This window comes from Burkholderia sp. AU30280 (genome assembly GCF_020420125.1).
In the GTDB taxonomy this organism is placed as follows: Bacteria; Pseudomonadota; Gammaproteobacteria; order Burkholderiales; family Burkholderiaceae; genus Burkholderia.
In genome coordinates this window covers 1-55,653 of sequence record NZ_JAIZRY010000020.1, presented here as the reverse complement: position 1 = coordinate 55,653, position 55,653 = coordinate 1, and the positions used below count along the sequence as shown (strand labels likewise).

Sequence of the window (55,653 nt, the reverse complement as noted above, 5' to 3'; positions counted from 1 at the left end):
CAATGATGCGATGTGGCAAGATGCTAAGCTAGCGCACAGATCAGCACGCAGATATGAACATGATTCACAGCTCGAACCGGCGGACGGCCAGCGCTTCAACCCGCGCGAAGCGCGCGCCGGCAGCGTCGCCCGCCGCTGCGCCGGCGCCGGGTTCGCGGCCGCCGCTCGCGAGCCTGGAGACGGTGTGCACGGTCGCGCGCGAGGGTTCGTTCCTGGCTGCGGCCGATGTTTCCGGCGTGACGCACGGCGCGATCAGCCGGCGGGTGGCCGCTGTCGAAAACTGGCTCGGGCTGAAGTTGTTCGAACGTCATGCGCGCGGCGTGCGCCTGACGCCGGACGGCCAGCGCTTCGTCGGCCGGATCGAACAGGCATTCGCGATCATCGACAGTGCGGCCGATCAGTGGCGCTCGCCGCGTACGCCGCGACTGGTCAGGATGAGCGTGGTGCCGGCCTTCGCGCAGCTCTGGCTGTTCGAGCGCCAGCATGCGCTCGAGAGCGAGGCGCCCGCATTGCGGATCGAACTCGGCATCGATCTTCGCAACGTGGATATCGCCGGCGGCGAGGCGGACCTGTCGGTCCGGTACGGGCGCGGCAACTGGCGTCAGCTCGAGACCCGCGCGTTCATGCCGGAGCGGCTCTATCCGGTCGCGCATCCGCGGCTCGCCGCACAACTGGCCAAGGCGCGCCGCCGGCGCGGCGATGCCGCGTTGCTCGACCTGCCGTTGCTGCACGATTCCGATGTGACCGGCTGGCGCACTTGGTTCGATGCATTGGGCGTGCCGTTCAAGCCGCGCGCGCAGGATCGCCGTTTCGAGGACTACAACCTCGTGCTGGCCGCGGCCGAGGCCGGACTCGGCGTGGCGCTGGCGCGTGTACCGCTCGCCGACGCCTATCTCAAGCGCAGCGGCCTCGTGCGCGTGAGCCGGCACGAGGTCGATTCGGTGCTCAGGTATTACTTCGTGCACGCGAAGGGGGAAAATCGGCCTGAGGTGCTGGCGTTGATGGAGCGGATGCGATCGGCGGTGGGGGCAGAAGGTTAGCCGGCCTGCCGCCGCGAGACCTGCCACGGTGCGCCGGCGGGGGCGAAGAAAGCGTTGTGCGATATGGGGCACTAGGCTCGGGCCGCCGGATCGACGACAATGCGACCGCGAATAACGATGAGGTGGAGCGATGAACGAAATTCGAAAATACATGCATCCGTGCGGATGCAAGCGAGGTCAACAATGAACAAGCCAGACAAGTCGTCGAAAGCGCGTGCCGCGCTCGACCAGCTGTTTTCGGGCATGGCGCCCGCGGATGCGACGCGCGCGTCGCGTCCGGGCAATCCGTTCGAAGCGAGCGCAGACGACGCATCCGCCGGCACCGGCGGCCGCGGCGGGATCGAAGTCACGCTGTCGACCCGGATCCAGTTGCGCGGCTATCCGAATGCGAACGCATTCATGAAGCGCATGGCCGAGGCCTGGGGGCTGGAGTGGGGGATGTACGACAGCGTCAAGGCCATCGCGACGCTGCCCGCCGGATGGCGAGCACGCCGGCTTCCGGAAGTCACGCAGATCGTCGACGGGCACGACGTGCTGCGCGCGGAGAGCAGCCTGCAGGGCGGCGAGATGTCGTATCTGAAAGTGCATCCGCGCTATTACATCGACGCACGCAAGGGGCTGGGCTGGGGCAAGTCGTCGAAGGCGTCCGACGATCCGGATCTCGACGGCCCCGACTGGAACTGCTTCGTGATCGATCGCGAAAAAGCCATCGAAGTGCACGAATTGACCACCTCGTCGCTGAAAGCCGACATGGACAACGCGCGGGCGACGTTGGTGAAATGGCTGGACGAGAACTATCCGAATCATCGCGATCCCTTCGCGTACTGGACGGATTGCGAAGGGGCGTCGTAATTTTGCGTGGTGGCCCGGTTCGGTATCGCGGGCACACGCTGCGCGACCGGCGCCGTAGCCGGCGGCGCGCAGGCCGCTTCGAGGCATCGGCCGGTTGCGACGGGAGCGCCAATTGAAACGAGCCGGTTTCGTCCCGGTTCTCTGGGCAGCGTTCGGTGCGGCGTTCGGCTCGACGGTCGTCGAACTGCTGCTCTGGCCGATCGTCGGCGACGACGCCATCGCGAACCTGTTGCGCGACACACGCCTCACGGCGGCGATCGTGATGGGGCGCGGCGTGCTCGGTGCATCGGCCGGCTTCGATCCACGGGTCATGGCGGCCGCGACCCTCGTGCATATCGTGTTGTCGCTGGCCTACGCGGCCGTGCTGGCGAAGGTGATTCGCAACCTGTCGCTTGCGGCCGCGCTATTCGCGGGCGGCGCGTTCGGCCTCATCCTGTACGGCGTCAACCTGTACGCCTTCACCGCGATCTTCCCGTGGTTCATCCCGGTTCGTGGCGCGATCACGCTCGTGGCCCATCTGGTATTCGGGATCACCGGAGCAGTCGTTTACCGCCTCGCCAGGCGCCAGGCCCGACGCCAGCCGCGGCAACGATAGTCGCGGTTGCCCGTGTCGACCATTTGCACCATTTCCACCACTTCGATCGCGTCGCCCGCTTCAACGGGATGGAGCATTGCCGCTTCGGCGTACCGATCGGCGGCGGCTTTCGCCATGGCGCGTTTCCTGGCACCGCCGGCCACGGATTCGACGGCATGCATCCGTTCGGCGGCGTGAGCGGATTCGGTGGAATGCGCCGACGTCAGGCGGTGTTTCCGCGCAAATCCACGGCCAGCGCATCTGCTAATCGAGCCGCCCGCGCAAGTCGTCGAACGGAATCATCACGTGCGTGCGATAGGCGGGCCGCGCTTTCAGCCGTTCGTACCAGGCTTGTACGTGCGGCAGGTCCGGCCGTGCGATGTCGAGTTCGAAGTAGCGATACAGGTGCGTGCCGGCCGCAATGTCGGCGAGCGTAAGCGTGTCGCCCGCGAGAAACGCTTGCCCGGCCAGCGCCGCATCGAGCGCCTGGAAGTGCTGCGCGCACGCCGCGATGCTTTGCTCGACGCGCGCCGTGTCGCGCTGCTCGGGCGGCGTCCGGAAGTAGCCCCGGAACACGCCGTTCAGGAACGTCGGCTGCAGCGTGGATTGCGACCAGTCCATCCAGCGGTCGGCGCGCGATTGTTCGGCCGGGTCGTCGCGCCAGAAGCCGGGGCGTCCGTAACGTGCGGCGAGGTAGCGCAGGATGCTGTGCGATTCCCACACGACCGTGCCACCGTCGTCGATCACGGGCACGCGCCCGTGCGGGTTCATCGCGAGAAAGGCGGGCGTGTCGAGCACGCCGAACCGGCCGCCGGCCGGCACGTGCCGATGCGGGAGCGCGAGCTCGTCGACGAGCCACATCACCTTCTGGACGTTGAATGCATTGCGGCGCCCCCATACGGTCAGCATGCCGGCCTCCTTGTGTCGTGCGGAACGGGATCGCGACAGTGTAAACGCCGGCAGGCGCGCACCGCGGTACGCGCCTGCCGGCCGTCGTCGTTGCCGCCGTGCGGCGGCGCGATCAGAACTTGTGGCGAATCCCGACGATCGCGAGCTCCTGCGTATCGGTGCCGGAGTTCACGCCGTACGAGCCGACCGACGCGGCGGCCTTCACGACCGCGCCGTTCGCGTTGAGCGTGTTGCCGCTCGCCTTCTGGTAGCCGAACAGCGCATACAGGTCGGTGCGTTTCGACAGCGCGTAGTCCGCGCCGAGGTTGACCTGGTTGTAGTGCGCGGAACTCGGCCCCGTCAGCGACGTGTAGTTGTAGCCGACGCCCGCGCGCAGCGCTGGCGAGAACTGCCAGTTGAAGAACGCCGAGCCGTTGTTGAACTTCGCGTTCTGGCTGAACGCCGACAGCGTGTCCGCGCCGTACTGCGTATTCGAATACGCAAGGCCGAAGGTGGCGGGCCCGGCGACGTACTGACCGGCCACGCGCACGATCTGGATCGACTTCGCGCTCGAGAAGCCCTGGTTGATCACGGTGTTGAACAGCGTGTCCGAGCTGCTCGACCACGTGCGCACGCCGTTCGCGACGGTGGAGCCGCCGTTCGCGTAGAAGAAGCCGGCGCCGAGCGACAGCGGGCCGTTCGCGTAGCTTGCGCCGAAGCTGTACGTGCGGCCGCTGCCGGTGGCGCCCGCGACGCCGCCGAAACCGTACAGGCCTTCGAACTGGAAGCCCGAGATCAGCGGGCTCGTGTACTTCACCGAGTTGCTGACGCGCAGGCTGTTGTCGTAGTTGTCGAGGTCGCCCGGCGTCGCGAACACGCCGCCGAAGTAGTTGTCCTGCGTGAGGCCCTGCACGAGATCGACGACCGGATCGTACTGGCGGCCGAGCGTCACGGTGCCGTACGTGCTGCTCGCGAGGCCGACGACGGCCTTGCGGCCGAACTCGCGCGAGCCCTGGCCGAGCGCACCCGTGCCGATGTTGAAGCCGTTCTCGAGCTGGAACAGCGCGGCCAGGCCGCCGCCGAGATCCTCGGTGCCGCGCAGCCCCCAGCGGCTACCCGACAGGTTGCCGCTGCTGAACTTGACGAGACTCGACGCGTTGCTGCCGTTCGCGTTTTGCGCGTTGTGTACGTAGGCGATGCCCGCGTCGGCGATACCGTACAGCGTGACGCTGCTTTGCGCGTGCGCGCCGGCGGCATGGAGCGCGGCCGGCAGTGCGAGCAGCGCGAATGAACGGATCTGTTTCATTGTTGGATTCCCCCGTTGGTCGATTGGTCTGACGAGTCGGTGAACGATACGGACAGCGCATCGTCGAGGGAACCAATAAATAGTCGGATCGTTATGAGGCGGTGCGGGGATGGGTGCGCGCGCAACTAGATGGCAGCCGGTGATCAAGGGCGCTATGCGTCGTGCCGACGCGACACGCTTCCCGGCACGAGCGTCATCCGCTGCCGGCGCGAGTCGACGCCGAGCTTCGCGTGTCGCGCGATCCGGCGCGGGGATCGTTGTCGACCGTCGCCCGATACGTACAGCCGCGGCTGCGCCGCATTCAACGCGTCGTCGGCTTCCGGCTGCCACGGAAAGATCCCGTTGCGGTCCGGCCACAGCAGCTGGACGCACGGGAAGTCGTCGTTGCCGTAGAACCAGCGATTCCAGCCGAGATGGGCTTCATAGTGGGTTTTCTCGATGCCACGGCGGTACCGCTTACTGCTCCGCGCCTTCCGCGTCCGCCGTTTCGCCGAGGAACCCGCCGCTCTGGTGCGCCCACAGCGCCGCATAGATGCCGCCCGCCTGCAGCAACTGCTGATGCGTGCCTTCCTCGACGATGCGCCCTTCGTCGAGCACGATCAGCCGGTCCATCGCCGCGATCGTCGACAGCCGGTGCGCGATCGCGATCACCGTCTTGCCGCTCATCAGGCCGTCGAGGCTGCGCTGGATCGCGACTTCGACTTCGGAATCGAGCGCGCTGGTCGCCTCGTCGAGCACGAGGATCGGCGCGTCCTTGAGCATCACGCGCGCGATCGCGACGCGCTGCCGCTGGCCGCCCGACAGCTTCACGCCGCGCTCGCCGACCTCGACGTCGTAGCCGCTGCGGCCGTGGCGGTCGCGCAGCCGGTCGATGAACTCGGACGCTTCCGCGCGCACGGCCGCGTCGCGCATCTCGCGCTCGGTCGCGTCGGGGCGCCCGTACAGCAGGTTTTCGCGCATCGTCCGGTGCAGCAGCGACGTATCCTGCGTGACCATCCCGATCGCGCCGCGCAGGCTGTCCTGCGTCACGTGCGCGATGTCCTGCCCGTCGATCCGGATCATGCCGCCGCCCACGTCGTAGAAGCGCAGCAGCAGGTTCACGAGCGTCGACTTGCCGGCGCCCGAGCGGCCGATCAGGCCGATCCGCTCGCCGGGCCGGATCGTCAGGTTCAACCCGTCGAATACGGCGCGGTCGTTGTCCTCGTGCGCGAACTGCACGTTGTCGAACACGATTTCGCCGCGCCGCACCGCGAGCGGCTTCGCATCGGGCGCGTCGACCACGCTGTGCACCTTCGTCAGCGTGTTGATGCCGTCCTGGATCGTGCCGACGTTCTCGAACAGCTCGGTCATCTCCCACATGATCCAGTGCGAATAGCTCGACAGGCGCAGCGCCGTCGCGATCACCGCCGCGACGACGCCCGCGCTTGCCTCGCCGTGCATCCACAGGGATAGCGCGAGGCCGGTCGAGCCCACCAGCAGCAGCGTCGACAGCAGGTGATTGACGACCTCGAACGCGCTGACGAGCCGCATCTGCGCGTCGCCGGTCGCCTTGAACGCTTCCATCGCGCGGCGCGCGTGGTCGGCTTCGCGCCGCGTGTGCGAGAACAGCTTCACGGTCGTGATGTTCGAATACGCGTCGGTGATGCGGCCCGTCATCAGCGCGCGCGCATCGGCCTGGCGGCTGCCGACGGCGCCGAGGCGCGGCACGAAATACGCGCACGCCAGGCCGTAGCCGAGCGCCCACAGCACGAGCGGGATCATCAGCCGCCAGTCGAAGCTCGCCGCGAGCGCGAGGATGCCGATCAGGTACGCGGCGACGCCGATCACGACGTCGACCGACATGAACAGCGCATCGCGCACCGCGAGCGCGGTCTGCATGATCTTGGTGGTCACGCGGCCCGCGAACTCGTTCGCGTAGAACGACAGGCTCTGGTCGAGCATCAGCCGGTGAAACAGCCAGCGCAGCCGCATCGGGAAGTTGATCGCGAGCACCTGGTGCTTGACCATCGTATGCAGCGCGATCAGCAGCGCACTGCCGGCGAGGATCGCCGCGAACCCGGCGAGCGTGCCGAAGTGCCGGCCGCCGAAATCGGCAGGCGTCGCGGACGCGAGCCAGTCGACCACGCGGCCCATCATCGCGAACAGCGCGGCTTCGTATGCGGCCAGCGCGGCCGACGTCAGCGCGATCAGCAGGATCCAGCCGCGCGCGCCCTTCGTGCACGCCCAGACGAACGAGAAGAAGCCCCGCGGCGGCGTGGCGGGATCGTCGAGCGGGAAAGTCGGCAGGCGTCGTTCAAACCACGAAAACATTGAAACCTCTCCTTGATGCGTCCACGCCGGCCGGCGCGGCCCGTATTGCCCGTTTCATGCGCGACGCCTTCGACGGCGACGCCGTGTTTCACACATGTCCACTGCGCCCGGATCCATGCGTCGGTCGGGCCGAGCGCGCCCGGTGCCTACGCATGTCGCCCGAGCGTCGTGGACAGCCGCTTCTTCCACTTGCGCGCGATGAAGCCGAAGCGGCGCGGCTCGATGTCGGGGCGGCGGCGCGGATCGGCCGGAACGTCCGCGTGGCCGACGATCGCGTCGTTGTCGCGTCGCTCGGCGGCCAGTGTCGCATCGATTCGATCCCGTTGCAGGCCGGTTGCCTGGGGCGACTGTCGCGCGAGGTCAGTGCGTTGCCGGCGCCAGCTGACGGCGCCGCCGACGATCATCGGGAACGCGGGCCGCACCGCACTCGCGACGCACGGAATCACCCGGTCAGCCGGTAGCGTCTTCCCGCGCCCGCACGCGGCGATGTTCGATCGCGCATGAAGTTGGTACGATCGCGCGTATCGTTCACGCCGGCGCTGCAAGCCGCCGGCCATCGGTCGCGCGGCCGCCCGGCAGCGCGGCCCCGTTCGGGAGAAGCGGCTCATGCTGCAGGCGTTCGCGGTCTTGCTGACCTTCCAGTGTCTCGGGGAAGGCGTGTCCTACCTGTTCGGCCTGCCGGTGCCGGGCCCCGTGATCGGCATGCTGCTGCTGTTCGGCTTCGTGATGCTGCGCCCTCAGGTGGCCGACGCGATCGAGCCGACCGCGCTCGAGCTGCTGCGCCACCTGTCGCTGCTGTTCGTGCCGGCCGGTGTCGGCATCATGGTGTCGGCCGACCGCGTGCGCGGCGATGCGGTCGCGGTCGTCGTCGCGCTGGCGGTCAGCACCACACTCGCGATCGCCGTGACCGCGCTCGTCACGCGCGCGCTGCTGCGCCGCCAGCGGCGCGCGGGCGGTGCGGCGGAGGGCACGCCGTGACGGCCTTCCCGAAACTCGGCGCGATCTGGGTCTATCTCGCCGCGACCCCGTTGCTGGGCCTGACCATCACGCTGATCGCCTACCTGCTCGCGCAGGCCGTCTATGCGCGGGCGCGCTTCAACCCGCTCGCGAACCCGGTGCTGATCGCGGTCGCGCTGATCGTCGTGCTGCTGACGATCACCCAGACGCCGTATCCGACGTATTTCGAAGGCGCGCAGTTCGTCCACTTCCTGCTCGGCCCCGCGACCGTCGCGCTCGCGCTGCCGCTGTACCGCCAGTGGTCGAAGCTGCGCCGCGCCGCGGTGCCGCTGCTGGTCGGCCTGCTCGCGGGCTCGCTGACCGCGATCGTGTCGGCGGTCGGCATCGCGGCGCTGTTCGGCGCGTCGCACCAGACCATCGCGTCGCTTGCGCCGAAGTCGGCGACGACGCCGATCGCGATGGCCGTCGCTGCCGAAATCGGCGGGATTCCGTCGCTCACCGCGGTGCTGGTGATCTCGACCGGGATCTTCGGGGCCGTGTGCGCGCGCGGGATCCTCAACGTCCTGCGCGTCGACGAACCGGCCGTGCGCGGGTTCGCGCTCGGCGTCGCGTCGCACGGGATCGGCACTGCGCGCGCGTTCCAGGTCAGCGAGGAGGCCGGCGCGTTCGCCGGGCTCGGGATGGGGTTGAACGGCGTGCTGACGGCCTTCGTCGTGCCGATCCTGCTGCCGGTGCTGTCGCGCTGGGTCTGAGCGCCGGCCGGGCCACGGCGGGTTATCGGTTTCCCTGATGGCGCGCGCGGGGCGCCGGAACGGCGGCGCATGCGATGCGCATGTATCGTGGCCGTTATCGGGAGAATTCAGGAACGCACGGGGACAAGTGCATACTGTTCGGCTAACGTTGCATCGGCGCCGTTGCCGCACGCGGTCGAGTGCGCCGGTGTCCGACCCACAACCAACAATCGACAATCGACAAGGAGATCCGGCCATGAAGAAGGCTCGCGTGGTTTCGGTGGCAGTGGCAGTAACGGCGTCGTTCGGTCTGCTGTTGACCGCCGCGCCGGCGGCATACGCGCAGGATCCGGCGTCCGCGCCGACGCAGAAGCAGATCGACAAGGCGCAGAAGAAGGCGGCCCGCAAGGCCGCCCGGGCGAAGCATGCGTCGGACCTGAAGGCGATCGGCACGGGCAGCGGCTACCGGCTGACCAACGACCAGAGCAACTATCCGCAGAACGCCGTCTCGAAGGCGCCCGCGACGAAGGCGGCGCCGGCCGCCCCGGCGTCGGGCCAGTAACGGCCGGACCCGGTACCCGGCACGAACGGCGCCGGATCGACCGGCGCCGTTCGTGCGGGTGCGGGGCCGCGAGGCCGCCGTGTTACGACGCGAGCTTGCTCGCGAGTTCCGCGACGTGCTTGCCCTGGTAGCGCGCGATGTCGAGCTCGTTCGCGCTCGGCTGGCGGCTGCCGTCCGCGCCGGCGAGCGTGGTCGCGCCGTACGGCGTGCCGCCGGTGATTTCGTTCATGTTGACGAGGCCGCTGCATGCATACGGCACGCCCACGATCACCATCCCGTGGTGCAGCAGCGTCGTGTGGAACGACGTGATCGTCGTTTCCTGGCCGCCGTGCTGCGTGCCGGTCGACGCGAACACGCTGCCGATCTTGCCGACGAGCGCGCCCTTCATCCACAGGCCGCCGGTCTGGTCGAGGAAGGTGCGCATCTGGCCGGCCATGTTGCCGAAGCGGGTCGGCGTGCCGAAGATGATCGCATCGTAGTCGGCGAGTTCGTCCACCGTCGCGACCGGTGCAGCCTGGTCGACCTTCACGCCGATCGCGCGGGCCTGGTCGACGGGAATCGTTTCCGGCACGCGCTTGAGCGCGACCTCGACGCCCGCCACCGATCGTGCGCCTTCCGCGATGTGCTGCGCCATCGTTTCGACGTGTCCGTAGGACGAGTAGTAAAGAACGAGTACCTTGGCCATGTTGCGAATCTCCGATTAAAAGGGCCCCGCGTTCAGCGGGGCCCGGTTTCCCGAACGGGCTTCATGCCCACTCGGCCGTGACTTCGACCGGACGCAGGTCGAACACCAGCACTTCGGCATCCTTCCCGTCGGCGAACGTCAGCGCCTGTTCGTCGCGGATGCGCACGCCGTCGCCTTCGCCGAGCGTCACGCCGTTGACCGTCACGCTGCCGCGTGCCACGTGCACGTAAGCAAAGCGGTTCGGTGCCAGTTCCAGCGTCGCGCGTTCATCACCGTCGAACAGGCCCGCGTAGATCCGCGTGTCCTGCCGGATCTTCAGCGAACCGGCGTCGCCGGTCGGCGATACGACGAGCGCGAGCTTGCCGCGCTTGTCGTCGGCCGTTACGTTCGTCTGCTGATAGCGCGGCTCGGCACCCTTTTCGGACGGCCCGACCCAGATCTGCAGGAAGTGGACCGGCAGTTCCGGCGAGTGGTTGAACTCGCTGTGGCGCACGCCGGTGCCGGCGCTCATCAGCTGCACGTCGCCCGGCACGATCACCGAGCCGGTGCCCATCGAGTCCTTGTGTTCCAGCGCGCCGTCGAGCACGTACGACAGGATCTCCATGTCGCGGTGCGGGTGCGTGCCGAAGCCGCGGCCCGGGGCGACGCGGTCGTCGTTGATCACCAGCAGGTCGGAGAAGCCGACCTGCTTCGGATCGTAGTAATTCGCGAACGAAAACGAATGACGGGAGCTGAGCCAGCCATGCTCCGCACGGCCACGTTGGTTTGCTGCACGGATTTCGATCATGATTTTTGTTCCTCAAGACGCCGGACCTCGGAAGTGGGCCCGGCCGTTCGTTGAGATGCATCTTAGGTCAATCGATTTGACAAATAAATCGCTGTATAGATAATGACTGTCGCTATGGAGTGGACAATATGGAACTCAACGATCTGAGGATCTTCGTCGCGACGGTCGATGCGGGCAGCTTCACGGCGGCGGCCGACCAGCTGATGCTGTCCAAGCAGTTCGTCAGCCGGCGCACGATGGCGCTGGAGGCGTCGCTCGGCGTGCGGTTGTTGCACCGGAACACGCGCAACCTCGCGGTGACCGAATCGGGGCAGGAGTTTTATGTGCGCGCGCAGCGGATCCTCGCGGAGATCGCCGACGCCGAGCAGGCGATGTCGGTGCGCAGCACCGAACTGCACGGGTCGCTGAAAATCAGCGCGCCGCTATCGTTCGGGATCACGCACGTGTCGCCGCTGATCGCCGAATTCCTGTCCGCGCATCCGGCCGTGCGGCTGAATCTCGACCTGACCGACCGGCGCGTCGACCTGATCGGCGAGGGCTTCGATCTCGTGCTGCGGATCGGCTCGCTCGAGGATTCGACGTTGATCGCGCGCCCGCTCGGCGCGTGGCGGATGGTCGCGTGCGCGAGCCCCGCCTACCTGAAGCGGCACGGCACGCCGCAGACGCCGGCCGATCTCGCCGGCCATACATGCGTGCTGTACGGGCGCGAGCGGCGCATCGGCTGGGAATTTCGTATCGACGGCGTGGCGCGCACGTTCGACGTGCAGGGGCCGCTCGTCGCGAACAACGGCGAAGTGGTGCGCGACGCGGCGATCGCGGGGCTCGGCATCGCGATGCTGCCGGATTTCATCGTCGGCGGGGCGCTCGACAGCGGCGCGCTCGTGCCGGTGCTCGACGCGTATGCACCGTCGCCGATCACGCTCAATGCGGTGTTTCCGCAGCATCGGGAAGGGTTCGTCACGCTGCGCACGTTCATCGGGTTTCTCGCGGAACGGCTCGGCGAGGCTGCGTCGGCGGCGAAGGGCGGGGCCGGGCGGGCGCGGTAACGGACGGGGTTGCGGGGAATGAGGGTGCTATTCTCCGCATAATTTGCGGAGAATATTGGGTCATGCGGGGAATCGGTGGGATAATCTCCGCATCATGAGCGGAGATTACACCTACATCTGGGAGTCGGCCGACTGGCCTGCATGGCGCTTCGACCTCCCCGCACTGGCGACGCCGCTTGCCGACGTCAGCCGTGCGCAAGGCATGCTGGCCGGGCGGCTGACGGATGTCGGCCTGGCGTTGCGCGACGAGGCCAGCCTGGCCGCGCTGACGGAGGACGTCGTCAAGACCAGCGCGATCGAGGGCGAAAGCCTGAACGTGGCATCGGTCCGGTCGTCGATTGCTCGCCGGCTCGGGGTCGATATCGGCGCACTGGCGCCGGTCGATCGTCACGTCGAGGGCGTGGTCGACATGGTGCTGGACGCGACGGCCCATGCGGCGGCGCCGGTTACGGACGCCCGTCTGTTCGGATGGCATGCAGCACTGTTCCCGACCGGCTACTCGGGGATGTCGCGGATCACGGTCGGCGGCTGGCGCACGGATGCCACCGGGCCGATGCAGGTCGTGTCCGGTCCGATCGGCCGGCAGCGCGTGCATTTCGAGGCGCCGCCCGCCGCGCGCGTCGCCGGCGAAGTCGCGCGTTTTCTCGCATGGCTCAATGCCGCGCCGGCCGAGCCCTTGCTGATCCGCGCCGGCCTGGCGCACCTGTGGTTCGTCACGCTCCATCCGTTCGACGACGGCAACGGCCGGATTGCGCGCGCGCTCGGGGATCTGGTCCTCGCGCGCGCCGACCGCAGCCCGCAGCGCTTCTACAGCCTGTCGGCGCAAATCCAGCGCGAGCGCAACGCGTACTACGACGTGCTGGAGCGGACGCAGCGCGGTTCGCTCGACGTCACGGAATGGCTCGCCTGGTTCCTGACCGCGCTCGGCAGGGCCATCGATCACGCGCACGCGACACTCGACGCGGTGCTGGTCAAGGCGCGCTTCTGGCAGCGCTGCGCGGGCTTCGCGATAAACGAACGCCAGGTCAAGGTCATGAATCGCCTGCTCGACGGCTTCGAGGGGAAGCTGACGACCACCAAGTGGGCAGCGCTTGCGAAGTGCTCGCAAGACACCGCGCTGCGGGACATCACCGAACTCGTCGAGCACGGCGTGCTGCGTCGCTCGTCGTCCGGCGGCCGGAGTACGAGTTACGAGCTGATGGCGATCGACGGCTGATGCCGGCCGAGGTTGCGCGTTCGTACCGCGGGCGATCGGACACGACGCGATGCCGGCGTTCGCGCGTGTCACCGTTGCCACGCCGGACGTGCTCGACAAGGCGTGGCTGAAGGCGTTGCCGCGCATGGTCCTGCGTGCGAAGGGCGTCGTGCGCGTGGCCGATGCGCACGGCACGGTCGCTGCGCGCGTTTGTCAGGTCGCCGCGCGGCGCAATCAGTTCTCGTCGATGGAAGACGAAGGGCTGGCCGCGCACGAAGGATGCGACGTGATGGTGTTCATCGGGTTCATCGATGCCGCCGTGGAAGCCGCATTGCATGACGGCATCATGCGACGCAGCGTGCCAGCCTCGACGGTTGCGCCGGCATCGAACGTCGATTGATCGGCGCCGCGCATTCGGGTTAGGCTTCGGCGAGCAACGGCATGCGCCACGTGCCGGGCCGGGCGTTTTTATCTCGAATGCCGCGTGCAGGTAGCTTCTGCAGGCGCGCGATCCAGCAACGATCCAAGCCGATGACCATCCTGAACCGATCGAATGCGCGCGGGCAAGCCGCGCCTCCCGCACGTGATGCATCCCACACGCATCTGCGATCCATCGCGTCCGCCGCGTGGCTGGCACTGTTGCCGCTCGCCGCGCATGCGGCCGGCTTCGACTGCGCGAAGGCCGCTTCGCCAACCGAGAAGGCCATTTGCGCGGATGCCGCGCTGTCGAAGCTCGACGGCGACCTCACGGCGGCGTGGAAGCAGGCGCTCGCAAAAGGCGGCGATACGGCCGCGCTGAAGGCCGCGCAGTTGAAGTGGCTCAAGCAGCGCGACCGGTGCGACGCCGACGCATCGTGCCTGGGCGATCGCTACCGCGAACGCCTCGCGAGCCTGAACGGCAAGCCGCTGGCCGCCGACCGCTGGCAGCAGACGTGGTACATGACGAGCGACAACCCGTCGTTCGGCGGCGTGCTGACGTTCACCGGCACGCCGCCGCGCCTGCATTTCGAGCTGGGCGGCAACAACGGTGCGAATACGGGCGAGCTCGACGGCGACATCGTGCTGCACGGTGACAGCGGCACCTACCGCAAGGACAGGTGCCGGCTCGATTTCGAACGGAAGGGCGCGCGCATCGGCGTCACGCAACACGGCGCGGATGTCGATTGCGGCGCCGGCCTGGGCGTGTTCTACGGCGGCGAGTATGTGACCGCGGCGCAGTTCCAGGCGAAGCCGGCGGCCGACCTGCTGAGCCTCAAGGTCGTTGACGACGCAACACAGAACGCGGCCGCGCACACACTGCTCGGCGCCGATTACCAGACGCTCGTCGACATCGTCAATTGCGGCACCGACGAGAAGGATCTCGACGGGCTGAACGCGCACGTGGCGTCGTACTGGGTGCGCGGCATCGCGACGACGAACGCGGCGATCGTGATGCGCCGCGGTAACGATCTGTGGATCGGGGTGCTCGTGTTCGACGCGCAGAACAACGTCCGGATGCGCTATTACACGAACGTGCCGGCGTGGAAGAAGCGCGTGCCGAAGACCATCCTGGCGTGGCATGACAATCTCGACAAGACGCTGCCGGTCGACGTGATGCAGTGACGGGCGGGCCGGGCGGCCGAAGCCGCCCGGCGCATCTTCATTTCCTTCGCGCTGCGCGCACGTGCGCCGGCGCCGCAGCCGATTCCCGCGCGCGCAACTCCGGCTGCACCGCGTGGCCGGGCCCCGTTGCGCCGTTCTCGAGCGCGTCGAGCAAGGCTTGAGCGGCCTGGCGCCCGATCGCGTCGGTGTCGACCCACATCGTCGTCAGCGGCGGCTGGATCTCGCGCGCGAGCGCGATATCGTCGAACCCGGTGATCGACAATTGCGCGGGCACGTCGATGCCGAGCGCCTGAGCCTCGAGCAACGCGCCCAGCGCGAGCGCATCGTTGCCGCAGATCACGGCCGTCGGCCGCGTTGCCGCGTCGCTGCCGGCGATCGCGCGCAGGCTCGCCCGCCCGAACGCGATCGTGGCCGCGCCTTCGTGCTGATGGACCGGGCGTACCGCGAGCCCGCGCGCGGCCAGCGTGTCGTGAATGCCGCGCAGGCGGGCCTGCACGCGGTCGTTGTCCGCCGACGGCTGCATGATGATCGCGAAATCGCGGTGGCCGAGGTCGAGCAGGTGGGTGGTGAGCCGCGCGAACGCCGCGCGGTTGTCGAAGCCGATACAGCAGTGCGGGCTGTCGTCGCGATACGCATAAGTGACGACGTACGGCACGCGGTGCATCGCAAGCAGTTCGAACAGTTCCGGCGGATACGCCTCGCCGACCAGCGACACGGCTTCCACGCCGCGCGACAGCATCGCGCGCACCTGGGCCAGCGCCTGCGCGGGATCGTAGTTCGAGCAGCCGAGGAACAGCGTGATGCCGTGCTCGGCCATGACCGTCTGCATGCCCGCGACCTGCGATGCGAACACCTGGTCGTCGAGCGTCGGAATGATCGCGCCGGTGATGTGGGTGCGGGTGGACGCGAGCGCACGCCCCGCCGCATTCGGAATCCAGTTCAGCGTGCGCGCCGCGTCGAGCACGCGCTGCTGCACATCGGCCGACACCTTGCCGGGATCGTTGTACACGCGCGAGACGGTGGCGGTCGACACGCCGGCCAGTTTCGCGACGTCGCCGAGCACCGAGCGGCCGCTGCCGCGGCGCGCGCGGGTCGCGCCGCCGCGGGACGGTGGCGCGCTCATCGGCCGGCTCCCGGCGTGGCGGTGGCGGCGCCACGTGTTGTCAAATGCGTCATTGTTTACCCTCGATTCACGGTGGCGCCGCTTGCATTCTCGCTCGACCCTGTGAGAATGTAAGCGCTATCTTGACGTGCTTTCCTATTATGTCAGACCTGGATTCTATCCACATCGTGAAATTTTCATCGACGACGACTGTTCCGGCCATTTTGTCCGTCGGAAATGTAAGCGGTTACATTCGGAAATGAGCTACACCTATCCCCCTCGCATCGCCGTTGTCGGCAGCGTGAACATCGACCTCGTCACGCGCGCGCCGCGCCTGCCGGTGCCGGGCGAGACGCTGCTCGGCACGGATTTCCAGACCGTTCACGGCGGCAAGGGGGCGAACCAGGCGGTCGCGGCCGCGCGCCTGGGCGCGTCGGTCGCGATGATCGGCTGCGTCGGCGACGACGCGTTCGGTGCGCGCCTGCACGACGCGCTGGCGGCAGAGGGCATCGACGTGACGCATCTCGACCGGATCGGCGGTACGGCGACCGGGGTGGCCACGATCACGGTCGACGAGGGCGGCGCGAACAGCATCGTTGTCGTGCCCGGTGCGAATGCGCGTCTCGATGCCGGCCGGATCGACGCGGCGCGCGAAGCGATCGCCGGGGCCGCGATGCTGGTGTGCCAGCTCGAAGTGCCGGTGACGACGGTCGCGCGCGCCATTGCCTGTGCCTCCGCGCACCACACGCCGGTGCTGCTCAATCCCGCGCCTGCCCAGCCGCTGTTCGACGCGCTGCTGGCACGGGTCGACTACCTCGTCGTCAACGAAACCGAAGCCGAGTCGCTGACCGGCGTCGCCGTCGGCGACGACGCGTCCGCCGTGCGTGCCGCCGACGCGCTGTGCGCGAAGGGCGTGGGCAACGTGCTGGTCACGCTTGGCGCGCGCGGCGTGTGCTGGCGCGGCGGTGCGGGCAACGGTCGCCTGCGGGCGATGTCGGTGGTCGCCGTCGATACGACCGCGGCCGGCGACACCTTCGTCGGCGGGTTCGCGGCCGCCCGCGCGGGTGGCGCATCGATGATCGACGCGATCGGCTTCGGCCAGCGCGCCGCCGCGATCAGCGTGACGCGCTACGGCGCACAGACCTCGATCCCGACGCGTGACGAAGTGGCGCGCCTGGAAACCTGAATTCCGCATGAGACGGACAGGCCGGAACCGGCCGATACCAGTGACATGGAGACAACCGCAATGAACGAAACCCCGACCGTTCCGCCCGCACCGCCACGTATCCGGCGCGGACAACGCATCGCGCTCGCGCTGTTGATGGTGAGCGGGATCGTCAACTACCTCGATCGCGGCACGCTGGCCGTCGCAAGCTCGGCGATCCGCGGCGATCTCGGCCTGTCGCTCGCACAGATGGGGCTGCTGCTGTCGGCCTTCTCGTGGAGCTATGCGCTGTGCCAGTTCCCGGTCGGCGGGCTGGTCGACCGCATCGGGCCGCGCCGGCTGCTCGGGATCGGCTTGATCGTGTGGTCGTTCGCGCAGGCGGCGGGCGGCATCGTGTCGACGTTCGGCTGGTTCATCGTCGCGCGCATCGTGCTCGGCATCGGCGAGGCGCCGCAGTTCCCGTCGGCCGCGCGGGTGGTGAGCAACTGGTTTCCGCTGCGCGCGCGCGGCACGCCGACCGGGATCTTCAACGCCGCGTCGCCGCTCGGCACCGCGCTCGCGCCGTTGCTGCTGTCGATCCTCGTCGCGTCGTTCGACTGGCGCTGGGCGTTCATCGCGACGGGCGCGGCCGGTCTCGTCGTTGCCGTCGCCTGGTTCGCGCTGTACCGCGATCCGGTGCGCGCGCAACTGACTGCCACCGAGCGCAATTATCTCGACGCCGATGCGCAAAGCGCGGTCGCGGCGCCGAAGCTGACGTTCGCCGAATGGCGCGGCCTGTTCTCGCACGGCACGACCTGGGGGATGCTGATCGGCTATTTCGGTTCCGTGTACCTGAACTGGGTGTACCTGACCTGGCTGCCGGGCTACCTGACGATGGAGCGGCACATGAGCCTGATCCGCACCGGCTTTGCCGCGTCGGTGCCGTTCCTGTGCGGATTCGTCGGCTCGCTGCTGGCCGGCTGGTTGTCGGACCTGGTCACGCGCCGCAGCCGTTCGCCGGTCGTGAGCCGGCGCAATGCGGTGGTGGTCGCGATGCTCGGGATGGTCGCGTTCACGATTCCCGCCGCGCTCGTGCAGAGCAACACGGTCGCGCTCGCGTGCATTTCGGTCGTGATCTTTCTCGCCAACGCGGCGTCGGCCTGCTCGTGGGCGCTCGCGACGGCGGCCGCGCCGCCGAGCCGCATCGCGTCGCTCGGCGCGATCCAGAATTTCGGCGGTTTCGTCGGCGGCGCGCTTGCGCCGATCCTGACGGGCATCATTGCGCAGAAGTGGTCGTTCGTGCCGGCGCTGCTGGCGGCCGCGGCGATCGCGTTCGCGGGCGCGATGGCGTACCTGCTGCTGGTGCGCAAGCCGATTCCCGAGCAGGCCGCGAACGCGGCGCCCGGGCCGTTGCCGGCCTGAGCACGCGGTATGCGCCCCGCATTCACTGAAGCAAGGAGAAACAGATGCAACACCCGCAGCAATCGAACGTGACCATCGAGGGCATCGTCCCGGTGATGCTGACGCCGTTCGACGATGCCGGCGCGATCGACTACGCCGGGCTCGAGCGGCTCATCGAATGGTATCTGGCACACGGCGCCGATGCGTTGTTCGCGGTCGCGCAGTCGAGCGAGATGCAGTTCCTGAGCCTGGCCGAACGCGCGGAACTCGCGCGCTTCGTGGTCGAGCGGGTGGCCGGGCGCGTGCCCGTCGTCGCATCCGGGCACATCAGCGACGATCTCGACGCGCAGGTCGAGGAGCTGTGCGCGGCGGCCGAATCGGGCGCGCAGGGCGTCGTGCTCGTGACCAACCGGCTCGATCCGCAGCGCAAGGGCAGCGCCGCGTTGCTCGACCATCTTCACCGGCTGCTCGCGCGATTGCCGTCGGATCTGCCGCTCGGGCTGTACGAGTGTCCGGCGCCTTACCGGCGGCTGCTGTCGGATGACGAACTGCGCGCGTGCATCGACACGGGCCGCTTCGTGATGCTCAAGGACGTGAGCTGCGACCTGGAGACGGTGAAGCGGCGGGTCGCGCTCGCCGAGGGCTCGCCGCTGAAGATCCTCAACGCGAACGCCGCGATTGCCTGGGACGCGATGAAAGCGGGTTCCGCCGGCTTCAACGGTGTGTTCACCAACTTCCATCCGGATTTGTACCGGTGGTTGCGCACGCAAGGGGACACGAATCCGGCGCTGGCCGACGAGCTCTCGACGTTCCTCGTCGTTTCGGCGGTGTCGGAGGCGCTGGGGTATCCGGCGCTCGCGAAGCTCTATCACCAGCGGATCGGCACCTTCGCGTCGATCCGTTGCCGCGCGATCGACTACGACGTGCGTGAACGGTTCTGGGCGCTCGATGCGGTGCTCGACAAGATCGTGGCCGGGACCGAGCATTTCCGTCGACGGATCGCTGCTTAATCGGGCGCGCGGTGCGCCGTTCGAGGTCTGCCGGGCGCGGTGGGGTGGCGTGCCGGGCGGGCGGCCGCCATCGCACGGGTTCGTCGGGGCGCGCGTGGTGGCGGCGCACGGTGGCTACAAGCACGGCCGGCTTGTCGCGATGCGTCTCGGACGTGTTGCGACAAGCGGCGCGAGGGGTGTATCGGCCTTGCCCCGGATGGCGTGAACCCGGCGCGGCGTTCGGGCCGAACGTGCAATGCGGCGAATCCGTCGGGAATTTCAATGCGGTCGAAGGCGGCTAGGCCGCCTGTCGCAGCCAGGCCGCCTCACTGACCAGCCGGTCACAGGCTGTCCGTTGTCACGAACGACGACGTTTCGCCGACGCACGGCCCCACCTTCACTCGTCTCATCGCACGATCGAGCCGCCGGCGAGCCGCGAGCCGCAAGCCGCAAGCCGCAAGCCGCAAGCCGCAAGCCGCAAGCCGCAAGCCGCAAGCCGCAAGCCGCAAGCCGCAAGCCGCAAGCCGCAAGCCGCAAGCCCCAAGCCCCAAGCCCCAAGCCGCACGCGCTGGGCGCCAAGCGCCGGGCATCGAGCGCGACGCCACCGCGCGTCCCTCCGATCCGTTGCACCCCGCGGGTTGCGGCAACCCCCACCCGCTGCCCCGCGCATGTCCACGTCGGACGACAAAAGCACACAAATCTGATCAAACGCTTCCGCCGTTTCTTGTAACGATTCGTAATATCGCGCCGCCGAGCGCTTTTTTGCCGACGAACCGTTGAATCCGCATCCGCTTCCCGTGCACCCCGTCACGACGACGAGCCAGCCGCCGATCCTGGCGGCCCCAGTAGATGCCACGCTGCACGCCGTGATCGACGAGGCCGTCCACCGGAGCGTGTCGGAAGCGACGACGCGCAGCGGCTACATGCGATGTGCCGACTACGCGATCGTCGGCGCGCAGGTGCTGACACTGCTGACCGGCAAGCCTTACCGGCCGTTCGCGGGTGGGGAGGTGCTGGATTTCGGCGGCGGCAACCTGTATGCGCTGTGCACGACGCGCGAGCGGCGCCGCACCGCGCGGCATCTGTCGCAGCTGGCGAGATATCACTGCTGGATCGAGGCGCGTCACGATATCGGCGGCCGTGCGCGCAAGGAAATCGTCGATTTCACGCTGCGCCACGACGAGACCGTGGCGAGCAATCTGGGGATGCCGTTCGCACGTGCGCGCCAGGCCTATTTCTGGGGTTGGGACGACGAGCACACGGTACCGGCCGAGCTGCACGCGCATCCGGTCTTCGCGAAGCAGGGCCCCGTGTGGCGCTGGGCCGAGCGTGAATGCACGTCGCTGCTGCGCGCCTACGAGCGCGAGCGGCCGGGCTATTTCGGGCGTCAGGTGTCGCGTGCGATCGACTTGTTCGCCGATCGGGTAGAAGGTCTCGGCTGACGGCGCGTCCGCTTCGCGCGAACCGCGGACAGGCTGCGTGCCGCGATGGCGCGAACCGGGGAAGGGAGCCCGTCGCGCGCTCGCGCACCGCCGGGCGTGAGCGATGTGTCCTGGCGGGACATTGCGAGCAGAGGCGCGCGCGGCGGCGCGAGCCGGTCGATCCATTGACCGGCGGCCGCCGCCACGATCATCGTGCGGCCCGGCCGTTCGTCACTTGTTCGCCAGCGTTCCGCTGCTGTTCGCGCCGCCGAACAGTCGGGTCAGGTACTGCGTGTTCGAGTTCATCTTGGCCATCAACGCGTTGAGCGCCGTGAACTGCGCCTGGTACTGCTGGGTCAGCTGCGCGGCATAGTCGGCCAGATCCGACTGCTGCTGCGTGACGCGCTTCAGGTCCGCGCTCAGCGCGTTCGTGCGCACCTCGATCATTCCGCCTTTCTTCGTGAAGGGCTCGATCTGGTCGGTCAGGTGCTTGCCCATCCCGTTCGTCGAGTTGAACAGCCGCGCGACGCCCGACGGGTTGTTGGTCAGCGCACTGTCGAGCTTCGCGCTGTCGACCTTCAGCGTGCCGTCCTTCTCGAGCGAGATGCCGATCGCCATCAGGTTCGTGTGCCCGTTGCCGTTCTCGTTGGGGACGCCGCGCGCGACGATCGACGCAAGCGAGTTGCGGATCGTGTTCAGCGTCGAATCGCCGATCAGCGCGCCCTGCGAGCTTGCCCCTGCCGTGTAGCTCGACAGTGCGCCCATCGTCTTGACGACGGTGTTGTACAGGCTCACGAAATTCGTGATCGTGGCCGCCTGCGCCTTCGTATCGGTGCTGACCGTCAGCGTCTGCGTATCGGTCGCGCTGACCGCGGCCGCCGACAGGTTCAGCGTGACGCCGTTCAGCACGCCCGACACCGTGTTGCTCGCGCTGGTCGACGCGATGCCGTTGAGCGTGAACTTCGCGTCCTGCGCGACGGCGCTTTGCCGCCACGCGGCCGCGCTGTTCGCCGAGTCGATCTTCGACGCGCCGCCGGTCGTGTCGGCCGTCGACGTGACGCCGAGGTTCGACAGCCCGGTGTCGTTGGCCACGTTGCCGACCGCGACGCTGATCGCGTTCGCCGAGCCCGTCTTCGTCGACGCGAGCACGAGGTGCGCGCCGTCGGTGCCGTTGATGACGGTCGCGCTGATCCCCGGGTTGTTCGATGCGGCGTTGATCGCGGCCGCGATGCCCGACAGCGTGTTGTTCGTGCCGTTCACGTCGACCTTGAACGACTGGCTGCCGAGCGACAGCGTCAGCGTGCCGGTGCCGAGCGCCTTGCTACCGTCGAAGCCCGACGAAGCCAGCGCCTGCGCGGTCGCGACCTGCGTGACGCCGACCGTGTAGGTGCCGGCAACCGCGCCTGCGCCCGCCGTCGCGGTCAGGCCCTTGCCGCTCGCGACCGCGGTAAACGTCGACTGCAGCGCGCCATTCGTCAGCGACGCGAGGCCCGCCTCGAGCGCCCCCAGCGCCGACGACAGCGCACCGAATGCGGAAATCTGCGTGGTGCCGGTCTGCTGCGACGCGGCGAGCGCCGCGACCCGGCCGGCCGTCTTCGCGTTCACCAGCGTCTTGACGAGCGTGCCGACGTCCATCGACGGATTGCCGGTCGAGCCGTTGATGATCGATTGCGCCGCCTGTTGCATCAGGCTGTTCGCGTTCGCGCTGCTGTTCACAGGCGTGTTCGTTGCCATGGGTGGTCTCCGGTTGAAAAGCGATCCCGTGACGAGCGGCTGCCGTGACGGCCTGCGGCGGTTCGCCTGCCGGCCGTGTCCGGTGCGACGCGTTCCGGGGTTCACGGGAGTGTCGGGAAAACGTAAGGACGTGCGCTATCGTATATTTAAATCGGTATTGCTTGGTAATTTTTTGTAATGCATGTTGAGAAAAATGCAGACGGAAATGCGACGATGTAGCGCGGGCTAAAGGTTTACGATTTTTTGCCGTTAACTCATCACTTCAATTGTATTTATTCAAGGATTTTTGCCGGCATTGAAAACTTGCCGAGCGCGTGAATGCCTGATCACGTTGTCTCGCTTGCCCTGCTAAACACCGGATCGATCGACGGTGTGTGGAAGGTGTTCCTGCCGGCGGATATCGGGCTGAAACCCTTGCCCATTGGACGAAAACCGCCGCCGCCGACATCAACCCGCTCGCGCGGGAAACGTTTTCGCATTGCCAATGCGCATTTCCAGGCCGGGCGTCTTTGTCCGAAACAGGATGATTCGCCGATTGGAAAGAACGCCGAGTTGCACGCTTAATTCATTGATTGCAGGTTCATGCACATAACGTATCGTCGAATAACGCATGGCGATACGTCGATATGGCCTGCTTGCGCCAATTGGCGCTTCAATATCGAGTGGATACGGAATCCGGATATGCGCGGGCAGTTTTCATGTTCTTGAAACATGAGGACAGGTCGATTTGATCGGATTCGTCGCTGCCGCGTCACGGCCTTGTCTCGCTTGATTGTCCACCTATGCGAGACAGCGAATCTTGTTTTGACGGATTGATGATTTTTGACGGGACAGTAGACTGCATCCGTGCTTCGCCAGAACCGATCCGGAGCGCGCCGGGAGCGGCGCGGCCGGACGGATTCTTCGGCGGCAGGCCAGCCGGCTTGCTGTCCGATCGTGCGAGGAGTGGTTCGTTGTCGACCTGGCGCGCCAATGTGGCGCGTATCGGCACCGGACGCATCAAACCGTCAATTCAAGGGTGATTGTCATGCGTTACGTTTCGCTGGAATCGAAGAAGGACGAACTGCTGCTGGCGGCTCGCGTGCTGTTGATGATCCTGTTCGTGCTGTTCGGCTGGCAGAAGCTGAACGGCTTCTCGGGCACGGTCGCATACATGGCGTCGACGGGGAACCCGGCGCCCGAGCTGGCAGCCGCGATCGCGGTCGGGGTCGAACTGGCCGGCGGGCTGCTGATCGCGATCGGCTTCTATACGCGTCCGCTCGCACTCGTGTTCGCCGCCTATACGCTCGCGACCGCGCTGATCGGCCATCGCTACTGGGCGCTGCAGGGGATGGAGCAATACATGGCGATGATCAACTTCTACAAGAACGTGAGCATCATCGGCGGGTTGCTGTTGCTTGCCCTGACCGGGCCGGGGCGGTATTCGCTCGACCGGAAGTAAGGCGGGGCGGCGTTGCCTGCCGATGTGACCGCCCGGTGCGCGCAAGCGCAACGGGCTTTGCTTGTTGGCGAGGGGCGCGGTGTGGCCGCTCCGCGGATCGCACTCGCGCAGGGGCGGCCGCGCGGCGAGCCGACGTCGCCGGCAGCACGGGCGTCATCCCGGCGGACGGTGCGCCGGGCCGGCCGACGGCCGCGGCGCACATGACACCCGTCCGTCGAGGCGTTTCCGATCTGCCGCCACGATGTGCCGGCCGCGATACTCGGCTATCCTCCGCACCACCGTGGCTCGAATGTCGATCGCGACTTCGCGCCCCCACGTCACCCGGATTGCCGCCCATGCCAAACCCGACCACGTCGACCGCCCTCCCGACCGTCCTGCTCATCGGCGCCGCCGGCCTCCTCGGCCGTGCGGTTGCCGCGTCCCTGGCCCGCGAATCGTCGTTGAACCTCGTCGCGACCCTCCGGAACCCGCAAAGCGCAGGCGCAAAACGCCTCGCACTGCCGCCGGAAAACCTCGCCGAACTCGACGTCCTCGACGAGCCGGCCCTCGAACACCTCTTCGCCACCCGCCAACCGGCCGCCGTGATCATCTGCGCGGCCGAACGCCGTCCGGACGTCTGCGAACGCGATCCTGCCGGCGCCCGCGCGATCAACGTCACCGCCCCGGCCCGCATCGGTGCGCTTGCCGCGCGCCATGGCGCATGGACGCTCGGCATCTCCACCGACTACGTCTTCGACGGCAAGGCTGCCCCGTACCGCGAGGACGCCGCCCCGAATCCGCTGAACATCTACGGCCGCACGAAACTGGAAGGCGAGGCGGCGCTGCTCGCCGCGTCGCCGCTGTCGTGCGTGCTGCGTCTGCCGCTGCTGTTCGGGCCGATCGTCGACTGGAGCGAATCGGCCGTCACGAGCCTCGTGCCGGCGATCGTCGCCTCCGCTCGGCCGGGCGCCGGCGCGGTCGGCATGGACGCGTGGGCGATCCGTTACCCGACCTATACGCCGGATGTCGCGGACGTCATCCGCGACCTTACGCTGCGCCATCTCGCGGGGGCATCGATCACGGGCCTCCGTCACTGGTCGGGCGAGGAGCCGATGACGAAGTACGACATCGCGCAGCGGATCGCGGCCGCGCTCGGCATCGAAGCCGCGCTCGAGCGCATCGACCAGCCCACGGACGCGACGCCGCGCCCGTACGATTGCCATCTGGACGCATCGCGCGTGCGCGCGGCCGGGATCGATCATGCGACGCCGTTCGATATCGCGCTGCGCGCCGTGCTGCGCGATGCGCCGCAGGCGCTGTAGGATCCGGGCGCTACGCGCGGCCTGCGTGGCCTGTACGGCCTGCGACGCATGAGCCGCAGAGCCGCATGAGCCGCATGAGCCACACGAGCCACACGAGCCACACGAGCCACACGAGCCACACGAGCCACACGAGCCACACGAGCCACACGAGCCACACGAGCCACACGAGCCACACGAGCCGCATCTGCCCATGCCGGCGGCCGCGCCATGAATGCCGTTCGCGAGCGCGCCCCGACCCGCACCTCGTCGTCCACCAGGAGCCCAGCCATGCAACTGAAATGGCTCGAAGACTTCGTCGAACTCGCGCGCACGCGCAGCTTCACGCGCGCGGCGGAGAACCGCTTCGTCACGCATCCGGCGTTCGGCCGCCGCATCCGGTCGCTCGAGGAATGGGTCGGCACGCGCCTGATCGCGCGCACGAAGCCGCTCGAACTGACGGCGGCCGGCACCGTGTTCCTCGATGCGGCGTCGAACGCGCTCGACATCCTGCACGGCGCCCGCACGCAACTTCAGGAAGCGACGCCGGTGCTGGAGAACAATCTCAGGATCGCGACGGGCCGCACGCTCTCGGCCACTTTCTTCCCCGACTGGTACGACGAGACGGTTGCGCGCGCAGGCTTCTTCACGGCGACCGTATCGACCGGCAGCGCGGAGGAAGCGATCCTGCAACTCACGGCCGGCGATGCCGACATGCTGATCGTCTATTCGAGCCCGCATACGCGGCTGCTGATCGATCGTGACCGCTTCGACTGGCTGTCGGTCGCGCGCGAGGTGCTGGTGCCGGTCAGCGCGTTCGATGCGCGCGGCGGCGTGCGCTACCGGCTGCCGGCGGGGCAGGCGCCGGTGCCGTGGCTCGCGTTCGCGCGCACCCTGACGCTGCGCGCGGTGCTCGCGCGGCATCTTGCCGAAATGCCGAACCGCCCGACGCTGCGCCCCGTGTACCAGGCCGATTCGTATGAAGCGATTCTCGCGATGGCGCGTCGCGGGCTCGGCCTCGCGTGGCTGCCGCAGCGGCTCGTCGCCGACGACGTGCGGCGCGGCGAACTCGCGATCGTCGGGGGCGCCGACTGGCAGATCGGCTTCGACATCGCGCTGTATCGGCGCAGGAACGACCCGCACCCGGTGCTGGATGCGATCTGGCGCACCGCGCCGTCACGCGACGACGGCGCGGCATAGCCTGCCGTGAGCGGCGGTTCCGGGGCCCGCGCGCCGATCGGCACGATTGCGTGCCGAAACGGCACGAACGCCCGCCCCGCGTTGCCTACACTCCGCGCTTGACTGGCCCGAACGGCCGCCGGCAAAGCCGCGCACCGTCTTTCAACATCCTGATGGCCAGCGTTACCGGAGGAGCACAGGGATGACCCGCAACACACACGCCGCGACGCCGGCCCCGCACAATCCGTGGCGCGAGATCTGCGCCGCGAGCATCGGGAACGCGCTGGAGTTCTACGACTTGCTGATCTACGGCTATTTCGCGATCGTCATCGGCCAGCTGTTCTTCCCCACGCACGACGCGGCGACTTCGCTGCTGCTGTCGGTGGGCACGTTCGGCATTTCGTTCGTCACGCGCCCGCTCGGCTCGATCGTGCTCGGCAGCTATGCGGACCGCGCGGGCCGCAAGGCGTCGCTGACGATGTCGATCGGGCTGATGATGCTCGGCACCGCGATGATCGCGTTCGCGCCGACGTATGCACAGATCGGCATCGCGTCGCCGCTGCTGATCATCGCCGCGCGGATGCTGCAGGGTTTCTCGACCGGCGGCGAATTCGGCGCGGCGACCGCGTTCATGGTCGAGCAGGCCGATGCGAAGCGGCGCGGCTTCTTCGCGAGCTGGCAGATGTCGACGCAGGGGCTCGCGACGGTGCTCGCGGCCGGCGTGTCCGCGCTGCTGAGCCTGCTGCTGACGACCGACCAGCTGCATGCGTGGGGCTGGCGCGTCGCGTTCTCGGTCGGGCTGCTGATCGGCCCGGTCGGGCTCTACATTCGCCGCAACATCGACGAACCGGCCGATTTCCGCCGGCTCGGCGAGAAGGGGCGAGCGAAGTCGCCGCTGCGCGACGTGTTCGCTCGCGATCGCGCGAACCTGCTGCTCGGCGCGGGCGTCGTCGCGACGGCCACGGCGTTCAACTATGTGCACAAGCTGTACATGCCGACGTACGCGGTCAAGCAACTGCATATCCCGGCCACGTCGTCGTATCTCGGCGCGGTCGTCACGGGCGCGATGCTGATGGTCGCCGCACCGGTCGTCGGGCACCTGTCGGATCGTTTCGGCCGCATTCGCGTGATGCTGATCGCGCTGATCCTGGTCGGCGTCACGACGTGGCCGCTGTTCGTGATGTTGAACCGCTATCCGACGGTCGAGACGCTGCTCGCGGTGCAGGCGCTGGTCGGCCTGCTGATCGCGGTGAGCCTCGCGCCGCTGCCGGCGCTGCTCGCCGACATCTTCCCGACGAGCACGCGTGGCACGGGACTCGCGCTGTCGTACAACTTCTCGGTGACGCTGTTCGGCGGCTTCGCGCCGCTGATCGTGACCTGGCTGATCGACGCGACGCACAACAAGCTGGCGCCGAGTTTCTACGTGATGGCGACGGCCGTGCTCGGGATCGCGTCGGTGATCTCGCTCGGCCGCCGGATGCGCGGCGCGGCGGCCGCCGGCGCGCCGTCGACGCGCGCGACCGGGGCGTGACGCGCCGGCCGCGAACCCGATTCCGGCACAACCGGCACACGCCGGCAGCGCCTTTCCCGAACCCTGTTGAGCCTTTCCGACATGACCACGCTTGAAGCCATCCGCGCCGCGTTGCCGGCCTATCCGATCGAAGTGGCCTTCCCCGACATCGCGCGCTGGCGCGCGGGCAATACGGGCATCGACTATCTGCACACGTTCGACAGCGGCCGGCCCGGCAAGCACGTGATGATCCTCGCGCTGACGCACGGCAATGAAGTCAGCGGCGCGATTGCGGTCGACACGTTGCTGGCCGCCGGCCTGCGTCCGGTGGCGGGCCGCCTGTCGCTCGGCTTCGGCAACGTCGGCGCATACGAGCGCTTCAGCGCGGTGAACGCCGATGCGACGCGCTACCTCGACGAGGACATGAATCGCGTGTGGACGCCGGCCGCGCTCGACGGCACGCGCGACAGCCGCGAACTCGCGCGTGCGCGCGCGATGCGTCCGCTGCTCGATACGGTCGACCTGCTGCTCGACATTCATTCGATGCACGAAGCGTCCGCACCGTTGATGATGACCGGTCCGCTCGACAAGGCGATCGCGCTGGCGGCCGCAATCGGCACGCCGGAGCACGTGATCATCGATCGCGGCCATGCGAACGGCACGCGGCTGCGCGATTACGGCGGCTTCGGCGATCCGGCGAGCGCGAAGAATGCGCTGCTGATCGAGACGGGCCAGCACTTCGCCGCGAGCGCGCGCGATGTCGCGCTCGACAGCGCGGCGCGCTTCCTGCTGCATGCGGGCGTGGTTGCGCGCGACGACGTCGCGGCCTTCCTCACGCAAGCCTCGCCGGTGCGTCAGAAGTTCGTGGAGATCACGGAGCCGGTCGTCGCGCGTTCGATGGATTTCCGGTTCTCGCAACCGTTCACGGGGCTCGAGGTGATCGAGCGGGCCGGCACCGAGATCGCGCGCGACGGCGACGACGCGATCGTCACGCCGTACGACAACTGCGTGATCGTGCAACCGTCGATGCGCCATCTCGGCGTGAACGTCACGATGATGCGGCTGGGGCGGTTGCTGGATCGCTGATGCCGTCAGCGGCGACAAAGGCCCGATAATGCCTGTCCCGTCACGGTAAGCACGGCCTGTTTCAAGGGGCCCCGGGTGGAACTGGCAGGGGGTTGATCAGGTAGCGGGCATGAAGGTGTCATGAAGCGCAGCGCCGACACCCCAGCCCGCGATGGCGCTGGATTCAGAGTGTCAATCCAGCTCCAGGCTCCACGTACCGATAATCGTCGAGCATTTCAAGATTGATTAGCGAATGGCAAAGCGGGTCGCCGGCGAGCCATTCGCGCAATTATTGCCGTAGATAAAAAGATTCCGGTTTTCAGAATACGCCTGGTAAATAATTGAATAAACTTCCTTGGCGCTGAACGAGTAGACGCCGTCGTTAATGGTCACCAGCAGGTTGCCGGTCGGGTCGGTTTCGATCTTGTCGATCTTGCCGGCCTTGCAAAGCGCTTGCGCGGACGCGCACGTGGAGGCCAGCATCAGTGCTGAAAACAGCACGGTTGCAATCTTCTTCATGATTTTCCTTTTGTATTGAATGAATTGATGCGATATGACGACGTCGGTCAAGTCCGGGAGACGTGTCCGTCTTCCGGATTGCTGATTCACAAGTGTCTGGAAATCAACAGTGGCCTGACAAGGTGGAAACGATGCGACCAAGCACGAATGAAATAAGTCGTGCTGCGCCTCCGGATCTCGTTGATTTTTGATTCACGGTGTTGCGACGCACAACGAAGGTTATTTATTTGAATTTGATGGCGCCAATCGTATTAATTTATCGTTAATCGGATTCGATAATTTTGTTTGAATTTTATTTAATTGAATTCTGCGAACCGTTATTTTCGTTTTTTGATTATTCCGATATTTAAATAATCGGCGGCGAATATTGATTCGATGGTTGATGGTGCGACGGGTGAAGCGCATGGGTGTTCATGGGGAGCTCAAGCGTTCGAGCGCGTGGCTCGTCCGGTGCGCGCTGCGCGGCGCACATCCTTCGAAGTCGGCCCCGGCCGGGGTCGACCCGGCCCGGAAAGACGCTACACTGCGCGAGTTCCCGCACCTGCCGGGAGCGTCAGGACACCGGGCCCACGGATGGCAAGCACGTAACGATGCAATGGCCCGCCCCCTGACGCATTCGAACAAGTAGCCCGGTTTGACACGCCGCGTTCGCGGCCATTAAAGTCGCATCGCGGGCCGGTGGGTCAAGCACACGCCCGGAACAGGCAACCGATGTTCCAGGACTACGGGGCTACCCCGTGGATCAGATCGACACCCCGATGCGTCGCAAGGAGCACGGTTGCGCGATGCGCAACACGACTCCTCGCAGCACCAGTCACGTTGGCTCACCGTCCCGCCCATCGATTCCCATGTCCGGCTCCCTGTTCGACACCACCCGCACGATTGCCGAAGCCATGCTGGCCGGTGCGCCTGAACGCGCCGGCGTCCTGTCCCGGATGGCGGCCGTGCTCGGCAGCGTGCCACCGTGGACGCACGAAGTCGCGGATGCCGCGCTCGCCCGCTTCGGTGCGCGCTGGGACGACGTCGACATCGGGACGCTGGCGGCGGTCCTCGCCGATGCGCCGGCTTTCGTGCTCGCCTGGTCCGGCAACGATCGGCCGGCCGCGATCCGTGTCGTGCGGCGCGCGCCGGTGCAGCGGCCGTTGCCGGCGCCGCTCGCCGGCTGCGACGTGCCGCAATGGGCGACGCCCGGCGATCTTGCCGGCTGGCTCGGCGTGAGCGCGCCGGCGCTCGACTGGCTGTCCGACCACTGGCGTGTCGACGCGCGCGGCAGCGCCACGCCGCTGCATCACTACACGTACGTGGCGCACGACAAGCGCAGCGGCGGCAGCCGTCTCGTCGAAATCCCGAAAGGCCGGCTGCGCGAAGCGCAGCGCCGCATCCTGCACGGGCTGCTCGATCGCATCGCGCCGCACGGTGCCGTGCACGGTTTTCGCAAGGGGCACGGCATCGTGTCGTTCGCGGCGCCGCATGCGGATCGCGATGTCGTCGTCCGTTTCGATCTGGCGGATTTCTTCGTATCGATACGCGCCGCCCGCGTGCACGCGCTGTTCGTCACGCTCGGGTATCCGGCCGAAGTCGCGCGGACGCTCACCGGGCTGTGCACCAATCGCGTGCCGTCCGCGCGGCTGCGCGCGCCCGACCTGCGCGACCGGTTCGACTGGATCGGCCGCCAGCGCTATCGCGAACGGCATCTGCCGCAAGGGGCGCCGACGTCCCCGGCGCTGGCGAACCTGAGCGCATTCCGGTTCGACATGCGGCTCGCCGCACTCGCGCGATCGCTCGGCGCAACCTACACGCGCTATGCCGACGATCTCGCCTTTTCCGGCGGCGGCGCGCTGGCGCGCGACGTCGAGCGGCTGCAGGTCCGGGTCGCCGCGATCGCGCTCGAGGAGGGCTTTGCGCTGCAACTGCGCAAGACGCGCGTGATGCGGCGCGGCATGCGGCAACAACTGGCCGGCGTGGTCGTCAATCGTCATCCGAATCTGGCGCGCGACGAGTTCGATCTCCTGAAGGCCATCCTGACCAACTGCGTCCGGAGCGGGCCGGCGTCGCAGAATCGCGAGGCGCATCCGGATTTCCGCGCGCATCTTGCCGGGCGCGTCGCGCATGCGGCCGCGCTGAACGCGGCGCGCGGCGCGAAGCTGCGCGCGCTGTTCGACCGGATCGCGTGGGAAGCCCGCGACGTCTGCAGGTAAACGGCCGGTTCGCATCCACGCCGGCCGTCGGATTCTGCAACACGGCGCCCAGCACTGCTATCATTCGCGCCATGCCGCGCCGTGCCAAGTGCGGCGCTTACTTGCCGCAGCCGCTCGCCGTGCCTTCGTCCATGGCGGGTTGCGCGTTGCCGGCCCGGTCCTGTCTTGCCATTGATTGACGCGTGACGTCGTTTAGTGCGTATCGCGCAAGCCATGCCGGCTCAGGCATACGAGTCATACATTTGACAGCCCCGATCGGCGGAACTTCGTGGTAGGTTCCGCCATCGGAGCTTTTTGCCAAAACATGCCCAAAGAGGATGAATACATGACCCAGGCCCTGCAGGAACTCGAAGCACAACTTCGGGACCTGAACATCAAGCTGTCGGACGCGAAGCAGAAGGAGAAGCAGGCCGCGCTCGCGGCATTCAAGGAACAGGTCGAGCTTTTGGGAATTTCGCAGCAGGAAGTACTGAGCGCGCTTGGCTATATCGTCCAGCGAAAACGCAAGGCGCCTGCGAAGTACTACGATCCGACGACCGGCCGCTCGTGGTCGGGCCGCGGCCCGCGGCCGAAATGGCTCGAAGGCAAGGATCTCGATACGCTCGCCGTCGACCGCGGGGCCAAGACCTGGTGGCCCGGAGACGACCAGGGCTGAAGCCGGCCGGGCCGCGAGGCCGCCCGGCGCCGTCCGGTTCGCGCAAGCGGGCCGGCCGGCAACACTGCGCCAATATGCTGTTTTTCATCCGGTGTCCGGCCTGACCGCGACATTGCCGGCCTCGCCGCCACCGGATCGCCGTTTTTCCCTCCCGTTCGCTGCCCGCCGATTCCCGCCCGCCGCCCCGCAAGCGGATGCCGACGCGCGCGCGGACCATCGCCGGCGGCGGGTCCGCCGGCCCGTCGGGCACGGGCACAGGCCTTAGAATGTCGCCGGACAATCGTGGCGGGACACCATGGCAGCAAACATGAAATCCTCGTCGCTCGGCGGCCCGTCGGCCCCGCGCGCGGAGCAGGTCGGCGCGTATGCGTGGAAAGCGCTGGCCGGATCGGCGATCGGCTATGCGATGGACGGCTTCGACCTGCTGATCCTCGGCTTCATGCTGCCGGCGATCACGGCGGCGCTGCACCTGACGCCCGGGCAGGGCGGCGCGCTGGTCACGTGGACGCTGATCGGCGCCGTCGCCGGCGGCATCCTGTTCGGTGCGCTGAGCGACCGTTACGGGCGCGTGCGCGTGCTGACCTGGACGATCCTGCTGTTCGCGATCTTCACCGGGCTGTGCGCGTTCGCGCAGGGTTTCCGGGATCTGCTGGTGTACCGCACCATCGCGGGCATCGGACTGGGCGGCGAGTTCGGGATCGGCATGGCGCTCGCGGCGGAAGCGTGGCCGGCCAGCAGGCGCGCACGCGTGTCGTGCTACGTCGCGCTCGGCTGGCAGGCCGGCGTACTGCTGGCCGCGCTGCTGACGCCGTTCCTGCTGATGCACGTCGGCTGGCGCGGGATGTTCCTGGTCGGCGTGCTGCCCGCGCTGCTCGCCTGGGCGATGCGCAACAAGCTGCACGAGCCTGAAGCGTTCGTGCGGCGCGCGGCCCAGCCGAAGCCCAACGCGTTTCGCCTGCTCGTCGCGGACGGCCGGACCGCGCGCACGAGCCTCGGCATCGCGATCCTGTGTTCGGTCCAGAACTTCGGCTACTACGGGATCATGATCTGGCTGCCGACCTTCCTGTCGAAACAGATGGGCTTCTCGCTGACGAAGTCGGGGCTGTGGACGGCGGCGACGGTCGTCGGGATGATGATCGGCGTCTGGGTGTTCGGGCAGCTGGCCGACCGCATCGGGCGCAAGCCGACGTTCCTGCTGTACCAGCTCGGCTCGGTCGTGACGGTCATCGCGTATGCGCGGCTGTCGGACCCGGCCGCGATGCTGTGGGCCGGTGCGCTGATGGGCATGTTCGTCAACGGGATGGTCGGCGGCTACGGAACGCTGATGTCGGAAGGCTATCCGACGGCCGCCCGCGCGACCGCGCAGAACGTGCTGTGGAACATCGGCCGCGCGGTCGGCGGCTTCGGCCCGGTCGCGGTCGGCGCGCTGGCCGCGCACTACTCGTTCCAGACGGCCATCGCGCTGCTCGCCGGCCTCTACGTGCTCGACATGGTCGCGACGCTGTGCCTGATTCCCGAGCTCAAGGGCGTCGAACTCGAATGAGCGCGGCGATCGCGCGCCCCCAACGATCTCACCGGAAACCACGATGCAGCAGCAGAACAAGACGATCGGCGTGATGGGCTCGGGCAAGGCGCCGTGGCTCGCGTTTTCGGAGCCGCTCGGCGCCTGGCTCGCGCAGGCCGGCTTCAACCTGCTGACGGGCGGCGGGCAGGGCGTGATGCTGGCGGTTGCGCGCGCGTTCGCCGGCGTGCCGGGGCGGGCCGGCCGATCGATCGGCATCCTGCCGACACAGGCCGATCCGCACGCGGGCTTCGTGCCGCTCGACGGCTATCCGCATCCGTTCGTCGACATCCCGATCCTCACGCCGCTGCCGCGCCGCGAGCCGGACGCCGCCCCGGATACGATCAACCGCAACTACGTGAACGTGCTGAGCAGCGACCTGATCGTTGCACTGCCGGGCGGGCACGGCACCGCCGAGGAAATTGCGCTCGCGCGGCGCTGGCGCAAGCCGCTCATTTGTTTCGGGCCGGACGGGGCGTTTCGTGAGCTCGCGGCGGGCGCCATGTGCACGTCGTCGCTCGATGACGTGATCCGCTTCGTGGAACACGCGTTCTCGACGGAGCAGGCGCTGCGATAGCGCGACGATCAGCGTCGACGCGTGTGCGCCGCGACGTCCGCGCGGCATGGCCGGGCCTGCCGTTGCCGGCCGTCCGGGCGACAAAACGCGACGAAGTAAGACGAAGCGCGACGTGCCCGCGTGGGACGGCAGTATCGGACTGGTCCGATTCAATGAGGTCAGTGCGCACGATACCCTTTGAGGGTCCAGGAACGGCCGGTCGTTGCGCTCGCCGGTTCGTCCATCGCCTTTGACCCTCCGGCCCGGTTGCGCGCCGGCTCATCCAGGAATCCGCCATGCCCCAATCCGTCGAACTTGCCGGCGCGATCATCTTCGGTCTCGCGCTGCTCCACACCTTCTTCGCGAAGCGCTTCGAAGTGCTCGCGCATCGCCATCCGCGCCACGCGGGCCTGTTCCATTTTCTCGGCGAGGTCGAAGTCGTGTTCGGCTTCTGGGCGCTCGTGCTGCTGATCGCGATGACGGCGCTGGCCGGCCCGACGCTCGCGCTCGACTATGCGGAATCGCGCGAATTCACCGAGCCGCTGTTCGTCTTCACGATCATGGTGATCGCGGCGAGCAAGCCGATCCTCGACGCGGTCACCGGCATCGTGCTGCGCATCGCGCGCATGCTGCCGGTCGACACCGGGGTGGCCGTCGTGTGGTTGTCGCTCGCGCTGATTCCGCTGCTCGGCTCGTTCATCACCGAGCCGGCCGCGATGACGCTCGCCGCGCTGATCCTGCGCGACCGGCTGTTCGGCGCGCCCGTCAAGGAGTACTGGAAGTATCTCGCGCTCGGCGTGCTGTTCGTCAACGTGTCGATCGGCGGCACGCTCACCGCGTACGCGGCGCCGCCGGTGCTGATGGTCGCGTCCGCGTGGGGCTGGGACAGCACGTTCATGGCCGCGCAGTTCGGCTGGAAGGCGCTCGTCGCGGTGCTGATCAACGCGAGCGTGCTGACCGTGCTGATGCGCGGCGCACTGGCCGCCGCGCCCGCGCCGGCCGCGCAGCCGGACGCCGTGCGCGTGCCGGTGGGCGTCACGCTGATTCATCTCGGCTTCCTGGTCGGCGTCGTGCTGAGCGCGCACCATCCGGTGATCTTCATCGGCCTGCTGCTGTTCTTCCTCGGCTTCACGCACGCGTACGAGCGCTACCAGTCGCCGCTGATGCTGCGCGAAAGCCTGCTCGTCGCGTTTTTCCTGGGCGGCCTCGTCGTGCTCGGCGGGCTCCAGCAGTGGTGGCTGCAGCCGGTCGTCGAGTCGATGGACGCCCATGCGCTGTATGCGGGCGCGCTCGGCCTCACCGCGATCATGGACAACGCGGCGATCACCTATCTCGGCTCGTTGATCGCGGGCGTCCCGGACGAAGCGAAGTACATGCTCGTGGCGGGCGCGGTCGCGGGCGGCGGCTTGACCGTGATCGCCAATGCGCCGAACCCGGCCGGGCTCGCGATCGTGCGCAAAGGCTTTCAAGACGAATCGGTGAGCGTCGGCGGCTTGCTGGCGGCGGCGATCGGGCCGACGCTCGTCGCGACGGCGGCGCTGCTGCTGCTCTGACCGGCGACGCCGACCGGATATCGGACCCGGCTGATTCACTTCGCCGGCCCGCTACGCAACAATGGCTGCATCGGCGGCGGGGTGTGCCGTCGGTAGGGTGATCTGGTTGGGCCGTCCGGTGTCGGGCGGCCCGTTTTTTCGCCGGATCGCCGGACCGCGCGAACGCGCAAGCGTGAATGTCCTGTGGCGGCCGGTGGGCGCGGTCGCAAGCCGATTTCATATCGGCGGGTGTTTGGAAAATTCACGCTGCCAGATGCGAGCACAGGGCATTCGCGCTTGCGCGTTCGACGTTCAGGGCCGCCTTCCACCGCGACGATCGCCGCTCGCCGCTGCCCGCCTTCTTGTCCTTGTCGCGATTTTCCCGGACAACCGGACACGAGAATCAGCCTGGTCCTACTGCCGGATCGCATGCGGACCCGGACAATGAATTGAACGGTCAACCCGGCGCCGCGGTTTCGTGAGCGACGCGCACGAACCGCCGGTACCCCGCACGAAGGAGACTCCATGAACAAGATGCGTACCCTGTCCGCGCTGCCGCGCCTCGCGATGTGGCAGCAGATCCTGCTGGCGATGCTGCTCGGCGCCGCCGTCGGTCATTTCGCCGGCGAGCCGGCCACGCTGCTGCAGCCGCTCGGCGACATTTTCATCTCGTTGATCCGGATGTGCGTGATTCCGGTCGTGTTCGTGTCGCTCGTGTGCGGCATCACGTCGTTGTCGGATCTCGCCGCGATGCGCCGGATCGCGTGGAAGTCGATCGCGGTCTACGCGGTGCTGATGGCGTCCGCCGCCATGCTCGCGATGGCCGCGGCGACGCTGGCCGGGGTCGGCAAGGGCTTCAGCCTGCCGGCCGGCATCGACGCCGCGCAGCTCGGCGCGACCGCGTCGCTGAAGGACGCGCTGATGGCCGCGATCCCGTCGAACCCGTTCAAGGCATTCGCCGATGGCGCGCTGCTGCCGACGATCGTGTTCGCGGTTTTCTTCGGACTCGCGATCAACCTGTCCGGCGAGCGCGGCGCGCCGGTGCGCGCGTTCTTCGACAGCCTGTCGGCGGTCGTGTTCCGGCTCATCGGCATGGTGCTGAAGTTCGCGCCGGTCGGCGTGTTCGGGCTGATCGCCTACGTGACGGCGGACCACGGCTTCTCCGCGCTGGGCCATCTCGGCACGCTGGTCGCGGTCAACTATGTCGTGCTGCTGGTCGTGATGCTCGTGTTCAGCAGCCTGTTGCTGGCGCTGCGCGGCCTCAAGCCGTGGCCGTTCCTGCGCAAGATGGTGCCGGTGCAGCTGTTCGCGTACTCGTCGGCCAGCAGCGCCGCGACGCTACCGCTCAATCTCGAGACCTGCCGGACGCGGCTCGGCGTCGACAGCCGCATCGCGAGCTTCGTGCTGCCGCTCGGCTCGACGATCAACATGGCGGGCCTCGCGGTCTATCTCGGCACGGTTGCGATCTTCGCGAGCCATGCCTACGGCATCGAATTGTCGGCGGGGCAGATGGCGATGGTCGTCGTGACGACGACGCTCGCGTCGATCGGCGCGGCAGGCGTGCCGGGCGCGGCGCTCGTCGTGATGAGCCTCGTGCTGGCGTCGGTCGGGCTGCCGATCGAGGTGATCGTCGTGATCGCGGCGGTCGACCGGCTGATCGACATGGCGTGCACGGCCGCGAACGTGACGGGCGACACCGTGGCCGCCGTGCTGGTCGCGCGGGCGGAAGGCGCGCTCGATATCGAGCAGTACAACCGGACGTAACAGGATGCGGTGCAGGCATACTGCCTGCAGATGACAGGTCGAACCGGCGACGTTCTCGCGGCGCGCCGGTTCTTCGTTTTTCGGCTGTCGTGCCGGCCTGCACCGGCACGTGGCGCTTCATGAGAACACTTCCATGCCTATCGCTTTTCGGTATCCGCTGATCGTCGCGCTCGCGTTGGCGACCGGACACGCCGTCGCGCGCGATCGCGCACAGTGGCCCGCGCCGGCACAGGATGGCGCGCCGCTCGTCGGCGTGCAGGTCAAACTGCAGTCGTTCACGGCGGACGACGCGCAACGCATCCGGCGCGCGGGTTTCGGTTTCGTGCGGATGGGCGTCTGGACCGACCGGCTGGAGCAGCCCGCCTATCGCGCGGCATTCGACGCCGCGGTCGCGACGGCGCATGCCGCGCAACTGCCGGTGCTGCTGACCATTCGCGCCCTCGAACCGCTGGCGCCGCGCGATGCCCCGCCCGACCGGCGCGCGGCCGCGCTCGCCGAAGCGGGCGCGAGCCTGGCCGGCACGGTGACTCAGCTTGCCGACGCGTACCGTGCGCGGCTGTTGGCGATCGAGCTGTGGAACGAACCCGATCTCGGCAAATACTGGCCGACCGGGGATGTCGACACGACGTTCGCGCCGTTCATGCAGGCCGTCTGCGCGCGCTTCGGCGCGAGCCGCCCGCGCGTGCCGGTCATCGGCTTTGCGTTCTCGCGGGCGCCTTTCGCGGGGTCGGCGCCGGATCGGCTGCTGGAACCGCTGGCGCCGTCGCTGGCCGGATGCGTCGACGCGATCTCGTACCACGCCTATGGCATGACGCCCGCGCAGATTCGCGCGGCGGCGCAGGATGTGCGGGCGCGTTACGGCCTGCCGGTCGCCATCACCGAGGATGGCGCAACGTCGGCCGGCGTCGAGGGCGACCTGCGTCAGGTGCAGCGCCTGACGACGCTATTGCGGGCGTCGGGCGAGCTGGCGACGCCGCTGATCTCGATCTACGAATGGGCCGACACGCCGAGCGGCCCGGACGCCGCGCAGCGGAACTACGGCCTGGTCCGCGCGGATCGCACGGCCAAGCCGGCGCTCGACGCGGTGGAGCAGACGCTGCGCGCCGGACAGCCGCGCGCCCGCTCAGGCCGGCCGGGCGGCGGCTGACGCGCGGGCCGTACGCAGCGGCCACAGCACCGCGACGAACAGCGCCACGCTCGACAGGTGCCGCGTGTAGCTGCCCAGATCGGGTTCGAACAGCATCGACACGGCGACATGGCCGAGCACCAGGCAGGCCAGCGCCTCGCCCCCGCGCAGCGACGCGGCGCCCGTGCCGGCCGCCGGCGCGACGCGCGGCCACGCCGACGCGAGCACGAACGCGATGAAGCCCTGCATCGCGACTCCTTTCACGTCGAACGAGAACAGGATCGGCAGGTTCAGCCGCACGACCGAGTACGCGTAATTGCCGACGAAGTGCACGAACGAATCGGGCGGATACGGGTTGTAGAAGCTCGTCCGCGCGCCGAACGGCGATTCGTAGACGAGATAGTCGACCGCCATGTCGCGCGGATGCTGGAGCAAGTAGTAGACGGCATCCGGCAGCGCGATCAATGCCGCGCCGAGCAGCAGCAGCCCGACGGCCTTCAGGGGCAGAGGCACCCGGCGAAACGCCCACGCGCCGCCCGCGCACAGCACGATCAGCACGAAATAGCTGCGGATGAACGCGGCGTAGCCGGCATAGAGCACGACGGCGGCCGCCAACGTCCGCATCGTGCCGGCGCGGCGCGCGACCCACGCCAGCAGCACGGCGATCAGCACGACGAGCGTGTCCTTGCTCGCGACGAACAGGTTGAAGAACAGGCAGGGCGCGATCAGCACGAGGTTCGCGCACAGCGAGCCCGCGCGGCGCGTCTGCCGCAGCGCGAGCCAGATGAACAGCACGCCGAGCGCGGCGACGAACACGCTCGTGCCGGCATTGCCGAGCGCCTGATAGAAGCGGCCGACCGCATCGAACGACGTGCCGTCGTAGGTCGCGCCGCCGCCGATCTGCGTCTCGATCTTGTCGGCGTCGCGGAAGATGAACTCGGGCAGCAGCGCACGCGCGTTCGCATAGACCGCGAGATACAGCAGCGCGACGCATGCGGCGATCGCATCGACGAGCCGCCGGCTCAGCAGCGGCCCGCTCGCCATCAGTCTAGGCAGCATCGGCGGCTCCCGGTTCGGCGCCCGCCGTGCGGGCCAGGCCGGACGCGACGATCCAGATGAGCGCGGCGGCGATCGCGACGCTCGCGGCGAGATGCGCGCACGCCGCGCCGAGCGCGCCGAGGCCGCGGACGAAGCCGATCGACACCGGCAGGCATACGAGCGTCAGCCCGGCCATCGCGAGCGCGACCGGGCGGCCCGCGCGCAGCGCGACGGCCGCCGCCCACAGCACGTCGGCGAGCGCGCGCAGCACGAACGACATCAGCAGGATCGCGAGGCCGGCGGCCTGCAGCGTATCGGCGGGTTCGTGCGCGAGCCGGAACAGCGGCCCGTGCAGCGCGGCGATCGCGACGGCCGCCGCGGCCGTCAGCGCGAACGACGCGCCGATCGAGCGCACGAGTTCGCGTCGAAACGCGCCGGGCGCCGCATCGCGCGCGCGCACCAGGCGCGGCGCGGCGACCGCGACGACGGTTGCCGCCGCGACGGTCTGGATCGCATTCGCGATCGACCAGACGAACACGTAGCGGCCGAGTTCGGCGGCCGGCAGCACGCCGGCTGCGGCGAAGCGTTCGAGATATTGCAGGACCGACATCAGCAGCAACGCGACGAAGAACGGCAGGCCGTCCAGCCAGACACCCGTCAGGTCGCGCGATGCGTGCGGCCCGGCCGGCGCCCGCGACGCCGGCAGCGCGCGCGCGACCCGCGCGATGACGAGCCAGCCCGCCGCGACGACCGCGACGTCGGCGGCCAGCCAGAGCCCGAACAGCCCATCGATCGACCCGATCGCGCCGGCCGCCAGCGCCGCGATCGCGACGCCGGCCCAGGCGCCGGTCCGCACGAACAGCAACCAGGACGCGGCCCGCGCGCGATGCAGCGAAAACAGATAGGTGTTGACCTCCAGCGCCGCGTGTTCGGCGCAGGCGATCAGCGCGACGAGTGCGAGCGGCAGGTGCGGCAGCGTCGCGACAGGCAGCATGCCGGCCGCCCAGCCGGGAACCGCGAGCGGCGCGCAGAGCACTGCATACACGATGCCGTAGAGCGCGAACAGGCGCGTCGCGGTGCGGATCGCATCGGCCGGCGCGTCGCCTGACAGCCGCCGGTTCAGCTCGGTGCTGAAGCCGAGCCCGAGCACCTTCGACGCGACGACCGAGGCCGCGACGGCGAAGCCGTAGGCGGCGACGGCGTCGAAGCCGAGCGTGCGCGCGACGACGATCGTCAACGCGAACTTCATCGCGAGCGAGCCGACGCGCAGCCCGAGGCGGGATCCGAGCGCCTTCATCGGGCGGAGGGCCGGTAGACGGCGTCGTGCAGCGTCGCGACGAGGGTGTCGCGCGCCGACTGCAGGCGCGCGAGCCCGCCGCGCGTTGCGTCGCGGAAACGGTCGAGCGCGCCGGGGGCGAGCAGGGTGTGCGCGACCGCCGCCGCGTCGAAATCCGCCGCGTTCGCGACCCAGTCCGCGACGCCGAGATCGGCGTAGGCGCCGAAACCCTTGCGCTCGTAGCTCAGGTGGTACGCGGGCACGCCGTGCAGGATCGATTCGAGCGCGCCGTGCAGGCGCACCGACACGACGGCGTCGGGCGTGTCGTGCGCGAGCACGTGCTTGAGCGAATGCGCCGCGTCGATGCCGAGCGAGCGGTAGTACGCGCTGTCGTCGTTGCCGCGGCCGGTGCTCTGGACTGCGAACGTCAGCCGGCACACGGTGCACAGCCGCTCGATCAGCGCGGCGGTCGACGCGTGGTAGCGCGCGCGTTGCGCGGCAGTCCACGCGGGCGGCTTGCGCAGCACGATCGCGACATGCGCGGGCGCCGCGCCGGGCGCGGGGCGGCGCGCCGCGAACCCGGCGCGGCCGCGGCCGAATTCGAGCACCGCGAGATCCGGCGCGCGTCGCGTGTTCGCGTTGCGCGCCAGGAACGCGGCCGAGCGGTCGTCGCGCACGAATACGTCGTCGAACGACGCGAGCATCGTCCGCATGTGCGCGGCGAGCCACGACCGGCTCGCGGCGGGCCCGATGCTTTGCGGCAGATAGACGGTCGGCTTGCGCGCGGCGCGCGCCAGCCGCATCTGCAGCAGGTGGCCGGCCTCGAGCTTCAGCGCTTCGGTCGCGCTGCGCGCACGCAGGTAGCCGCCGCCGACGCCGACGATCAGGTCGACGCGACTCAGCAGGTTGCGCAGTGCGCCGAGCGACGGATTGAGCACGAGCGGCAGCGGCGCGACGCTCGCCTGCGCGAGGCGCGCCGTGCCGCGCGCCGCCAGCACGGGGGCGGAATGGACGTCGGGCAAGTGCGCAAACGATGCCGGATCGGCCGCGACGACGGAGACCCGCACGTGCGGGCCGAACGCGTCGCGCAGCAGGCCGATCGACAGGTCGACGAGCAGGCCGTCGCCGGAATTGCGCGTGCTGTACGCATGCAGCAGCGCGACATGAACGGGCTGGTTCATCGAGCGGGTTCCTCGAGCAGGTTCTGGTAGACGGCGAGCGTGCGTTCGACCATCGCGTCCGCCGAGTAATGGCGGGCGGCGAGCGCGCACTGCCGGCGCATGTCCGCGAGTCGCGCGGGAAAATCGGCGAGGCGCGCCACCGCGTCGGCGAATTCGCCGGGGCGGTCGTCGTTGCCGACGGTCAGCCCGACGTGGTAGCCGTCCACCAGTTCGGTCGCGCCCGCGACGCGGGTCGCGACGATCGGTACGTGCGCGGCGACAGCTTCGATGCAGACGTACGGAAAGCCTTCGTAACGGCTCGGCAGCGCGAACGTGTCGAACGCCGAGAAGTAGCGGCGCGCGTGGTCGATACGCCCCGCGACGCGCAGGTTCATCGGCAGGTCGTTCGCTTCGGCACCGGCGGCCCGGTTGAAGTCGCCGGAGCCGATCGCGACGATCTGCAGCCGGTCGTCGTAGCGCGCGGCGAGCGCGCGTGCGATGCGCACCAGCCGGTCGACGCCTTTCTGCGCGTCGAAGCGGCCGACGAAGCCGACCACGAACGCGTCGTCGGCGACGCCGAGCACGGCCCGTGCGGCGGCGCGCGGCAGCAGTGCGGGCGGCGTCACGCCGTTCGGGATCGTGCGGATGCGTTCGCGCGCGATGCCGAGCGCATGCAGGTGCTCGGCTTCGTCGCCGGAGACGGCGATCACCGCGTCGGAGCGGCGATTGCCGAGCCAGCGCTCGATGCCGCCGTAGAGGCAGCGCTTCGCGGCGGACAGCGTCGGGTTCAGCGTATAGACGGCATGCGGCGTGTAGACCTGTTTCCACGGCCCCGTGCACAGGCGCGCGAGCGCGCCGGCCTTCGAGCTGTGGCTGTGGACGACGTCCGGCTCGATCGCGTTCAGCAACCGGTGCAGCGCGCGCGCGGCGCGGGCATCGTGCAGGCCGACCGAGCGGCGGAACGGCAGCCGATGGAACGATGCGCAGTGGATCAGCGCGCGGGCCAGGATCGCGTCGTCGAAACGTGCGCCGAGCGGCGCGACCAGGTGGATCTCGACGTTCGCGCGCGCCCTGAGGCCGGCGATCAGGTCGACGAGGTGGACGGCGACGCCGCCGCCGGCCGCCTCGACCACCATCGCGATGCGCAGCGGCGGGCCGCTGCGGTCGGGCAGGCGAACGGGGGCGGCGGCGGGTCCGGCGCGGTGCAGGTCGGTATCGGCGACTGTCATTTCGCCCTCCCGGTCAGGCGGCGCAGCGCCGCGCGCCAGCCGCGTCCGGACGTATCGTCGGACTCGTTCGCGTAGCGGTATTCGGTATAGCGATAACCGCCGTATTTCGTGCCGTACGCGCAACGGCCGCCGCGCGGGTCGATGCCGTTCAGGACGACCTTGGGCGCCGCGCTGCCGCGGCCGGCGAGACGCTTCGCGGTCTCGACCAGTTCGCCGGCCTTGGTGCGGCCGGCGCGCACGACCAGCAGGATCGCGTTCGCGTGCGTGCCGAGCCAGCTTGCGTCGGCGGCGGCGAGCACCGGCGGCGCGTCGATCACGACCGTGTCGTAGTGCGCGCGCCATTGCTCGAGCAGCGCGCCCAGGCTGGCCCGCTGCAGCAGCGCGGCGGGTGCGTGCGGCAAGGCGCCGGTCGCGATGAAGTCGAGATTCGGCGCGACCGCGCGGTGCACGACGCCGTCGGGCGCGGCGTGTCCCGCGAGCGCATCGGCGAAGCCGTTGTCGCGCGCGACGCCGAAGACCTGGTGCAGATGGCCCTTGCGCAGATCGCCGTCGATCAGCAGCACGCGCTTGCCGTCCGCCGCTTGCACGGCCGCGAAGTTCGCCGCGACGAACGACTTGCCGGCGCCCGGCACCGGGCCGGTGATCAGCACGACCGCATGCTCTTCGTGCGCAAGCGAGAAATGCAGCGCGGTCTGCAGGCTGCGCAGGCTTTCGATCGCCGGCTCGTACGGCTCGGCGAGCGCGAGCAGCGACGGGCCGGCGTCCCCGCGCCCGATCGCGCGCGTCATCGCGCGCTGGCCGTCGGCCGACGGCACCACGGCCAGCACGGGCAGCCCCGCGTGCCGTTCGATCTCGTCGATGCCGCGCAGGCCGCCGTAGAGGAAGTCGCGCGCGAACGCGACGAGCATGCCGAGTGCGAGCCCGACCAGCGCGGCGACGCCGATCACGACCGGCCGGTTCGGCCGCACCGGATCGTCCGGCACGACGGCCGTATCGACGACGCGCACGTTACCGGTCTTGCCGGCCTTCACCAGTTCGAGCTGCTGGATGTTGTTCAGCAGCGCCGTGTAGAGATCGGTGCCGACCTTCACGTCGAGTTGCGCGCGCACTTCGTCGCGCTGCCGTTCCGGCAGCCGCGCGATGTTCGTGTCGAGCAGGCCTTGCTGGCGCCGCAGCGTCGCGAGCTGGGCGTCGAGCGCGGCCATGTCGGGATGGGACGGCATGAAGCGCCGCGACAGCTCGTCGCGTTTCTGCTGGAGTTCGAGCACGCGCGCCTGCACGTCCACGCTCTGCTGCAGCGCGAGCTTGCCTTCCTCGGCGAGGTCGATCGAATGTCCGCTGCTGCGCAGCGTCGCATAGCGCTGCTCGGCCTGTTCGAGCTGGCGCTTGACGATCGGCAGCTGCTCCTGCAGGAACGCGAGCGAGCGGGCGGCTTCTCCCGATCGGCGTTCGACGTTCTGTTCGACATAGCGGTTCGCGAGCGCGTTGAGCGTCGCGCTGATCGCGGCCGGATCGTCGCCGCGCAGCGTCGCGACGAGCACGCCGGACTGCTTGATCTTCTCCTGCACGTCGAGCGCGGTGCGCAGCGCATCGATCGTGTCGGCGCGGCCGTTGCGGATCAGGCGGAAGCGCGTGCCGGGCAGCGCGTCGAAACCGGCCACCTCGATGGACAGCGGGCCGTAGCGCGTGGCAAAGGTTTCGGCGCGACCGATGCGGCCGATCGCGTCGTCGGCCAGATCCGGGCCGGACAGCCGGTAGTGCTGCGCGTCGATCCGCGTCAGGCTGAACGTGTCGCCTTCCGCGCGCCGCGGCACGTCGAAGCGCGTGACGTGCGCGCTTTCCTGGCCCCAGGCGTAGCCGCCGATGCCGAGCAGGCCCGGGCGCACCGCGCCGTCGTTGAAACGCGACACGAAGCCGCCGATCAGCGGAAAGCGCTTCGGCCTGGCGACGATGTAGCTGCGCAGGTCGTCCACGGCGCGCGTCACCACGAGCCGGGACGACAGGATCTGCGCCTCGGCCGACGCCGGCGCATTGACGTTGAAGAACGACGCGGCGTCGCCGAGCAGGTTCTTCGCCGCGGTGTCGCCGCCGTCGTCGGTCTGGATCATCAGGTCGGCCTGATAGGTCGGCGGCGCGAGGAACGCGTACAGCGTGCCGATGCCGATGCCGGCGGCGGTCAGCGCGGCGATCGTCCAGCGCATGCCGCCGAGCACGTCGAGTGCGTGAATGAGGTCGAACTCGCTGTCGGTGGCGAGTTCGCGGGAAGGCGGTGCGGTCATGATGTCGTTGAGGAGGAAAGGTCGGCCGGCCGGTCGGGCCAGCGCGCGAGGATGAGCGGATGCCAGCCTTCGACGGCGGCGGCGATCAGCGATGCGCAGCGCACGAAGGTGTCGCGCGTGCCGCGATAGGGATCGGGAACGTCGAAGCCGGCGCGCGCGCCGCCGGGCGCGCGAGCGTGCTCGCCGAGGCGGAACACGCGGCCGCGCGCGAACAGGTGCCGCGATTCGAGATCGCGCTGCTGCGCGCGGTCCATCACGAGGATCAGGTCGGCCTGCCGGCACAGGTCGACCGTGACGGGGCCGGCCACATGGGCGTCGAGATCGAGCCCGAGCTCGCGTGCGACGTCGCGCGCGAGCGGATCGGCCGGATGCCCGACGCGCGCGGCCAGGCCGGCGGAGCGAACCGTCGCGTGCGGCAGCCGCGCGGCCAGCAGCGCGGCCGCGATCGGGCTGCGGCAAAGATTGCCTTCGCATACGACGAGCAGGGACGGGCGCGCGCTCATTTGGTTGCGATCGCCGCGGCGGCGCCGGTGTTGACGCTCGGCAGCAGCAGCGCGAGCACGCGGCTGAAGCGGACGAGGCCGTTGCCGTCGACGTAGACGATGTCCTTGGGCTCCAGCTCGAACTCGTTCGCGAGCACCATCGCGACGGGCGAGCGCGCGTCGAGATGGAACACGGTTGGCGTGCCGCGCTTGCCGCCGCGGATCACGAACATCTGCGCGGCGTCCGCGGTGTTCGAATTGATGCTGCCGGCTTGCAGCAAGGCATCGCTGAGTGTGAGGCGGCCGTTGCGCTTCGGCAGCGCGAGCAGCGGGCGGTTGACTTCGCCCATCACGTAGACGCCGTTGTCGTCGCGCGCGGCGATCTTCAGCAGATCGCCGGCGCGCAACACGATGTCGGCCGGATTGCGATGCGCACGGATCATGCCGGCGAGATCGACGCGAACCGGCACGCCGTCGCGGACCAGCGTCACGTCGCTCTGGTCGGCCGCGGGCGTGAAGCCGCCCGCGCGGGACAGCGCGTCGGCGAGCGTCATCGGCACGTCGTTGACGGCCAGCGCGCCCGGCGTATGCACTTCGCCGTCGACGTAGACCTGCTGCGAACGGTACGACGCGACCCGCAGCGTCACCTGCGGATCGCGATACACGCGCGCGAGCGCCTGCGCGACGCGCGCCTGCGCATCGGCGGCGGTCAGTCCGGCGACCTTCAGCTGGCCGGCGTACGGAAACGCCAGGTTGCCGCGATCGTCGACGACGAACCCGGCCACCGGATCGGCCGCGCGCGGCGGCGTCTGCTGCGATCCGGGCTGCGCGGCGGCGAGTTCGGGGTGATCCCACACGGTGATCTGCAGCACGTCGCCGGGGCCGATCCGGTAGGACGACGCGCGCGACGGAGCGGGGGCGGCGAGCGTCGCGAGCGCGGCTGCGTCCACGGCGCGCTGACGCTGGATCAGCGCCGGGTCGATGGGCACGATGGGTACCGGCAGGCGCGCCGGCGGAACGTTCGCCGATTGCGACGATGCGGCTGGCGATACCGGCTCGTTCGCGGCCGCGACGGCGGGCCCGGCATCCGATGCAGGGGGGAGCCGCAGGCTCTGGACGAATGGATGATCCATCCGCATGCCCGGCGCGAGCGCGCATGCGGACAACAGCGCACTGGCCGCCGTCGCGAGCGCGAGGCCGCGCATGACGCGCCAGCCATGTCCGGCCCGTGTCGGGGCGTTCGAGGTTTTCATCTGCTCTTTCCTTGATGGCGGCGCCGGGGATGCGGCGGCCGCGCGCGTTCCGCCCGGGGTATCCGGGCAACGCGGGTTCAGTGGAGAGCGCGCCGCGTTCGCCGTTGAAGCGAACGGGTCTGCCGCTCAGTAAGCGTTGGGATGCACGATCCCTTTCAGGACGGTCGCGCCGATGATTCGCAGATCGAGCGAGAACGACCAGTTGCGCAGGTAGTACAGGTCGTACTCGATGCGCGACTGCATGCGTTCGACGTGTTCGGTCGCGCCGCGCAGCCCGTTGACCTGCGCCCATCCCGTGATGCCGGGCTTGATCCGGTAGCGGTGGATGTAGCCGTCGACGAGCGTGCGGTACTGCGCGTCGTGTTCCACCGCATGCGGGCGCGGGCCGACCACCGACATGTCGCCGAGCAGCACGTTGATGAACTGCGGCAGCTCGTCGAGGCTGGTACGCCGCAACAGCGCGCCGACGGCCGTGACGCGCGGATCGTTGCGCGTCGCCTGCGCCACCGTGCCGTCTCGCTCGACGTGCAGCTTCATCGTGCGGAACTTGTAGATGTCGAAGGTTTCGCCATCGGCGCCGCGACGCTTCTGCGTGAAGAACACCGGGCCCGGCGACGACAGCTTCACCGCGACGCCGATCGCGAGCAGCAGCGGCATCAGCGCGATCAGTGCCGCGGCCGCGAACACGCGATCGAATACGGCCTTCGCCATCCGTGCCCGCAGCGACAGGGGCGAAACCGCGAGCGAGATCGCGGGTTCGCCGAGTATTTCGTCGACCTGGCTGCCGAACAGCGCAAGCTGGCTCACGTCGGGCAGCAGACGCATGTCGACGAAGTCGTGACGGAATTCGTCGATGACGCTGACGATCGTGTGCTCGTCGCTCAACGGCAGCGCGATCCAGATTTCGCTCGCACGCTGTTGCCGCACCTGCCGGGAAAACGCAGCGAGGTCGTGCAGAACCGGCAACGCGCCGTCGATCGGCGTGTCGTGGGCCGACGTCTGGCAGATCGCGACGAGCCGGAACGGCGAGGACGCGCCGCCGATCCCGGCGGCCAGCCGCGCGATGCGCTCGCCGGTTCCCACGATCGCGATCGCCCGGTGGCGCCGCGGCGCGCGCAGGCGGCGGCATCGCCACAGAAAGAGGCCGATGCGAAACGCCAGCAGCGCGATCGCCACGCCGAGCGTCCATCGTATGAACCACGCAACCGATGCGAGGCTGACGGCGGACAGCGCGATCATCATCGCGAACACGCTGCCTTGCGCGACGAGCCACAGAGCCAACGTGCGCAGCAGGTAGCGCGTCGCACGTGCGCCGGCGTCGTTCAGGGTCCGATCGGAGAGACTCAGCAGGAACGTCGCGAACAGCGCGCTCGATGCGACGAGCAGCGTTTCCGTACGGAGCGCCGCGAGCGACCACATCGACTCGCCGAGCATCGTCATCGCGATCGTGACGATCATGCCGATATCGATCAGGAATACGATCAATTCACGATGTCGAATCGGGTTTTTCTGCATTTCACGTTGCCTCGAAACACGACGGCGCAGTACATGCGGATTGCGCTCGCATGCGGATTTCGAGGCCGCCTCGGGTATCTGATTCCTGTTGTCTTGATCCGCAACGCGCGATGCAATGCACGGCGGATCGTTTGATTCATTCTATTGAGCGCGATCGCGTTGAACCATCGGGCAACGGGAGGTTCGGTGGTGTTTGAATGTCAGACCAGTCCGGTTCTGTCGTCCGGATGCCTTGCCGTGCTCGCGGACTTCGCGTGATGACCGAACGGCAAACGGGGGGCGCAGTGGCGGGACGCTGCGAGGCGATTTCCACGCGCGAATTCGGACCAGGATGATTTACGCCGTGGCGCGGGCGATCGACAATCTCCCGTCGCCGCGCCCGTTCGTGCTCGTTCGGCTGCGCGGCCGCCTTGTCTACCTCTCGATGACGGAGCATCGACCCGATGTCGCTTGACCGCCTGTTACCTGAAATCCTGTTCGGCTTTACCGGCCTGGTGGGGATCATCAACCCGATCGGCATGGCGTTCGTGTTTCTCGAACGCACGCAGTCGATCACCGATGCCGAGCGCGCGCTGCTCGCCAAGAAAGTGGCGACGAACATCTTCTTCACGCTGCTGGTGATCTTCTTCGCGGGCGCACCCGTATTGAACTTCTTCGGGATCTCGATGGAGGCGCTGCGGATCGGCGGCGGGTTCGCGGTGGCTGTCGCGGGGTGGCACATGCTGAACGCGCCCGACGTGCCGGGTGGCGATGCGGCCGGCCCGAGCGGCGACCTGAACAGCCTGATGGCGCGCGCGTTCTTTCCGCTTGCCGTGCCGCTGACGATCGGCCCCGGTTCGATCGCGGCGGGCATCGCGTTGCATGCGAACCGCGCGCATAGCGTCGGCGACTATCTGGTTTCCGGCGTCGTGTCGCTCGCCGTGGCCGCACTCGTGTCGCTCGTGATCTGGCAGGTGTATAGCCGGGCGACCACGCTTGCGCATTATCTCGGTGCGGAGGGCACCAAGGTCGCGATGCGCGTGTCGGCGTTCCTGCTGCTGTGCGTCGGCGTGCAGATCATGTTGACGGGCCTGTCGGAGTTCCTGTTGCCGCTGGCGGGGCAGGGGCGCTAGCCGTCGAGCGCCGGTGCATGCGCCGGCGCGCATGATCGGAACAGGCCGATGGAGTCGGCGTGCAGTGCGCGCGAGCCTGCGAGGGGCGGCGTGCTGATAGTCAAAACCCTTTTCACTCTCGAAACCATCTTGGTGAGCAAGCTCATAACCCGGCGGGGCGTATCTCTGATCTTGCTTGCCAGCGTTAACACGTCCAATCTGATTCTTGAGCCATCTTCATGCTCAGCGCCGACTGCGCGCGCGTGAGCCGGCCGACCGGATCGTACGCATACTGGATCTCGCCGCGCCGCAGGTCGGCGATCTGGGTCAGTTGCCCCGCCTTGTCGTATTGGTAGCGGCGCTCCGTGACCTTGCCACCCGTGCCTTGCAGCGTCTGACTCCTGACGGCCGCCGCTGCGTTTCACCCCGATCAGGGGAGAAACGAGTAAGTGCACGTGGGTCGATTTCCGGACCACGTTCGAACATCTCGCCCAGAAACATCAAGGGCCGCTTACGCGGCCCTTGATGTTTCACTGCTCTTTTCGGATGCGGTCCATCAATCTGGAGCAAAGTGGCTGTGCAAATCCGAACCCGTATCGTTGATTGGAACTCTGTTCCCGTCACGGTCTTCGGTACAGATAACAAATCGTTCAACGGTTTGATCTACCACGCGCGCACCGTCGACAACTGCAAATAGGCCAAAGAGTGCGCCTTTTACGGATTCCGCGATTACCCGATCCAACAACTCACGATCGTGGTCGTTGAGGCTCGAACGCCACGCGGCTACATCTACCAAGAACTTTTCCGGTTTCCTGCCCGGAGGAGCCGTGAAGAGCTCAATTAAGTCATTGATCGTCGCGTCCCTCACGTGCTCGTCTATCAGTGAAAGTAGTTCGGCAGTGTTCATGTGCTTAGCTCACACCTTGGTTATTTCTTCGCGAACGCACCGGGATACGTCTGCTTGTTAAGGTCAATCAAGCGCCGCAAACATTCGTTTGATGCTCCGGTGCGGCTCCTGAGATCGCGAATATCTTTCGCGAGCAGATCCCGGGTGGTGCCAGTATAAGTGCCCTTGATCGTCGGAATTCGCAAATGCTCTGGCCTCGGAACAGCAATTGCCGGTGCGGTCTGATGATCGTAATTCGGCACTACCTGACCAGCCGGGTTGCTTTGCATCGCGTGGTGAATATCGAGGCCGTCACCGGATACAGAGCGCTCCTTCAGTTTGTCATACGTACCAACATCGTATTTGGAACATGGATCGCAAGGGCAACGAGCGAGCCCAAGGGGATCGATCCAGCCAACCGGATTGGGCGCGTACTGATAGACGTTGAGACCACCGGCCAAGCCGATCGGGTCCTTGCTGATGAAGCGTCCACTACTCGGATCATAGTACCGATGCCGGTTATAGTGCAGCCCCGTCTCACGATCAAAGTACTGCCCGGCGAAGCGCAGCGGATTGATGATCCCGGCCTTGCGCGCTGCATCGCTGATGACTTCCAGCGCGGCCCCCCAAGCCTTGTACCGCGCCGACCACGCCACCTCGCCAGCCTCGTCCGTCACCTCCTGCGGCGTGCCGATCTGATCGCAATGGTAGTACGCCAACGACGGGGCAGGCGCCTGTTCGTTCCCGGCCCGCTCCATCGGCACGCTCGCCCGCGCCAACGGCGTAAAGCTGCGCGGCTCGTACACGTAGTGCACGATCTCCCGACGCGCACCGACCGTCTCGTACGCCAACTGGTCGCCATCCCATCCGTACAGCGTCAGCCCGTAGCCGTGCTCCCGCGCCAATCGGGCCCGCTCCGCATCACGCCAGCCGCTGCCCGCACTCGCTCGGGGCGCCACCTGCGCCTCAGTGTGCTTCGCGATTCGCCGACCGAGTGCGTCGTAGACGTAGGTCGCCCGCATGTGTCGGTTGACGGCCACCGACATTCGCCCCAACGCACTCCATTCGAACGCGGTCGACTCCCCGTTGTGGGTGCGGCGCGTCAGGTTGCCGCGCTCGTCATATTCGAAACGCGTGCCGGCGTATTGCTTCAGCAGGTTATCCAGCAACGGCGCCGAGCGCTTGCCGCCTTCGGCGCCGATCCCGTGCTGATCACGCTCGCTCGCCTCCACGATATTGCTCGCCGGGTCGAACGCGAAGGTCTCCACGCCCAACGCCGACTGCGCGCGCGTGAGCCGGCCGACCGGATCGTACGCATACTGGATCTCGCCGCGCCGCAGGTCGGCGATCTGGGTCAGCTGCCCCGCCTTGTCGTATTGGTAGCGGCGCTCCGTGACCTTGCCACCCGTGCCTTGCAGCGTTTGACTCCTGACGGTCGCCGCTGCGTTTCACCCCGATCAGGGGAGAAACGAGTAAGTGCACGTGGGTCGATTTCCGGACCACGTTCGAACATCTCTCCCAGAAACGACAAGGGCCGCGTAAGCGGCCCTTGTCGTTCATTACCTCAGTCGAAAGCTCACGTCATTTCCCATGATCTGCAAGTCCTCAATTTCAAGTCGACCATCTTGAGGATATGGGCCAACCATATAAAAACCTAGTTCGGCGATCTCGCGTTCCAACCGATCTATCTCTACAAAAAGCTGATTGTTCGCTGCTTGCTCGAACTCCCGGAATAGTTGTTCGTACAAGCAGAAGCGCGGTGCGGGCGTAAAGCCTCCTAGCGTGAGTGCCTCCTTCGAGGAACTCACCGTGACCTCTCCCGCTAAATTTCCGCCGTGATCCATCAAGTAGAACTTCATCGTCGTGCGCACCGTGTGGTTGTCCCAAGTGCTTCGGAAAGCCCCTTAAGGTTTTCATCACTAAAGCCATCCGCACCATCAGGACGAACGATTCGAGCGTGATTTGGAAATTTGCTTGTCGGATCTTCAATTACCTCAAACCCAGCACTTCGGACGGCATCTGCCGTGCCTGATGCTATGGTTTCAATTGCCTTCAGCAAACCTGTTGCCTTCGGAAAGACATTCCTCATCTGTTGGGCTGCATTGCACGGACAACAGCTATGCAGGACCGAGATCCCAGGAGGATTGAGCCTCTTTTCTGGCTCTTTCAAACGAAGGTTATCGATTGCACTACCACCGATCCAATTGACACTTGTTGACCCGGGAATCGGGTTGCCTGATAGCCCCAGTGGATCAACCCAGCTTACCGGGTTCGGTGCGTATTGATAGACGTATCGATTGCTGTCGCTCGGAACTCACCCGAGAGACCCTTCGCTTTCCGAACGAGCTATTTCTTCGCTCATCCCAGAGCAGCGCAGGCCATACCCCATCCGCGTTTTATCGTATTGCCAAATACAACTCGCGCTGCTTGCCTTTCAGCCATTTTGGCAGTCTGCCCGACCCGTTCCATGTCTGCCCCGTTACCGGATCGCGGTAGATACTGTAGTCTGGATCTCAGGCTGTGCTACGGCAGGCCCCGATACGAGGGGCGAGTCGCAGCCATGTCGAACACTTCGCGCCGCGTCAACACGAATTGGTCAATCAGGCCCTGCACCTGCGCCAGCGCTTCACGCCGCTCCGTAGAGCGCAGCGCCTCAATACGTTCGTCGACCACGGCAAACTCGTGCCGCAGCCTTTGAACCTCGCTTGTCGCCGCACATCTCGGACAAGGTCCGTCACTCACGGTTTTCTCCGCCGACCTCGCCAGATTAGCCCCGCACTCACTGGCGAATCATGCCATATTCGTAATCAAGCCAATTAGCCTGCACGTATTTATCAAGTAGGACAAGCACATCATCGAGATCCACATCTCCCGGCACATTGAAAGAATAGAACCGCTCTCCCATTCCCTCCCATGTACAGCCCACCTCCACAAGAGCCTCTATAATCTTCTGAATCTGATTTACTCCATCATCAAAAACTACGATTCTGAACGTACTATTTTCGCCAGGAACCACAACTTCCTTAAAGATCAACTCTCTATCTACCCCAACTTCTGCCGAAACGGCATCACCAAGACTCGCATCTTTCGTATAAAACGGAATATTTACAATCTTAAACAACCCAGAATCCAGCCTCTCCGACCACACACTCTCCATGGATACCGGCGGATAGCCATCCACGACATTTAATTTAAAAAAAATCTTTTCCATCCTATCACTCCACGTACGAGTCGCTCTTATCAAGATTACACACCCGGCAAAGAACCTGCCCATTCTCCGGAGTCCCCGACCCGTTCTTCGCCTTGGGTTTTTTGTGATCGACATGCGCCTCATTATCCGGAGGCGTAACGCCCTTTTGATGTTGGACGGCATTTATCACATCAGTGTTGCATTTTTCACATGTCAGCGAACCGTGATTCCTAATGTTCTCCGCTTTTACAGCATCCTTTCCGGCTCGAGTAAAATCTTTCCCCTTTCTACTTCCAGGGAGGCTAAGTCTTGCTAAACCAAGAGGATCGATCCACTCGATTGGATTAGGCACGTACTGATAGACGTTGAGACCACCGGCCAAGCCGATCGGGTCCTTGCTGATGAAGTTTCCCGACGTTGGATCGTAATACCGATGCCGGTTGTAATGCAGCCCCGTCTACTTTTCAAAGTCACGTCGTACAGTTAAACGGAGGCTATTGCGTGCACTAGCAAAGATGTCCTCGACGTAGGCTGGCAGATAAAAGTTGATACCTCATTGGAATCCAAATGCGCCGAGAATTTCAGGCGATGGGAAGGATCGAACGTGTCAACGGCATCGAACAAGACTAACGGCTGATTGGCCCAGGTGATCGTCAATTTTTCAACGACGTTTACCGTATCGAAGTCGATTTGCTCGATTGCAACTCGCACATTCGCTTCACTATCGGCCCACTTCCAGCGAACGATCAATAGCCGGCTGTCAGATGTAGCGACCGCTGTTTGCAACGGCTCATCACCCAACACGAGCACATCTGATCCATGCACTGCCAACTTGCTGGAGTAGTCGGCAGATTGGCAGGCCAAATCGTAATCTGATGGGTTCCCACTCATGCCATTCCATAGCGATGCCTTTGCTTCCTCCATCACGACCAGTGGTCCGCCGGAACTGCTGATCCAGTCTGAAATAACGAACTTATTCATTGGCCGCTCCTTCTCTTCGCCCGCGTGACTTGGCCAGCTTGTTTGAGGCTGCACCGCTTAAAGTGAGGATACAGGCGCTGGGGCTTTCCTTGCACGTTCAGCGCATTCGGAGTTTGGTGGTCGGGAATGAAATCTCCGCTCTTCGTACCGGGGTCTGTAGAACCACACGTGTGGCAACCGTCTCGATAGCCGATCGTGTTGACCTATTGTCTCTCCTCTAAGGTAAAGTCGCGCGCTGGCCCCCGTGCTGGTATGAAGTCCGTGGCAAACGGGCCCGGCTTCAAGGTTTCGTCGTCTGCGAGACCGAATGGGTCAGTCCAAGAGATGGAATTGGGCGCATACGTGATAGACGTTGAAGCCGCCGGCGAGCCCGATTGGGTCCTTCGAGATGAAGCGCCCGGCGTTCGGATCATAGTACCGGTGCCGGTTATAGTGTAAGAAACGCTAACAGAATGATTTTTGAAGGTGTCGCCAGCAAATGACGCAGGCGGCGATTTTCATGAACGCCTCGTGTATGGCGGCGAGGCGCTCGAACCGAATGCGCAGGCGTCTGAAGTTGTGCAG

General features: G+C 67.3%; 56 protein-coding genes and 3 pseudogenes. 28 read left to right on the top strand and 31 right to left on the bottom strand.

The window, feature by feature from the left end; translation table 11 throughout:
• The first annotated feature begins 53 nt into the window (after positions 1–53).
• The 3 genes from LGN17_RS33475 (at position 54) to LGN17_RS33465 (ending at position 2,487) form a co-directional block, all read left to right on the top strand.
• Positions 54–1,040: a LysR substrate-binding domain-containing protein gene (locus LGN17_RS33475; protein WP_226201126.1), complete on the top strand. Its 987-nt coding sequence runs from the start codon at positions 54–56 to the stop codon at positions 1,038–1,040.
• Between the two features lie 183 nt (positions 1,041–1,223).
• Complete coding sequence (locus tag LGN17_RS33470; protein WP_226201125.1) at positions 1,224–1,892, top strand: nitroreductase; 669 nt, start codon at positions 1,224–1,226, stop codon at positions 1,890–1,892.
• Positions 1,893–2,004: 112 nt separating this feature from the next.
• Entirely contained in the window at positions 2,005–2,487 is a 483-nt protein-coding gene (locus LGN17_RS33465; protein WP_226201124.1) for a sodium:proline symporter, read from the top strand.
• On the opposite strand, the gene LGN17_RS33460 is transcribed toward LGN17_RS33465, so the two are convergent.
• The 6 genes from LGN17_RS33460 to LGN17_RS33435 all read right to left on the bottom strand — a co-directional run bounded on the left by LGN17_RS33460 (position 2,439) and on the right by LGN17_RS33435 (position 7,416).
• Positions 2,439–2,603 carry a hypothetical protein gene (locus tag LGN17_RS33460; protein WP_226201123.1) on the bottom strand — a complete coding sequence of 55 codons (165 nt, stop codon included), beginning with the start codon at positions 2,601–2,603 and terminating at the stop codon, positions 2,439–2,441. The two genes, LGN17_RS33465 and LGN17_RS33460, sit on opposite strands and share 49 nt — an antisense overlap.
• A gap of 127 nt (positions 2,604–2,730) precedes the next feature.
• Positions 2,731–3,375, bottom strand: coding sequence for a glutathione S-transferase family protein (locus tag LGN17_RS33455; RefSeq protein ID WP_226201122.1), 645 nt, complete (start codon positions 3,373–3,375; stop codon positions 2,731–2,733).
• A gap of 112 nt (positions 3,376–3,487) precedes the next feature.
• Positions 3,488–4,660: a porin gene (locus LGN17_RS33450; RefSeq protein WP_226201121.1), complete on the bottom strand. Its 1,173-nt coding sequence runs from the start codon at positions 4,658–4,660 to the stop codon at positions 3,488–3,490.
• Positions 4,661–4,812: 152 nt separating this feature from the next.
• Positions 4,813–5,190 (bottom strand): DUF4262 domain-containing protein, encoded by a 378-nt coding sequence (locus LGN17_RS33445; protein WP_226201120.1) that lies wholly within the window; start codon positions 5,188–5,190, stop codon positions 4,813–4,815.
• Positions 5,117–6,970: an ABC transporter ATP-binding protein gene (locus tag LGN17_RS33440; protein ID WP_226201119.1), complete on the bottom strand. Its 1,854-nt coding sequence runs from the start codon at positions 6,968–6,970 to the stop codon at positions 5,117–5,119. The genes LGN17_RS33445 and LGN17_RS33440 overlap by 74 nt, the downstream gene beginning before the upstream one ends.
• A 146-nt stretch (positions 6,971–7,116) precedes the next feature.
• Positions 7,117–7,416 (bottom strand): hypothetical protein, encoded by a 300-nt coding sequence (locus LGN17_RS33435; RefSeq protein ID WP_226201118.1) that lies wholly within the window; start codon positions 7,414–7,416, stop codon positions 7,117–7,119.
• 160 nt (positions 7,417–7,576) lie between these two features.
• Between LGN17_RS33435 and LGN17_RS33430 the strand changes: the two genes are divergently transcribed.
• The 3 genes from LGN17_RS33430 to LGN17_RS33420 all read left to right on the top strand — a co-directional run bounded on the left by LGN17_RS33430 (position 7,577) and on the right by LGN17_RS33420 (position 9,220).
• Positions 7,577–7,948 (top strand): CidA/LrgA family protein, encoded by a 372-nt coding sequence (locus LGN17_RS33430; RefSeq protein WP_047853084.1) that lies wholly within the window; start codon positions 7,577–7,579, stop codon positions 7,946–7,948.
• On the top strand, positions 7,945–8,679 hold the full coding sequence (locus tag LGN17_RS33425; RefSeq protein ID WP_226201117.1) for an LrgB family protein: 735 nt from the start codon (positions 7,945–7,947) through the stop codon (positions 8,677–8,679). The genes LGN17_RS33430 and LGN17_RS33425 overlap by 4 nt, the downstream gene beginning before the upstream one ends.
• Before the next feature lie 235 nt (positions 8,680–8,914).
• Positions 8,915–9,220: a hypothetical protein gene (locus tag LGN17_RS33420; protein ID WP_175957421.1), complete on the top strand. Its 306-nt coding sequence runs from the start codon at positions 8,915–8,917 to the stop codon at positions 9,218–9,220.
• 82 nt (positions 9,221–9,302) lie between these two features.
• On the opposite strand, the gene wrbA is transcribed toward LGN17_RS33420, so the two are convergent.
• A complete protein-coding gene (wrbA, locus tag LGN17_RS33415) occupies positions 9,303–9,905 on the bottom strand; it encodes an NAD(P)H:quinone oxidoreductase (protein ID WP_175957423.1) in 603 nt (200 codons plus the stop codon).
• Positions 9,906–9,966: 61 nt separating this feature from the next.
• Positions 9,967–10,692, bottom strand: coding sequence for a pirin family protein (locus LGN17_RS33410; protein ID WP_226201116.1), 726 nt, complete (start codon positions 10,690–10,692; stop codon positions 9,967–9,969).
• A gap of 128 nt (positions 10,693–10,820) precedes the next feature.
• On the opposite strand from LGN17_RS33410, the gene LGN17_RS33405 reads away from it, so the two are divergent.
• The 4 genes from LGN17_RS33405 (at position 10,821) to LGN17_RS33390 (ending at position 14,535) form a co-directional block, all read left to right on the top strand.
• A complete protein-coding gene (locus tag LGN17_RS33405) occupies positions 10,821–11,738 on the top strand; it encodes a LysR family transcriptional regulator (RefSeq protein ID WP_226201115.1) in 918 nt (305 codons plus the stop codon).
• Between the two features lie 94 nt (positions 11,739–11,832).
• On the top strand, positions 11,833–12,954 hold the full coding sequence (locus LGN17_RS33400; RefSeq protein WP_226201114.1) for a Fic family protein: 1,122 nt from the start codon (positions 11,833–11,835) through the stop codon (positions 12,952–12,954).
• Between the two features lie 49 nt (positions 12,955–13,003).
• Positions 13,004–13,333 (top strand): GTP-binding protein, encoded by a 330-nt coding sequence (locus LGN17_RS33395; RefSeq protein ID WP_319000881.1) that lies wholly within the window; start codon positions 13,004–13,006, stop codon positions 13,331–13,333.
• A gap of 131 nt (positions 13,334–13,464) precedes the next feature.
• A complete protein-coding gene (locus LGN17_RS33390; RefSeq protein WP_226201113.1) occupies positions 13,465–14,535 on the top strand; it encodes a lysozyme inhibitor LprI family protein in 1,071 nt (356 codons plus the stop codon).
• 37 nt (positions 14,536–14,572) lie between these two features.
• Here LGN17_RS33390 and LGN17_RS33385 read toward each other — a convergent pair whose 3' ends face one another.
• A complete protein-coding gene (locus LGN17_RS33385; protein ID WP_226201112.1) occupies positions 14,573–15,658 on the bottom strand; it encodes a LacI family DNA-binding transcriptional regulator in 1,086 nt (361 codons plus the stop codon).
• Between the two features lie 238 nt (positions 15,659–15,896).
• Between LGN17_RS33385 and rbsK the strand changes: the two genes are divergently transcribed.
• From rbsK to LGN17_RS33365, 4 genes are all read left to right on the top strand, one after another.
• Complete coding sequence (rbsK, locus tag LGN17_RS33380) at positions 15,897–16,823, top strand: ribokinase (RefSeq protein WP_226201183.1); 927 nt, start codon at positions 15,897–15,899, stop codon at positions 16,821–16,823.
• 60 nt (positions 16,824–16,883) lie between these two features.
• Positions 16,884–18,203 carry an MFS transporter gene (locus LGN17_RS33375; RefSeq protein WP_226201111.1) on the top strand — a complete coding sequence of 440 codons (1,320 nt, stop codon included), beginning with the start codon at positions 16,884–16,886 and terminating at the stop codon, positions 18,201–18,203.
• 44 nt (positions 18,204–18,247) lie between these two features.
• Positions 18,248–19,192: a dihydrodipicolinate synthase family protein gene (locus tag LGN17_RS33370; RefSeq protein WP_226201110.1), complete on the top strand. Its 945-nt coding sequence runs from the start codon at positions 18,248–18,250 to the stop codon at positions 19,190–19,192.
• Positions 19,193–19,968: 776 nt separating this feature from the next.
• The gene (locus tag LGN17_RS33365; protein ID WP_226201182.1) at positions 19,969–20,613 is read left to right on the top strand and encodes a hypothetical protein; all 645 of its coding nucleotides are present in this window, start codon (positions 19,969–19,971) and stop codon (positions 20,611–20,613) included.
• A gap of 210 nt (positions 20,614–20,823) precedes the next feature.
• On the opposite strand, the gene fliD is transcribed toward LGN17_RS33365, so the two are convergent.
• Complete coding sequence (gene fliD / locus LGN17_RS33360; RefSeq protein ID WP_226201109.1) at positions 20,824–22,326, bottom strand: flagellar filament capping protein FliD; 1,503 nt, start codon at positions 22,324–22,326, stop codon at positions 20,824–20,826.
• A gap of 318 nt (positions 22,327–22,644) precedes the next feature.
• On the opposite strand from fliD, the gene LGN17_RS33355 reads away from it, so the two are divergent.
• From LGN17_RS33355 to LGN17_RS33345, 3 genes are all read left to right on the top strand, one after another.
• Positions 22,645–22,890 (top strand): hypothetical protein, encoded by a 246-nt coding sequence (locus tag LGN17_RS33355; protein WP_226201108.1) that lies wholly within the window; start codon positions 22,645–22,647, stop codon positions 22,888–22,890.
• Between the two features lie 463 nt (positions 22,891–23,353).
• Complete coding sequence (locus LGN17_RS33350; RefSeq protein WP_011350305.1) at positions 23,354–23,767, top strand: DoxX family protein; 414 nt, start codon at positions 23,354–23,356, stop codon at positions 23,765–23,767.
• 335 nt (positions 23,768–24,102) lie between these two features.
• Positions 24,103–25,068, top strand: coding sequence for a dTDP-4-dehydrorhamnose reductase family protein (locus LGN17_RS33345; RefSeq protein ID WP_226201107.1), 966 nt, complete (start codon positions 24,103–24,105; stop codon positions 25,066–25,068).
• Between the two features lie 10 nt (positions 25,069–25,078).
• Here LGN17_RS33345 and LGN17_RS33340 read toward each other — a convergent pair whose 3' ends face one another.
• Positions 25,079–25,252, bottom strand: coding sequence for a hypothetical protein (locus tag LGN17_RS33340; RefSeq protein WP_226201106.1), 174 nt, complete (start codon positions 25,250–25,252; stop codon positions 25,079–25,081).
• Between the two features lie 83 nt (positions 25,253–25,335).
• Here LGN17_RS33340 and LGN17_RS33335 point away from each other — a divergent pair, with 83 nt between their 5' ends.
• The 3 genes from LGN17_RS33335 (at position 25,336) to LGN17_RS33325 (ending at position 28,819) form a co-directional block, all read left to right on the top strand.
• Positions 25,336–26,244 carry a LysR family transcriptional regulator gene (locus tag LGN17_RS33335; protein WP_226201105.1) on the top strand — a complete coding sequence of 303 codons (909 nt, stop codon included), beginning with the start codon at positions 25,336–25,338 and terminating at the stop codon, positions 26,242–26,244.
• Positions 26,245–26,425: 181 nt separating this feature from the next.
• On the top strand, positions 26,426–27,754 hold the full coding sequence (locus LGN17_RS33330; protein WP_226201104.1) for an MFS transporter: 1,329 nt from the start codon (positions 26,426–26,428) through the stop codon (positions 27,752–27,754).
• A gap of 81 nt (positions 27,755–27,835) precedes the next feature.
• On the top strand, positions 27,836–28,819 hold the full coding sequence (locus LGN17_RS33325; RefSeq protein ID WP_226201103.1) for a succinylglutamate desuccinylase/aspartoacylase family protein: 984 nt from the start codon (positions 27,836–27,838) through the stop codon (positions 28,817–28,819).
• A gap of 225 nt (positions 28,820–29,044) precedes the next feature.
• Here LGN17_RS33325 and LGN17_RS33320 read toward each other — a convergent pair whose 3' ends face one another.
• Positions 29,045–29,317 (bottom strand): hypothetical protein, encoded by a 273-nt coding sequence (locus LGN17_RS33320; protein WP_175957448.1) that lies wholly within the window; start codon positions 29,315–29,317, stop codon positions 29,045–29,047.
• Between the two features lie 848 nt (positions 29,318–30,165).
• On the opposite strand from LGN17_RS33320, the gene LGN17_RS33315 reads away from it, so the two are divergent.
• The 7 genes from LGN17_RS33315 to LGN17_RS33285 all read left to right on the top strand — a co-directional run bounded on the left by LGN17_RS33315 (position 30,166) and on the right by LGN17_RS33285 (position 38,730).
• Positions 30,166–31,515, top strand: coding sequence for a reverse transcriptase family protein (locus LGN17_RS33315; RefSeq protein WP_226201102.1), 1,350 nt, complete (start codon positions 30,166–30,168; stop codon positions 31,513–31,515).
• A 325-nt stretch (positions 31,516–31,840) separates the two neighbouring features.
• Complete coding sequence (locus LGN17_RS33310; RefSeq protein WP_059522924.1) at positions 31,841–32,170, top strand: H-NS family nucleoid-associated regulatory protein; 330 nt, start codon at positions 31,841–31,843, stop codon at positions 32,168–32,170.
• 295 nt (positions 32,171–32,465) lie between these two features.
• Positions 32,466–33,713: an MFS transporter gene (locus tag LGN17_RS33305; RefSeq protein WP_226201101.1), complete on the top strand. Its 1,248-nt coding sequence runs from the start codon at positions 32,466–32,468 to the stop codon at positions 33,711–33,713.
• A 43-nt stretch (positions 33,714–33,756) separates the two neighbouring features.
• Positions 33,757–34,308 (top strand): DNA-binding protein, encoded by a 552-nt coding sequence (locus LGN17_RS33300; RefSeq protein WP_226201100.1) that lies wholly within the window; start codon positions 33,757–33,759, stop codon positions 34,306–34,308.
• Positions 34,309–34,583: 275 nt separating this feature from the next.
• Entirely contained in the window at positions 34,584–35,840 is a 1,257-nt protein-coding gene (locus LGN17_RS33295) for a putative Na+/H+ antiporter (RefSeq protein ID WP_226201099.1), read from the top strand.
• A gap of 504 nt (positions 35,841–36,344) precedes the next feature.
• Complete coding sequence (locus LGN17_RS33290; protein ID WP_226201098.1) at positions 36,345–37,583, top strand: dicarboxylate/amino acid:cation symporter; 1,239 nt, start codon at positions 36,345–36,347, stop codon at positions 37,581–37,583.
• Positions 37,584–37,716: 133 nt separating this feature from the next.
• Positions 37,717–38,730, top strand: a complete 1,014-nt coding sequence (locus LGN17_RS33285; RefSeq protein ID WP_226201097.1) for a glycoside hydrolase family protein — start codon at positions 37,717–37,719, stop codon at positions 38,728–38,730.
• On the opposite strand, the gene LGN17_RS33280 is transcribed toward LGN17_RS33285, so the two are convergent.
• The 8 genes from LGN17_RS33280 to LGN17_RS33245 form a co-directional block, all read right to left on the bottom strand.
• On the bottom strand, positions 38,707–39,768 hold the full coding sequence (locus LGN17_RS33280; protein ID WP_226201096.1) for a hypothetical protein: 1,062 nt from the start codon (positions 39,766–39,768) through the stop codon (positions 38,707–38,709). The two genes, LGN17_RS33285 and LGN17_RS33280, sit on opposite strands and share 24 nt — an antisense overlap.
• Positions 39,758–41,044, bottom strand: a complete 1,287-nt coding sequence (locus LGN17_RS33275; RefSeq protein WP_226201095.1) for a polysaccharide biosynthesis protein — start codon at positions 41,042–41,044, stop codon at positions 39,758–39,760. The genes LGN17_RS33280 and LGN17_RS33275 overlap by 11 nt, the downstream gene beginning before the upstream one ends.
• Complete coding sequence (locus LGN17_RS33270) at positions 41,041–42,204, bottom strand: polysaccharide pyruvyl transferase family protein (RefSeq protein WP_226201094.1); 1,164 nt, start codon at positions 42,202–42,204, stop codon at positions 41,041–41,043. The genes LGN17_RS33275 and LGN17_RS33270 overlap by 4 nt, the downstream gene beginning before the upstream one ends.
• Complete coding sequence (locus LGN17_RS33265; RefSeq protein ID WP_226201093.1) at positions 42,201–43,412, bottom strand: glycosyltransferase family 4 protein; 1,212 nt, start codon at positions 43,410–43,412, stop codon at positions 42,201–42,203. The genes LGN17_RS33270 and LGN17_RS33265 overlap by 4 nt, the downstream gene beginning before the upstream one ends.
• Positions 43,409–45,691: a polysaccharide biosynthesis tyrosine autokinase gene (locus LGN17_RS33260; RefSeq protein WP_226201092.1), complete on the bottom strand. Its 2,283-nt coding sequence runs from the start codon at positions 45,689–45,691 to the stop codon at positions 43,409–43,411. Before LGN17_RS33260 ends, LGN17_RS33265 begins: the two co-directional genes overlap by 4 nt.
• On the bottom strand, positions 45,688–46,194 hold the full coding sequence (locus LGN17_RS33255; protein WP_226201091.1) for a low molecular weight protein-tyrosine-phosphatase: 507 nt from the start codon (positions 46,192–46,194) through the stop codon (positions 45,688–45,690). The genes LGN17_RS33260 and LGN17_RS33255 overlap by 4 nt, the downstream gene beginning before the upstream one ends.
• Complete coding sequence (locus LGN17_RS33250; RefSeq protein ID WP_226201090.1) at positions 46,191–47,426, bottom strand: polysaccharide biosynthesis/export family protein; 1,236 nt, start codon at positions 47,424–47,426, stop codon at positions 46,191–46,193. The genes LGN17_RS33255 and LGN17_RS33250 overlap by 4 nt, the downstream gene beginning before the upstream one ends.
• 126 nt (positions 47,427–47,552) lie before the next feature.
• Positions 47,553–48,941, bottom strand: a complete 1,389-nt coding sequence (locus tag LGN17_RS33245; protein ID WP_226201089.1) for an undecaprenyl-phosphate glucose phosphotransferase — start codon at positions 48,939–48,941, stop codon at positions 47,553–47,555.
• Between the two features lie 443 nt (positions 48,942–49,384).
• On the opposite strand from LGN17_RS33245, the gene LGN17_RS33240 reads away from it, so the two are divergent.
• Positions 49,385–50,053, top strand: coding sequence for a MarC family protein (locus LGN17_RS33240; RefSeq protein WP_226201088.1), 669 nt, complete (start codon positions 49,385–49,387; stop codon positions 50,051–50,053).
• Between the two features lie 535 nt (positions 50,054–50,588).
• On the opposite strand, the gene LGN17_RS33230 is transcribed toward LGN17_RS33240, so the two are convergent.
• The 11 genes and pseudogenes from LGN17_RS33230 to LGN17_RS33180 all read right to left on the bottom strand — a co-directional run.
• Complete coding sequence (locus LGN17_RS33230; protein ID WP_226201087.1) at positions 50,589–50,939, bottom strand: hypothetical protein; 351 nt, start codon at positions 50,937–50,939, stop codon at positions 50,589–50,591.
• 20 nt (positions 50,940–50,959) lie between these two features.
• A complete protein-coding gene (locus LGN17_RS33225; protein ID WP_226201086.1) occupies positions 50,960–52,186 on the bottom strand; it encodes an RHS repeat-associated core domain-containing protein in 1,227 nt (408 codons plus the stop codon).
• Positions 52,187–52,477: 291 nt separating this feature from the next.
• Positions 52,478–52,777 (bottom strand): hypothetical protein, encoded by a 300-nt coding sequence (locus LGN17_RS33220; RefSeq protein WP_226201085.1) that lies wholly within the window; start codon positions 52,775–52,777, stop codon positions 52,478–52,480.
• A gap of 537 nt (positions 52,778–53,314) precedes the next feature.
• Positions 53,315–53,416: an H-NS family nucleoid-associated regulatory protein gene (locus LGN17_RS33215; protein WP_226201180.1), complete on the bottom strand. Its 102-nt coding sequence runs from the start codon at positions 53,414–53,416 to the stop codon at positions 53,315–53,317.
• A 25-nt stretch (positions 53,417–53,441) separates the two neighbouring features.
• Positions 53,442–53,591: a hypothetical protein gene (locus LGN17_RS33210; RefSeq protein ID WP_226201084.1), complete on the bottom strand. Its 150-nt coding sequence runs from the start codon at positions 53,589–53,591 to the stop codon at positions 53,442–53,444.
• A gap of 106 nt (positions 53,592–53,697) precedes the next feature.
• The gene (locus tag LGN17_RS33205) at positions 53,698–54,129 is read right to left on the bottom strand and encodes a DUF4265 domain-containing protein (RefSeq protein WP_226201083.1); all 432 of its coding nucleotides are present in this window, start codon (positions 54,127–54,129) and stop codon (positions 53,698–53,700) included.
• A gap of 4 nt (positions 54,130–54,133) precedes the next feature.
• On the bottom strand, positions 54,134–54,439 hold the full coding sequence (locus tag LGN17_RS36930) for an HNH endonuclease (protein ID WP_413227064.1): 306 nt from the start codon (positions 54,437–54,439) through the stop codon (positions 54,134–54,136).
• A pseudogene (locus LGN17_RS33195) lies at positions 54,415–54,565 on the bottom strand (RHS repeat-associated core domain-containing protein); the annotation flags it as partial. The pseudogene LGN17_RS33195 and the gene LGN17_RS36930, both read right to left, overlap by 25 nt.
• A 26-nt stretch (positions 54,566–54,591) precedes the next feature.
• Positions 54,592–55,089, bottom strand: a complete 498-nt coding sequence (locus tag LGN17_RS33190; RefSeq protein WP_226201082.1) for an Imm21 family immunity protein — start codon at positions 55,087–55,089, stop codon at positions 54,592–54,594.
• A 296-nt stretch (positions 55,090–55,385) separates the two neighbouring features.
• Positions 55,386–55,527, bottom strand: a pseudogene (locus LGN17_RS36925) (RHS repeat-associated core domain-containing protein); the annotation flags it as partial.
• Between the two features lie 6 nt (positions 55,528–55,533).
• Positions 55,534–55,653 (bottom strand): annotated as a pseudogene (locus LGN17_RS33180) (IS5/IS1182 family transposase); the annotation flags it as partial.

Bases quoted from the DNA above. Each gene is read 5' to 3' on its own strand.
- LGN17_RS33475 (WP_226201126.1), top strand. From the start codon at position 54: ATGAACATGATTCACAGCTCGAACCGGCGGACGGCCAGCGCTTCAACC.
- LGN17_RS33470 (WP_226201125.1), top strand. From the start codon at position 1,224: ATGAACAAGCCAGACAAGTCGTCGAAAGCGCGTGCCGCGCTCGACCAG.
- LGN17_RS33460 (WP_226201123.1), bottom strand. From the start codon at position 2,603: ATGGCGAAAGCCGCCGCCGATCGGTACGCCGAAGCGGCAATGCTCCAT.
- LGN17_RS33455 (WP_226201122.1), bottom strand. From the start codon at position 3,375: ATGCTGACCGTATGGGGGCGCCGCAATGCATTCAACGTCCAGAAGGTG.
- LGN17_RS33450 (WP_226201121.1), bottom strand. From the start codon at position 4,660: ATGAAACAGATCCGTTCATTCGCGCTGCTCGCACTGCCGGCCGCGCTC.
- LGN17_RS33445 (WP_226201120.1), bottom strand. From the start codon at position 5,190: ATGCGGCGCTGTGGGCGCACCAGAGCGGCGGGTTCCTCGGCGAAACGG.
- LGN17_RS33440 (WP_226201119.1), bottom strand. From the start codon at position 6,970: ATGTTTTCGTGGTTTGAACGACGCCTGCCGACTTTCCCGCTCGACGAT.
- LGN17_RS33430 (WP_047853084.1), top strand. From the start codon at position 7,577: ATGCTGCAGGCGTTCGCGGTCTTGCTGACCTTCCAGTGTCTCGGGGAA.
- LGN17_RS33420 (WP_175957421.1), top strand. From the start codon at position 8,915: ATGAAGAAGGCTCGCGTGGTTTCGGTGGCAGTGGCAGTAACGGCGTCG.
- wrbA (WP_175957423.1), bottom strand. From the start codon at position 9,905: ATGGCCAAGGTACTCGTTCTTTACTACTCGTCCTACGGACACGTCGAA.
- LGN17_RS33410 (WP_226201116.1), bottom strand. From the start codon at position 10,692: ATGATCGAAATCCGTGCAGCAAACCAACGTGGCCGTGCGGAGCATGGC.
- LGN17_RS33405 (WP_226201115.1), top strand. From the start codon at position 10,821: ATGGAACTCAACGATCTGAGGATCTTCGTCGCGACGGTCGATGCGGGC.
- LGN17_RS33400 (WP_226201114.1), top strand. From the start codon at position 11,833: ATGAGCGGAGATTACACCTACATCTGGGAGTCGGCCGACTGGCCTGCA.
- LGN17_RS33395 (WP_319000881.1), top strand. From the start codon at position 13,004: ATGCCGGCGTTCGCGCGTGTCACCGTTGCCACGCCGGACGTGCTCGAC.
- LGN17_RS33390 (WP_226201113.1), top strand. From the start codon at position 13,465: ATGACCATCCTGAACCGATCGAATGCGCGCGGGCAAGCCGCGCCTCCC.
- LGN17_RS33385 (WP_226201112.1), bottom strand. From the start codon at position 15,658: ATGAGCGCGCCACCGTCCCGCGGCGGCGCGACCCGCGCGCGCCGCGGC.
- rbsK (WP_226201183.1), top strand. From the start codon at position 15,897: ATGAGCTACACCTATCCCCCTCGCATCGCCGTTGTCGGCAGCGTGAAC.
- LGN17_RS33375 (WP_226201111.1), top strand. From the start codon at position 16,884: ATGAACGAAACCCCGACCGTTCCGCCCGCACCGCCACGTATCCGGCGC.
- LGN17_RS33370 (WP_226201110.1), top strand. From the start codon at position 18,248: ATGCAACACCCGCAGCAATCGAACGTGACCATCGAGGGCATCGTCCCG.
- fliD (WP_226201109.1), bottom strand. From the start codon at position 22,326: ATGGCAACGAACACGCCTGTGAACAGCAGCGCGAACGCGAACAGCCTG.
- LGN17_RS33355 (WP_226201108.1), top strand. From the start codon at position 22,645: ATGCCTGATCACGTTGTCTCGCTTGCCCTGCTAAACACCGGATCGATC.
- LGN17_RS33350 (WP_011350305.1), top strand. From the start codon at position 23,354: ATGCGTTACGTTTCGCTGGAATCGAAGAAGGACGAACTGCTGCTGGCG.
- LGN17_RS33345 (WP_226201107.1), top strand. From the start codon at position 24,103: ATGCCAAACCCGACCACGTCGACCGCCCTCCCGACCGTCCTGCTCATC.
- LGN17_RS33340 (WP_226201106.1), bottom strand. From the start codon at position 25,252: ATGCGGCTCGTGTGGCTCGTGTGGCTCGTGTGGCTCGTGTGGCTCGTG.
- LGN17_RS33335 (WP_226201105.1), top strand. From the start codon at position 25,336: ATGCAACTGAAATGGCTCGAAGACTTCGTCGAACTCGCGCGCACGCGC.
- LGN17_RS33330 (WP_226201104.1), top strand. From the start codon at position 26,426: ATGACCCGCAACACACACGCCGCGACGCCGGCCCCGCACAATCCGTGG.
- LGN17_RS33325 (WP_226201103.1), top strand. From the start codon at position 27,836: ATGACCACGCTTGAAGCCATCCGCGCCGCGTTGCCGGCCTATCCGATC.
- LGN17_RS33320 (WP_175957448.1), bottom strand. From the start codon at position 29,317: ATGAAGAAGATTGCAACCGTGCTGTTTTCAGCACTGATGCTGGCCTCC.
- LGN17_RS33315 (WP_226201102.1), top strand. From the start codon at position 30,166: ATGTCCGGCTCCCTGTTCGACACCACCCGCACGATTGCCGAAGCCATG.
- LGN17_RS33310 (WP_059522924.1), top strand. From the start codon at position 31,841: ATGACCCAGGCCCTGCAGGAACTCGAAGCACAACTTCGGGACCTGAAC.
- LGN17_RS33305 (WP_226201101.1), top strand. From the start codon at position 32,466: ATGGCAGCAAACATGAAATCCTCGTCGCTCGGCGGCCCGTCGGCCCCG.
- LGN17_RS33300 (WP_226201100.1), top strand. From the start codon at position 33,757: ATGCAGCAGCAGAACAAGACGATCGGCGTGATGGGCTCGGGCAAGGCG.
- LGN17_RS33295 (WP_226201099.1), top strand. From the start codon at position 34,584: ATGCCCCAATCCGTCGAACTTGCCGGCGCGATCATCTTCGGTCTCGCG.
- LGN17_RS33290 (WP_226201098.1), top strand. From the start codon at position 36,345: ATGAACAAGATGCGTACCCTGTCCGCGCTGCCGCGCCTCGCGATGTGG.
- LGN17_RS33285 (WP_226201097.1), top strand. From the start codon at position 37,717: ATGCCTATCGCTTTTCGGTATCCGCTGATCGTCGCGCTCGCGTTGGCG.
- LGN17_RS33280 (WP_226201096.1), bottom strand. From the start codon at position 39,768: ATGCTGCCTAGACTGATGGCGAGCGGGCCGCTGCTGAGCCGGCGGCTC.
- LGN17_RS33275 (WP_226201095.1), bottom strand. From the start codon at position 41,044: ATGAAGGCGCTCGGATCCCGCCTCGGGCTGCGCGTCGGCTCGCTCGCG.
- LGN17_RS33270 (WP_226201094.1), bottom strand. From the start codon at position 42,204: ATGAACCAGCCCGTTCATGTCGCGCTGCTGCATGCGTACAGCACGCGC.
- LGN17_RS33265 (WP_226201093.1), bottom strand. From the start codon at position 43,412: ATGACAGTCGCCGATACCGACCTGCACCGCGCCGGACCCGCCGCCGCC.
- LGN17_RS33260 (WP_226201092.1), bottom strand. From the start codon at position 45,691: ATGACCGCACCGCCTTCCCGCGAACTCGCCACCGACAGCGAGTTCGAC.
- LGN17_RS33255 (WP_226201091.1), bottom strand. From the start codon at position 46,194: ATGAGCGCGCGCCCGTCCCTGCTCGTCGTATGCGAAGGCAATCTTTGC.
- LGN17_RS33250 (WP_226201090.1), bottom strand. From the start codon at position 47,426: ATGAAAACCTCGAACGCCCCGACACGGGCCGGACATGGCTGGCGCGTC.
- LGN17_RS33245 (WP_226201089.1), bottom strand. From the start codon at position 48,941: ATGCAGAAAAACCCGATTCGACATCGTGAATTGATCGTATTCCTGATC.
- LGN17_RS33240 (WP_226201088.1), top strand. From the start codon at position 49,385: ATGTCGCTTGACCGCCTGTTACCTGAAATCCTGTTCGGCTTTACCGGC.
- LGN17_RS33230 (WP_226201087.1), bottom strand. From the start codon at position 50,939: ATGAACACTGCCGAACTACTTTCACTGATAGACGAGCACGTGAGGGAC.
- LGN17_RS33220 (WP_226201085.1), bottom strand. From the start codon at position 52,777: ATGAAGTTCTACTTGATGGATCACGGCGGAAATTTAGCGGGAGAGGTC.
- LGN17_RS33205 (WP_226201083.1), bottom strand. From the start codon at position 54,129: ATGGAAAAGATTTTTTTTAAATTAAATGTCGTGGATGGCTATCCGCCG.
- LGN17_RS33190 (WP_226201082.1), bottom strand. From the start codon at position 55,089: ATGAATAAGTTCGTTATTTCAGACTGGATCAGCAGTTCCGGCGGACCA.